Source organism: Candidatus Villigracilis sp. (assembly GCF_057083605.1).
Window position 1 is genome coordinate 1 of record NZ_JBXMTI010000003.1, and the last position, 57,671, is coordinate 57,671.

Below are 57,671 nucleotides of genomic sequence, written 5' to 3' on the forward strand. Positions count from 1 at the left end.
CGCCGTCCCCGGCGCCGGGGACGGCGCGGGATCGGTAAGATATAATTTCATTCATGACTCGCATTTGCATCACACCCTTCGTGCAAGGGACAGGCGGTATGGCATCCTTTCGTTTGAAATTTGAACAGGGATTAAAAACACGAGGGATCGAATCCACTTATGATCTTTCAGCGAACTCTGACGCGATCCTCGTCATCGCAGGCACTCGCTTCCTACCTGACCTGAAGCGGGCCCGGCGACGAGGCATTCGCGTCGTCCAAAGATTGGACGGGATCAACTGGGTGCAGCGCGTCCGTTGGACGGGCCCGCGTTATCACATCCGCGCGGAGTATGGGAACTTTATGCTTTCGTTGATTCGCAAACGTTTTGCTGACCGTGTCGTTTATCAAAGCCAGTTCATTCGCAAATGGTGGGAAGATTGGTACGGCATTGCAAAAGCACCAGCTTCCGTTATCATCAACGGTGTGGATTTGGATTTTTATTCGCCAAATGGAACAAATGAACGCCCTCAAAATATTTTCCGCATGTTGTTATTGGAAGGCAGCCTTGCAGGCGGATTGAATGCGGGTTTGTTCCATGGTGTAGCTGTAACTGAAAGACTCGCTGAAAAATTTCCAATGGAAATAGTTGTAGCGGGCAAAGTGGATGACGCCACTCAGCAAAAACTGAAAAGCAAAGTGCCTGTGGAATTTTTGGGCACAGTTCCGCGTGAGCAGATCCCACAACTTGCGTGGTCATCGCATCTCATGTATTGTGCGGAGGTCAACCCGCCCTGCCCCAATTCTGTGATTGAAGCGCTGGCTTGCGGACTGCCTGTCATCGGGTTTGACAGCGGCTCGCTAAAGGAGTTGGTCACACAGGATGCGGGTCGTGTCGCTCCATACGGCACAAATCCCTGGAAGTTGGAGACGCCAGATATTGCAGCACTGGCTTTGTCAGCGGAAGAGGTGCTCTCGAAACAGGATCAATTTCGGGCGGGGGCACGGAGGCGCGCCGAGGCTGAGTTTGGACTCGATAAGATGGTCGATTCGTATTTGAAGGTTCTGCTGGAGGATTAGGTCATGGATCAGGAAGTTCACGAATTTTTATTGAAGCACTTGCAGGGTATCATGAGCAATGACATTGCTTCGTATCATGAAACAACGGCGGAAGACCTGACATTGTATGAATGGTGGGTGACACCGCATCGCCTGGATGGTCTGCCCTTCCACGAATTCATGATGACATCCAACGCAGAGCGCGGTTCTGTTTTTGGCGCGGAAGAGAAGGGCAAGACTCGTTTTGATCTGTCGAATTTGTTGATTCAACGCTATGGCGATACTGCGATTGCGAGTTATACCTTGTTGATCAGCACATCGTTGCCCGAAGGGGTGAAGGTCGCCGCACATAACGAAAGCCGCGTGATGGTGAAAACGGATGGCGCGTGGAAAGTTGTGCATGTACATAAATCGCCTGCGTATTCCGCGCCGCATGTTGGGTAAAGGTCGATGAACTTCAAAGGAAAACTTGGTTTACAGCAGCGCGTGCTTCCCAGTTATCGCGTTCCGTTCTTTGACTTGCTGGCGGAGCGATGCGAAGGCGGCATGAGTTTATTTGCAGGTTTGCCTCGTCTCGTTGAGATGATCGCGAGCGGGAAGACCGAGATCGCACAATATACGGAAGCGAAAAATATTCATCTGTTTGGCGGCGCATTTTATCTTTGTTATCAACAGGGCTTTATTAAATGGCTTGAAGAAACAAACCCCGATGCCTTGATCGTGGAAGCGAATCCACGTTATCTTTCCACACCTTCGGCCGTGAAGTGGATGCACTCGCGCGGACGAAAAGTGATCGGCTGGGGGTTGGGCGCAAAAAGCCCCTCTCCCATTGGGAGAGGGGTTGGGGTTAGGGACCGTTTCATCAACCAATTTGACGCCATGCTTGCATACAGTCAACGCGGCGCGGAGGAATATGCCGTGCTTGATTTCCCGCGCAAAAAGATCTTTGTGGCGCATAATTCGGTGTCGGCGAAGCCGACGTCAAACGTTCAACGTTCAGCGTTCAACGTTCGACCAACGCTCTTATTTGTAGGACGATTGCAAGCTAGAAAACGTATTGATTCTTTGTTGCGTGCTTGTGCTGAATTGGGATCGAATCCGCGATTGATGATCGTTGGCGATGGGCCGGAGCGCGCGGCGCTTGAGTCGTTTGCAAAGGATGTTTATCCATCGGCGGAATTTATTGGCGCAAAACATGGTAAAGAGTTGAAGCCGTATTTTGAACAAGCAGACTTATTCGTTTTACCTGGCACGGGCGGACTGGCTGTGCAGGAAGCGATGAGTTACGGCTTGCCCGTCATCGTTGCAAAAGGCGATGGTACGCAAGATGATCTTGTGCGTGAAGGCAACGGGTGGCAGATTCCGCCTGAGGATTATGGCGCTTTGGTTTCCACAATGAAAAACGCGCTATCTGATATAGCGCGTTTAAGAAGGATGGGGCAAGAGTCGTATCGTATCGTTTCAGAAGAGATCAACATCCAAAAGATGGCGGATGTGTTTGTGACGGCGCTGAATTCGGTTAATTGAAGTATGTCGTTGCGAGCGAACTGCGCGAAGCAACCTTACGGCGAATAAAGCCATGAGATTGCTTCGTCGCGAAGAACAAGAGCGCTCCTCGCAACGACATGATATTTACGCTTTCTTCACCAACCCCCCATCTACATAACCTCGTTTATTATTCGTGCCTTTCACGCCCAGCCATTTGCCTGCTTTGCCGATTTTGTCGGCGGCGGTGCTGGCGGCTTCTACCACGGTCAGGCGCGCGCCGCTCTTTTCACTTGAAAGCACCTCGCTTCTCGTGGATGCTGTTTTATAAATTTTCGCTCCCGCCGATTTGACGATGACGCTTAATTTTTGCACTTCGGGTGCTGGCATGGGCTGAGGTGTAGGTGTGGATGATGGAACAGTCGCTTCTGTTGTTGAACTTGGAATTGGTTCCGCCACCGGAGCCGGTGCCACGGTTTGACCTTTTTCCAGATACCATGCGGCTGCGAATCCTTCACGCCCCATCGAGTCACGGACTCGCACCCATTGATTGATTGCTCCCACCTTCGAGGCTCCATCAGTTTCCATCAGTATCAACTCAGTGCCAGGAGGGACGGTGGCGATGATGTTGACCTGGCTGGATGTATCGATGCTGGAGCGGATGTTCAGGCCCAGGGTCACTTCGGCTTTTACGCGGGCGGTGGATTTGCCGCTCGTAGCAGGATCCGTTATCGGCGGAGTCGGAGGCGTTCCCGTTGATGTTGATGAGCCTGGTTGAGCGATCCCTCCACCGGCGGTAAAACATTCATAGATGATGACATGCATGATCGAGCGCTGTAATGGGTTGCCCTGGCTGTATCGCGCCATGAGATAGGTCTTCTTGTTGATGTCAGTTTGATAAGGCCAGGGGTCGAGCATTAGATAATCGTTGCCCTCTTTGGCGTAGAGCACGACCCAATGCGTGAGCAAGCCAGCGGCGGGAGTGCTATCCACCATCACGATCACGGGCTGACCTGCGGCAATGGAGGCGTCGATCAAGCCCAGTGGCGCGTCGGTGCTGACGCAGGAGATATTGCTTTTGACGCTGATCTGCGGGTAGACCTGGCTGACCGAGCCAAAGCGAATGGCCGCACTTGCAAAGCCGTTGACGTTCTTTAATTTCTGATTGAGAGTCTTTGGGGATTCGGGATAGCCATGCCCGCTGACCAGCATGGCCACGCTCGTCAGCGCACAGCCGACGTAACCGATGGTATCGCCGGGATCACCGAAGCCGAGAATATCCTGCTTCCATTGCGGGTCTTGCTGGGAATAGTACACAAGCTGGAATGTCATGGGTCACCTCTCTGGATTTGGAATATCAAGATGAATTGCAACGATTTCATTATGAACATGTCGCTGCGAGGCGTTCTTGTTTTTGCCGAAGCAGTCTCCTCATAATGTGGGATTGCTTCGCCCCGACAGGAGCATTCGGGATAGTATCGGGAAGAGCAAGTGCCCTCCTCGCAATGACATATCGAGAATTAGCTGATTATAAATTGTTTTTCCCTGGTCGCACGTCACTCTGTTATTAAAGCAATCCGGTGGTTGAGTAGGACTGGGTGCTCTTACCAGTCCGTATCGAAACCACCAAATTGTATAAAAACTTAACTTTGATTCTAACTAAAGTGTGGTCTCGATACACCCCTCAAAGAGCATTCGGGGTTACTCGACCACCACCTGATTCGAAAGCATCAGGCAATAAGATTTTCCCCTGCTATAATCATCGTGTCGGAGGAATGGCATGGTTACAAAGGTAAAGCAAATGGATGAAAAAATGCAGGTTAAAAGATATAAAGTCCAATACTCCATTGATGAATATACCTTTCCCAAAGAGGCAAACATCCACGATGTAAGATTTGACGAGAAATTTATTCACGTTGAGTTGACCGACCAGCGTGTGATCTCGATTCCCTTGTGGTGGATTCCCACTGTTCATAACGCAACCATGGAAGACAGAATGAAGTTTGAGATCAATCAAAGCCGCACCATGATTATTTGGGACCCCGCAAAATGTAGTATCAATGATGAGATCAGCATTGCCGATTACCTTGGCCCTGCGCGGGATGAGATTAGGGCAGTATATTCCCCCCGCCCGCCAAAGAGACAAGTTTCAGAAGCAAAAGCTAAACTGGCGAAGAAGAAGAAGTAAAAAATTAATCCCACCGCACGGTGGGATTAATTTTTATTATAAAAAGAATCTGTCTCCTGGTATGGTAAAGACTCTTGTTATATGCTTTGTTAGGGGCGTTTTGCGTAAATATCTGTAATATGTAATTCAGAGGTTATATCATCAACATCATCAGAGTACCGTAATTTATCCCAGAATTGTTCTTTCGCTAGCGAGTTTGTTCCAGTAAGTTCTGATATTTTTGCCCTCTCCTTTGAGCGCAACAGACTGATATTCACAAATCCATTATTAATATCGAAACCGCTGATCGATTCTTCTGCGACTTGGATGTTTTCTCCATTATGGAGATTTGTCGCAATTTTCGTGAAAGAATTTTTGCTTAGATTAAAACTGAACTTTGGCTCATCCGCCGTTTCTCTTACTGTAATCACTCGCTGAATGCGAACATGGTAATAATAAACTTCTGGCTGTTCAACAATATTTATTCTTGGGGTAATAACTGCTTCAACACTTAGGGAGCGTAATTGTAAAGCCTTTAATAATCCCGCATACCCATCGTCAGAAAATAAATCAACCCATTGATACCTTCTTATTCGATCTGGTACTTCGCAATCTTCTAACCTTGCAGGGATGATAAAAATGGTTCCATCAGGCTTTTCATCCGCTATGTCAAGCGCAGATTTAATTTCTTTTTGCACGAAGCCTTCTTTAGTAATTGAGTGTGACGATAAGCAGACAATGACTATATCTGAGTTTCTAACGGCTTTGGGGATTTCAATTTCCCAATTTTGCCCAGGAATCAATTTTTCTTTGTCTAGCCAAGCATCAATTCCATCGTTTACAAGACGTTCGTAAAGTTCTCTTACAGCAGGCTTGTCTCCTGATGCGTAGCATAAAAAAGCACGAAGAGGACGTTTTTTATCTGTCATTATGAATAACCTTTTGAACAATCTTTCTGTGTCTTAAAATAACTAGCGGTTTGCGGTATCGTCTTTATTTAAACAAAACAGCAAACAAAATTGCTCCACCCAAACATACGCCAAGTACAAGGATTAGTGTAATCCAGGGTTTAATGGATACTGCCTGATTTGCTTGTGGTTCGTCCTGAATTAAAGGTTGCTGTTGTCTTTCGGCAAGTGCCTTTTTTATCTTGCTGTCCTGCAATTTTCGTACATATGATGTGATTTGGGATGATGGGGCAAACATATTGGTTTCAAGAACAAATATAGAATCGTCACGAGCACAATAGTAAAGTTCTTTCCAAAGTTCTATTTCAATACTCCAAATCTGTACTGCTTTTTCATAGTTTTGAATATTCTGCTTCCAGTTTTGGAATTCGTTTTTTCTTTGCTCTTGTAGCCATACTTCGCGAAGCGCTGGAACTATGCCAAACGCAATAAAGATGAGCCCTGAGCAAAGTAAAAGTGTTTCTTTACTAAAAATATACCCCAATAAAATAATTAAACCAAGAACAAAAGATGCTATAACACTGGAAGTCACCTGCGATTTGTGCATCGGAGGCTTAGGTTGTATTGGAGCAACTGGTCTATCAGGAGGTGATAACTTTTGCGCTAAAGGTGTATGTGCTTGACTTGCCAAAACTGCTGTCACTTTTTGTACTTTATCATTTCGACTACACTGAGGACATCTTGCAAATGCCTCAAGCAATACAGAACCTGCTTCCCGCCGAATCATATGCTCAGTGCCGCAGTGCTGACAAACTAAGGTGGGCGCGTTGGGTGAAATGCTCAAACTACCACCGCAACTTGGACAAGACATTGTTATAAAGTCATTCATTTATGAACCTCCTTCAATTATCCAATGTTTTAGAGTTCTTTCATCTTGCAAGGGTTGTCTAACCATGATTTATCTAAAGTTATTCTTCAAATTGCCCCGTGCGAGGTGTTATCCCACAAGGGGACTTTACAGACGAACTCTGTATAACAAACTATGTATAGAGATTATACGCCCCTCCGTTTCTAAAACCAATCTTTTTTATTCATCGGCGGTAAGTGTTAAGAATGCCTTCGCTACTTGGGGGTCGAAGTGTTTTCCTGATTCGGATTTGATAAATTCGATGGCTTTTTCTCTTGTCCATGCCTTGCGGTAGGGGCGGTCGGTGGTCAACGCATCCCACACATCCACAACGGCAAAGATGCGCGCAGGCAGTGGAATCTCTTCGCCTTTCAGGCCATGCGGGTGGCCCGTGCCATCCCATTTTTCGTGATGATAACGGGGAATATCAAGCGCGGGTTTCAGGTAGGGAATGGGAATCAGCATTTCGTAGGCGTAGATGGTATGCATGTGCATGATCTCCCACTCCTGCTCGGTGAGTTGATCCGCTTTGTGCAGGATGCCATCCGGTACACCCATTTTGCCGATGTCGTGAAGCAGGGCGCCGCGGCGGATGTGAAGGATGTCCGCTTCGGGAATGCCCATTTGCCGTGCCAGTTTCAAGGTCAGGTCAGTGACGCGTTTGGTGTGGCCTTCAGTCTCATGATCGCGTAAATCCATGGCACGCGACCAGCCTTCAATCGTTGCATCGTAAGATAGCATCAGTTCAAAATTTGTGCGTTGCAGGTTTTCGAATAGCTGGACGTTATCAATGGCGATGGCGGCTTGCCCAGCCAACGTTTCCAAAAAGCTGAACCATTCAGGATCAGAGTCAATTGGAGCGCGTTGGAAGATTTCGAGCACGCCCAGGATTTGGCCTTTGACAATGAGCGGCGCACCGATATACGCTGTGAAGTTTTCTTTGGCGAGGGAGAGTGATTTTGCCAGCTTGCCTTCAGCTTTATTCAAGTCGGGGATATGTATGGTTTTCCTGTTCTCGATAACACGGCCTGCGTAGCCTTCGCCAAACTTTAGCTTTGTGTGGTGGATGGCGTTGGAATGAAAACCGCGGCTGGCAGTGTAGTCCAGTGTCATAGTCACATTGTTGAATAGAAGCACCGAAGCGGCGTCCACTTTGAGTTGAGCAATCACTTCATTCAGTAAAACCTGCAAAGTGGTGCGCAGGTCAAAACTGGAACTGATGGCTTTATCTATGCTGTGCAAGGCATTCAAACGCTCAAGTTGGTTTTTGATCTGTGCTTCGGCCCGCTTGCGTTCGGTGATTTCCTGGTTGATGCCGATGAAGTGGGTAACTTGACCGTTCTGATCCACCAGAGGGGTGATCGTTTCATCCACTGTATAGAAACTGCCGTCTTTTCTTTTATTGACCACCTCAGAATGCCAGACCTTGCCGCTCAGGATCATGTTCCACATGTTTTTGTAGAATGCCAGATCATGAAAACCAGACTTAAGGAAACGCGGATTTTTCCCAATCACTTCATCCATTGTATAGCCAGTTAAGAGTGTATAGGCCGGGTTGACCCATTCGATAATGCCCTCGCGGTTGACAATGATGATGGAGTTCGCCGCCGCATCGAGCGCTGCGCTTTGCAGGTGCAATTCTTCCACCTGGCGCCTCAGTTGTTCCTCAGTCCGCTTGCGTTCGGAAATATCCTCCACCATGGCTTGAATGCAGGGCTTTCCCCTGAAAGTTATCGGTGTTAAAGAAAGCAGGACTTCATAAGGCGTGCCGTCTTTGCGTTTAAACCTGACGGGATACTCTTTTAGGAATCCCTGTTTTTGAACGAGCGCCAGCGCATCCCTTCTTTGTTGTGGATCATAATATAACGCGGCCACATTACCGATCTGCGCTATATCTTCGCGGCTGTAACTGCCCGGTTTCAACATGGCATTGTTATAAACCAGTAAGTTGCCCGCCAGATCAGCCACGCCTATGCCAACCGGCAGGTTATCAAACAGGATGCGAAATTGCGATTCGCTCTCCAGTAAAGCTGTTTTGGTTTGCTCCGGCCTTAATTCCGCTTTGGGCGCAATGCTTTGTCCCCGTTGTGATTTGGTACGTTTAACTTGACCCTTGCCGTTATTCTGGGCCTTCAGTTTTCCCCGGTTAATTTTCGGTTTGACTTTGGGCTTTGTTTCCATAAACTGCTCCTAAGAAGAATAGAAAAAAACAGTATAGAGCATATCCTTCTTTTGGAACAGGATTGCAGTATTCCTTATCGCATCTTGCTGTCTAAACAAATGTATATTCGGTATCAGAATTTGGATCCGCTTTCAACCAAGATCCTTAACGCAAAGTCGCCAAGACGCTAAGGTTTAATATTTTTTCTTTGCGACTCTGCTCCCCTTTGGTACTGCTTCGCACTGCGAAGCATGTGTACGTTAAATTTGCGCGAATTCTGCAAGGTGACAACTTGGGTTATTTAAGGAATTTCGTCCCCCCTTTTGACAATTGTTACTCATTGGTAGCCTGCTGGGTGGCAACTAGATTCTCATTCAATAGAAATATATTCATTGAGAGCGCCGAGTGCCTGATTTCGATTCTTGTAATGAATTGCATGAATACCCAATGCTTTGGCACCGTTGACGTTATTTTCCCGGTCGTCTATAAACACGGTTGCTGAGGCGGTTACGCCCAGTTGTTCAAGGGCACTGCGGAAAATATGTGGGTCTGGTTTACAAACACCTACCTCTGATGAGAAGACGATAACATCAAATAGCGTTTCATTAACCCATGCCCTGACGATTTCTCTTGCATTCGATTCGGCGTCACTGACAATGCCCAATTTATATCTTGATTTCAGCGCCTGGCAATAATCCAGGAATTCAATATCCCATATTCCTGCCCAATACTCTTTTTCGCATTCATTTCTTTCAACAAGCGAGAGTCCGAGCTGTTTTCCGATATTCTCCCACATCTCTTCACCTGAAATAGTCCCAACCAGTGCTTGAGGACCCCATTCAGAGTTATACACAATCTGGTCAAATGCTTCTGCGCTCAACCCGCATCTTGCCGCCCAACTGTCACTGAGAGGTGTCTCTTTGGGATGCCATAATACCCCGCCAATATCAATAAGAATTGCTTTGATTTGAATCACTGTGAATAACTCCAATTTTTAGGAATGAGAACTGGTGTGAGTTGAGGAAAGTGGGCTGACACTGGTTTAGTAAATTGTGGCACACTGTGTAATATTCTACTTCTCTGCTTTATCCAAGTCCTTGCCGATGTCACGTTGGAAGTCCCAGGTGAGGTAATCCAGGTTGGATGGCAGGGATAATTCCAAAGTATATAAATATTGCAGTCCCACTTTCACTTTACGCGGACGGCATTCGAGCAAATGTCCGCCGCTGGTTTTGTCAGCGGTGAGAAAATGCAAATGGATACCGGGCACGCTAAGTGAAGCCATGAACGAGGGCGTGTAAAACCCGACCATTACGCCGCTCACATCCTTGAACTCAAAAACAGGCTGATCCTTCGCCACTTCCACCAGCGGACGGTAATTCTCCTGCTTCGGCACCGAGCGTGTTTTGACATACCCAAACTCACCTTCGATCCGAAACGCATAAAACAAATTCGGCGAAGGCATGATGTCTTTCATCCAATTCAGGAATTCCTCATAGGATAATTCTTGTGCAAGTTCTTCCTCACTCGAAGGTTGAAAAAACGTGACACAAGCGAAGGGTGTTTGTTCATCCTCATCTGTGACCTGGTTCACCTTCCCATCCGCTCCCACCCGATAGATTTCTCCATCCATCATTAACATCTCGCCGTCGAGATCATTGAATGTGCCGAGTCCGAAATCACCATGCTTCTTGATTTCAGAGAATGGGATATTCTGCTCGTAAATCCCTTCCACCAAGGCGTTGACTGGCGCGCACAAATAAATTTTGTTATCCGCTTTTCGTTTTCGTATTTTGCGTAAGGTTGTTCGTTCCATTGATCCTCTTCACTATGTCGTTGCGAGGGCTGATGGTTGAGTAGCCGCGCTCTTGCTATTTGCGGCGTATCGAAACCCAGCCCGAAGCAATCTCCTCATCTTGGGAGATTGCTTCGTCGGGAAGTGCACCCTCCTCGCAACGACATGTCTACCTGTTTACGTGTTTATGCTCTACCCATATTTGGGCGTATCCCCGATGATCTCCCAGCCGTAATGCAATGCGATCTGCTTCAACTTCACATCGGGATAAACTGCCACAGGATGCTCGGCATGTTCCAGCAAAGGGACATCCATGATCGTGTCACCGTAGGCCACGTCCACGCGCTCCACGCCGAGGCGGTTGAGCACCTGCTTGATCTTCTTTTCGCTCTTCACCAACTCACTGACCATCTTTAATTGTCCGTTCACAATTTCAACAGGTGTCCCAATGGTCTGCGCGCCAATACGCTGTGCGAATGGTTCGATGAATGGTTCAACCACACTGCTCGCAATATAAACCTGCGCGCCATCTTCACGATGTTTGACAAGCCTCGCCACCACATCCTCGCGGCGTTTCTTCCATAGGTTATGTTCAACCGTCCATTCGGAGGCATGTTTAACTTTTTCAGGAGTGGCCTCCTTGATGTAGCCAAGGCTGTTCACCATTAACTTCTGTCCCCATTCCTGCCAGTCAATGACTCCGTTCTTGGCAAGTACATACGCTGGCAGAACGGACGCAAAATAAAAATTGGCACGAATTTTGCTCTGGTTATGTCTAACCCAATCCACCAAACCTAAAAAGGGGGAGCCGGTAGTAAGCGTCCCCATCATATCTGAAACGACGATCATGTTTTTCTCCTATGTATATTAATCCAGCAGGGCTTCCACGGCGCGGGCGTTATCCGCCATACGTTCGGCCAGCAGACGGGCGATCCATTCATGCAGGGCAGATGAGATCTCTGGATCCTGGCTTTCCATTTGCTTCATTGCATCGCTTGTCAAACGGTATAAAACGCTTTTGTGTTCCGTAACCACATTGGCGGTGCGCTTTCCTTTTAGATACATGCCCACCTCGCCAACCACCGTCCCAGCGCGTACATTCCTCAAACGAGTCATTTCGCCTTGATTTGTTTCGAGCAGTACATTCAGCCGACCAGACTCGATGAAATACATCGCTTCCGGGGGGTCGCCGCGCCTCATCAGGTATATATTTGGCCCCACTTCCATGCGTTCGAGATAGGTGAGCAGGCGGTCGATCAATGCGGGTTTGGGGAAGGTCCGCCGCAATTGACTCTTTATCCCAACCTGTATGAACTGTGTCGACGCTTCATGCCTCTGCAGCAGCATGTTCTCGCACCACTCCACGCCATGGTCCAGAGTCGGGAATATCTGCACACGCTGGCCCGGTGCGAATCCACCCTGGATCATCTGGTGGCGGATGTCGGGCTTGACTTGTGTAAGTACCAGGTGGATATCGTGAAGTTCGGCCAATTGATGCATACGCGTGAAACTGGAAACAGCGGAGGAATCCAACCCATACACCTGGTGAAAGTCCAGCACGATGAAATCTTCCCTGTGTTTCCCATCCTGCAAAAGTTCACGGACGCGCCCCAGCAATTTATCTGATGTGCCAAAGAAGATATATCCCTGAAGGCGGAAGATATGAATGCCCATGCCAAATTTGTGCAATACCTCGCGCTGAATCGCGGGTCTTTCCACTTTGGCATGATAGATCGTACCGTTTAAAGTATCACGGACTGTGTTGATGCTGCTGTATTTTATGACGAACATAATGGTCGCTGCTGCAATGCCCGCACCCACACCTTCGAGAAACCCGACGGTGGCGATCACGATAAGGCTGATCATTACGATCATATAGTCTGCACGTGGCAATTTGAACCAGGCATCATAGACCCAGTCGATGAGAAAGGATAAACCCAGCACCAAAAGCAGGCTGCTCAAAAGGGCAACAGGCAGAAAACTCACAAATCCACCGCCCGCCACTAAAACCAATCCACATAGCGCTGCGGAAGTGATGGTGACCACGCGGGAGCTCGCCCCCATTCGTTGACCAAGTGCCGTGGCGCCCAGGTAATGATAGCCGGGAGGTCCGCCTCCAAACCCTGCAAGAATGTTAGCGAGCCCGGTCACACGTAATTCACGGTTGAGGTCTACGTCCCGTTTCGCGATCAATTCCAGCCCTGTGGCGTTGAGCAGGAATGCAATGAGTCCCACCAGGGGCACGGGGATCAATTTATCTGCCTGTCCGGCCAGTGCGTTCCAATCCACCGACTCCAGGTTTGAAAGGGTGAAAGGCTGCCATAATCCACCGGATGGGAAGGTCTGCAGCAATAAACCCATTGCGCGAGCCTCGTCAATGGATGTGCCTGTTAACCATAAGGTGACATGAAAGAGAATGACTGCGAAAAAGATAATTCCAGGCCAGACCAGAAAATGATTCACCTTCCGCAAAACGATCAGGACCATAATGGCGTAGAGCGTACCCGGCAGCCAGAGCAAAAGCCTTTCGGGCTGCATCAGGCCGAGGAGAGTCTGAACGCTTAAACTCTGCCCTGCCATCACCTCGATTGCGCCGCGAGTCAATAACCAGCCTGTGCCGGCTAGAAATCCACCCACCACCGGGTAGGGAATATAACGAACCAGATTTCCAAGTTTGAATTGACCGATAAGCAGGAAGATCGTGCCGGTGATCAATGAGGCAAGAATGATCCCTGCCACCGTCGTGGAAAAAATTGCATCTGTTTCATTCTTTCCCAGAAGAGCGGCTGTAATGCCGCCCGCCGCTACTGCAAGCAAGGCGGCGGGACCATCCTGTGGGCCGATGGCAGTGCCGGGAAATGACCCCAGGATGGATGTGACCAAAGCCATAGCTAACCCGCCGAACAAGAATATGCCGATTCCCCTCGGCACATATGAACTCATTTCTCCTGTGAATACGAGAGTGGCAAGCGAAATATTCTGCACTACTGCGATCAAACCGATCACAAGCCCTGCGGTGATGCTGGTAACAAGTTGTTTTGAATCGATGGAAGCGGACAGCTTATTTTTCATTACACTCTCCTCACTTCTAATTGGGTATCGCACCGATTGTATCTGAATTTGTATTCAAACAAGGAAAATTACTGCGCTGTGTTGCCGCCATCCACCAAAAGTAAATGCCCTGTTACAAAAGATGACTCATCTGAAGCTAAAAACAAAACTGCATTGGCGATCTCTTCTGGTTTCCCAAAACGGCCCATCGGAATGTATGCACTTGATTCTTTCATGGCTTCTTCAACGGATACAGGGCCTGAACCTTCAAAATATCCTTTCTCGATCCAGCGATCCACTAACGTATCACCGGGGCAAACAGCATTCACGCGGATTCCCTCGCGCGCATAATCCAGCGCCATAGCCTTGGTCATCATGCCTACTGCACCCTTGCTCATAATATATGGAAACGCATCCTTCCCCGCCACCACAGACCAATCCGAGCCGTTGTTGACGATTGCACCTTTGCCTTGTTTCTTCATTTCTGGAATCACCAGCTTGCACATGCGCCACACTGCCGTCACGTTGATGTTCAACGTATCCTGCCAGACCTCTTCGGGCGTGGTGTCTGCCATTCCATGGGTGACGATGCCCGCGTTGTTAAATAAAATGTCAATGCGGTTGAATTCTTTAAGCGCGACGTCCACGACTCTTTGGCAGTCTTCTGGCTTAGTGTGATCTGCCTCCACAAACACGCATCGGACTCCCGCTTCGACGCCGCTCAACGCAAGCTTTTGCCTGCATTCTGTTTCGACGGCCTTACCCAACTCTGAGCGTCTGCCCGTGATAACAAGTGAAGCACCTTCCTGTGCAAATAATAATGCAGTGGCTTTTCCAATTCCTGATGTTGCACCGGTGATGATGGCTACTTTGTTTTTGAGTCTCATATTGTTCTCCTCTGGAGTCGGACAGCTCGCTGTCCGCAAGCAGCAAGCTGCTTGACTCCAAAGTATAATCCCCACCTATGGACAGCAAGACACTCAACGTACTCGAATATCCAAAAATTCTCGAACGGCTGGCAGGCTACTGCGATTTTTCCGCTTCGATGGAATTGGCGCGCGCCCTTGAGCCATCCGACTCTTACGATCTGGCAACCGCTCATCTGGCAGAGACGACCGAAGCGCGCAACTTATTATCCGTGCAGGATACTGGTATCGGTGGCGCACATGATATTCGCCCGGCAGCAGACCTGGCCGCGCGTGGCGGCGTGCTTGACCCGCAGCAATTGTTGGATATCAAATCCACGCTTATCTCTTGCCGCGAAATAAAAAAATCGCTGGAGCGCAAAACGGACGAATATCCACGCCTGGCGAAACTTGCCGCCGCCTTGCCAGAGTCACATGGCATGGTGGATGCGATCACACGCGTGCTTTCGGACCGCGGTGAGGTATTGGATTCCGCTTCTGTAAAACTGGGAGCCTTACGCCGCGAGATCAAGATCGCCCACGGACGTTTGATGTCCCGCTTGCAGCGCTACCTGACCGAGTCTGCCAAGAAGTTGCAGGAACCGATCATCACCCAGCGTGATGGTCGTTATGTGATTCCATTGCGCGCTGAATTTAAAGGCAGCATCAAAGCAGTCATTCACGATCAATCTGCCAGCGGCGCCACTTTGTTCGTTGAGCCTTTGCCCGTTGTGGAACTCAATAACGAAATGCGTGAACTGGAATTAAAGGAACGCGACGAAGAGCGCCGCATCCTTGCTGAGCTATCAAGCCTCGTTGGTGAACATGCCAGTGAATTAAAGTACGGCGTTGAAAACCTGGCTGTTCTTGACCTCGCGTTTGCAAAAGCGAAATACGCGGAGGAACTAAAAGCAAGTGAACCAGTGCTTCATAATTTGTCGAAAGTCAAAGGTCAAAAGTCAGACGATCTTCGACCTTCGACCTTTGACCTGAATCTGCTTCACGCTCGCCACCCCCTCATCAGCGCCGATACTGTTGTCCCCATTGACGTTGATCCCCGTGAAGGGACGCGTGCGATTGTGATCACCGGGCCGAACACGGGCGGGAAAACAGTTTCGTTGAAAACAGTTGGCTTGTTGGTGTTGATGGCTCAATCAGGTTTGCACATCCCTGCCCAAAGCGGATCGGAATTGCCATGCTTTCATTCGGTCTATGCCGATATCGGTGATGAACAATCCATCGAGCAATCGCTTTCTACGTTTAGCGGACATATCACCAACATCATTCGCATTTTGAAAAAGATCGACCATCGTTCGCTGGTCATCTTCGATGAGCTCGGCTCAGGCACAGATCCGCAGGAAGGTGCGGCCATCGCGCGCTCGATTTTGAGTCACCTGCTAGAAACTGGCGCGATGACTCTCGTTGCAACGCATTACCCTGAGCTGAAAACCTTTGCCCATTCCACGGATGGAGTAGTCAATGCTTCGCTTGAATTTGACATCAAAACGCTTCGCCCTACCTACAAGCTGACCATTGGACTCCCAGGCCGCTCCAATGCCCTTTTGATCGCGCAGAAGCTGGGCCTTCCACAATCCATCATTGACTCGGCTAAGGCGGAAATTAATCCGCTGGATCTGCGGGCCGATAAATTGCTGGATGATATCCGCAAGGAACGCAACCGCACCTCGCGTGAACGTGAGAAGCTGGAAAAAGCCCGCGCCAGACTCGAAGCGCAGACCCGTGAACTCGAAAAGCGACTCGAAAAGATCGAAGATGAGCGCCGCGAGACAATTGCCAAGGCCCGTGCCGAAGGCGAGTTGGAAGTGGCGGTGCTCAAACGCAATATCGAATCGTTGAAGAGTCAACTTAAGAAAGCCAGCCAGCCTCTCACTGCTATTCGCGCCATTGAAGAGAAAATGGAACAGATGGAAGAGAAGGTTGAAGCACCTGTAGAGCGACGACGGACAACAGACGATGGACAATCATCGTCCATGGTCAATCGTCAATGGTCGCTTGGAGAGCGAGTCATTGTCAGTACGTTGAATGCTGAAGGTGTAGTGACAGCTCTGGGTGAGTCTGATGCGGAAGTCCAGATCGGGACGATTCGGATGCGGGCGAGGTTGTCGGACCTACATCGACGACAGACCACAGACGACATCGTGCCCGAAGGGCGAGGACCATCGCAAGTAACGACTCGCAAGGGTACATCCGTAGCCGAGCGTCAATCGTCCACGGTCAATCGCCCATCGTCCTCACCGGGCATGGAAGTGGATTTGCGTGGGTTGATGTCTGAAGACGCTTTGGATAAGATGGAACGCTATTTGGAACAGGCCTATCTTTCGGGCCTGCCGTTCGTGCGCATCATTCACGGCAAAGGGACGGGCAAGCTAAGGCAGGCTGTGCGTGAAGCCTTGCGCGGACATTCGTACGTGAGGTCGTTTGAAGAGGGCGGTGATAAGGAAGGCGGCGAAGGCGTGACCGTGGCAAAGTTGAACGTGAATTAAGATTGCTCGCCATTTTCTTTTATATAATACCCATGCTGGGTATAATTCGGGAATTCGCGAGATTCACTGTATAAGAAAAAATCTTCCGTATGTTGTGGACGCTCTTTTCCTGATCCTCATATCCTGATCCAAGGGAAGGATTACGAATGATGGTAACGACGACCGATAAACGAAAACGTGAGAAAAAAGTTGGCCCTGCAAAAAGCGCCTCCGTTGCTGTGAGGGGAGATGTAAACAACAGCAATATCATCACTGGTTCAAATAATATTATTCATATGCTCGAAAGAGCTGCGTCAGTCGTTGAGTTAACAGAACAAGCTGACCAACTGGAACAAGGCTATCTAAAAAAGGCCCTTGTTGAATATGTCAATAAAATAAAATTGCAGGCGGAGCTTGCGGAAAAGGGGCTGGATACCAAAAGCCCTTACAAAGCACTGCTTGAATACGATATAACGGATTCATCTTTATTCTTTGGCAGGGACACGTATATTGCAGAATTGCTCGATTGCATAAAACGGAATTCTCTGACAGTACTTCATTCTGAGAGCGGTGCGGGAAAAAGCAGTTTGCTCAGAGCAGGTATTGGTCCACATTTATTGACAGAGGGCAGCCTGCCCCTTTATGTTCGCCCCCGTGAAATGCCTGCATTGCAGACAGTTATTAAACATGCGCTGCTGCCGCAATTGGAGCAATCTCCAAACCTGGCAAGCGCCAGCCTGCGCGATTTCTTGAGGCGTGTGAGCAAATTGCTGGGGAAGAAGTGGCTGGTGGTTATCGTTGATCAGTTTGAAGAGATATTCACTCTGCAAAGCGAAGAAGCCAGAATGGCTTTTGTAAAAGAACTAGCCGAATGCCTGGATGATAAGACATTGCCCGTTCGTTGGATACTTTCACTGCGCGGAGAATGGTTTAGTCAACTGGCGAAATTCAAGTCATTGGGTCGGAGTCCATTTGAAAACAGCGTTTTTCTAAGCGCATTTACGAAGGCCGATGCGTATGAGGTGATTGTCAAGCCTGCATTGAAACGCGGCATCCGCTTTGAGAATGGGCTGGTTGACCGGATCGTTAGCGACCTGATATCAAAAAACGAGAATATACCGAATCCTCTTGCGCCCTTTTCAAATTCGCAAAAAGGAAACCAGCAGGAGGAGAAAATATCTCCACCTCAATTGCAGTTGGTATGTTCCGAAATATTCAAAAAAACGGATAAAAACACCCGCCAGATTACGGCAGATGAGTATCACAAGCTGGGCGGCGTCGAAACCATTCTTCAAAATTATCTGGACCGGGTGATTGACGAGAATATCCCAAAAGAGCATGTTGAACTGGCTGAAAAAATACTAGTTGCGCTCGTGAACGATCAAGGGCAGCGCATCCTGCGTTCGCGAACTCAAATTCAATCTGAACTTGGATTCATGGTCAACGCCGGGGATTTGAACGAAGTGCTCAAACAATTGGTAGACAGCCACTTGCTGCGGGTTGAAGAAGAGGACGAATACGAACTTACACACGATTACCTGGCCAATAAGATCAAGCTCGACCCTGAAACTCAGAAGCAAAAATTTGTAAAAGAACTTCTTGAACAAAAAGTAAAATACTTTAACAGAGAAGGCATAAAGCTAAGCAGCGATGAACTATCGCTGGTTGATGAGTATCTTCCTGCAGTGGAGCTCAGCAATGACGAAGAAATGCTTATCCAAAGCAGCAGGCAGGATACATTGCGCCGCAGATACCTTTCAGTGCTGGGATACATTACTGTTTTTGGCGCAGGCATCAGCCTGTTTGTAATCACAATTATATTTTTGGTGCGCGGACTATCAGTGGTTGCTCCACAGGGGTATGTGGCATTATTTTGGGGCGGCATTTTGCTAATGGGACTGATTGGCGCAACGAGAGGATGGGCAAAGGAGTTGTTAGTGAGCTTTAGTCTTATCCTGGCAATCGCCATCAATAAGTTGATCATGTTTATTCCTTTGGTTCGCAACCTGGGTGAGGATAATCCGTCCCTGTTTTGGATACGCCTGGTGATCACGCTCACCCTGGCCTTTTTTGGTTATCAGGTTGTTACTGCCGTGCCGCTTTTTTCAGGCCGAGTCAACCGGGAGAGGCTTCAAGATTCTTTATTTGGAGTAATAATGGGAGGAATTAACGGTTACCTGCTTGTGGGTTCAATTTGGTATTATCTCCACGTTATGGGCTATACCCCTCTTGAGTTTTCACCTCCTATTCCAGGAACACTTGCAGGAGACGCCGCATTATTGGCTATTAAATATCTCCCTCCATCCCTGATGGGAGGCATTGGCGCTTTCATTGCTGTGGTCCTGATCGTTATCTTTGTGGCTCTAGTAATTATTTGATCTTATTTCCATAAAGTTGGTATATAATTTTTACACTCAAACAGGGAGCCGCTTATGTCCATCGATGACGCCATCAAAACAATGACAGACCTGATCAAGGCCGCATGTGCCAGCGCGGAGATCAAAGCCGCCAAAATGTCGGACGAGGAAGCGCGGCTCTCGGTCTACGCGCCAGCGGGTGATATGCAGAAGATCAAGGATGCAACCTTTCAGCCTGCAATAGATATGTTGAATAAGGATGGGATGGATGTGCAGGTCTTTGTGTATGATAAGGATGCACCGCCGCTTAAGGGTTAGCAGGTTGAAGGTTGAAAGGTCGAAATGTTAGGGCGCGGTCTCCGCGCCCTTTTTGTTTTCATATAGCGCGGGTGGCGAAACGTCGCCCTTACGTTTTTAATTCCCCGCTGCAAAACGCCAGACGATGTTTAGCGCTTCAAGACCGGTGAAACGGTGGCGATTGGAGGCATCCTTATTTAGATAGATCGCGCCTTGTTCTTCGCGCCCATCCATCACGTAAAGTCCGCGGTTAGGGAGGTCGGATAACGCCGCCCAAAAGTTCCAGAGTGGCAAATTGAATTCGGAGGCGAGCAGGGCCATGTCACGATTGATGCGGTTGTCCAGTTCGCGATTATCCGCTTTGGTGGCGAGGATCGGCACAACGCCCGCCTCGATCAATTGCGTGATGATCTTGCGCAAATATTCCGTGTTGCGCGATTCGAAATGTGAGCCAATTTGAATGATGACAAATGAAGGGCGCTGGATGCGCAGTTCACAATCGACAGGCGTTTCGGCGAAGGTGCAGCCAAATTGACCACGATGCCATTGATCCCACAGCAATGCGCCGGGTGTGGTGCCATCCTGCGAGGTGGGGCTTTCGCGAGCGAAGGAACCTCTGAAGTGTTCCACGGTTTCAAGCAATTCGGGTGTAAGACTTTCTATAAAGAACGGGTCGGTTTCAAATACGCCGAAGAATTCATCGGGCCTGGTTTGGCAATCACCAAAGATCGAAAACGTTCGTGGGTCATTCCCCAATGTCTGACCATGTTCATAAATGGCGCGGATACTTTCATCGGGTTCAGGCAGAACGGGCAAACTCTTCCATTCTTCGGAAATGGGAGTCTGTGTGGGCGTGGTTGAAGCGGATGCTTGTGTAGGCGTTGCAGTCGCTTCAGGCGTGACTGTGAACCTGCCCGCCGTTGGGACGTCGTACCTCGGCGTTGGGATGATCCGCGCTGGTGTGCTGGTCGGTGTGGATGTTGGCGCAGGGGGAATTTCAGTCTGACAGGCTGTGATGGTTATACAAACCAGTAAAGTGAAGATGAGTCTGCAGTTCATAATATTTTTTTAGGTTTAATCGGTGGTTGAGTAGCCGCGAGCCGCTTTGCGGCGAGTGGCGTACACTTGCACCGAACGCAAGTGCGGTGTCGAAACCACCAGTTGGCAGAGCGATTTTTGTTATAGCTTTACTTCTGCAACCTGTTGGTTTCGATACGGGCGACAAGAGCACTCACCCTACTCAACCAACGAGGTAGGAATTGATACTACGAATTCCATTGGGTTGCAAACTTCAATATCCGCGGACGAATATAGAACGCAAACGGGTCCGCAATTGGCCTACGCTCCTTGATCAAAGTCATCGCCGCCTGCGGATCATGTCCCTGTGCGATCAGGATGCACGCACCCATCGTCACCCCGCGGTGGACTCCGCCCGCGCAATGGGTAAAGACCTTGCCGCCCTCATGAATCGTTTCCAATGCTATTTTCGCTCCATGTTGTAAGGACTTGATCGGAATCGGAACCAGCGGTGAGTCGAACGTGGGCAGCCATAATAACTTCAATGGTGACTCATGCCTGTCCTTGCGCGGACGAAATTCCACGCGCATATTGATGACCAACTTCACGCCGAGTCCGCGCAGGTGGTTGTAATCTTCTGTTGAAGGTGTTGTGCCGATGAATAGGTCATCAGTGATGGGGGAGATGTTCATATTGGAAATGGTATCACATACAAGTTGCATCCTGTTGGAAAAAACGGTATGATAATGGCACGAGAAATGCCATGCCTGGAAACATAAAAAGCATATTACGTAAGTTAAAAAAAGGATTGGCGGAAATTTACGGCGACCAGTTAAAGGCCGTGATCCTGTTCGGCTCGTACGCGCGCGGCGACGCGCATCCGCCTGACTCGGATATTGATGTGATGATCGTCTTGAAAGGCAAATTTAATTACTGGCAAATCTCGAAACGCTCTTCGGAATTCATAGCAACATTATGCCTGGAAAATGATGTGGTGATTTCCCGCAAGTTTGCATCGGATATTGCGTATGCCAGTAGCGGAATGCCACTGTATATCAATGTCCGCAAAGAAGGTGTGGTAGTATGATTACACCTGAAATTCAACACTTCTTGAATCTGGCGGAGGAAAGCCATGAAGTTGCAAGAGCGCTGATTGACATGGGACATGCCCGCTTTTCTGCCGCGCAATCGTATTACACGATCTTCTATTTGGCGGAGGCGATGCTATTATCAAAGGGTTTGACTTTTTCCAGCCATTCAGCAGTGGTTGCAACATATGGCAAAGTGTTTGCCAAAACAGGGTCTTTGGATCCAAAATTTCATCGCTATATCATCGATGCACAGGAACTCCGCGAGGTTGGACATTACGGCGATGAACATCAAGAAGTAACTAACGAGCAGGCTTTGGAATCACTTCAGTGGTCGGGGGAATTTATGGATGCGGTGAAGGAATATCTCAGTAAAGTTTAAAAAGACTCTGGAGAACCCAGAGTCTTTTTTACTTGTTACTTTATTTTCTTTCTGCTTTGAACCGTGACATCAATCCATTGGCTTGAAGAATTGGAAGTAAGCGAACCCAAGCCCTAGCACGGCATAGATAATGACAACCACCCAGCCTGTCCCGCTCATCACACCTGTGAATGTGCCGTTGAGCGAGATAATAAACCCAAGCGCATGCGAGACCATGTTGGAAAAGTTGATGGCAGTCAGCGCATTCGGATCGGTCACATCGCGGGCAAACAGGGTTAAGAGGCCGCTGAGCACAAGTTCGACCCCCAGCAATTGAGCCAGCAATCTGGTATCAGGTGAATTATCGATATTAAACATGCTAAGCATGGTGGTCGTGATGAGCAGCAGGCCGATTGCAAAGAGCAGAGCCAGCACAGCATTGAGCAGGTACAGGTTTCGTAATTTTAACATTTTATTCCTTTCAGTTGATTTCTTTCATTCTAGGTTGACTGAGGCCATGTCTCAATAGTACCCCTGTACTGAATATGGGAGGCAAGTTTGCAGTTTTATTATGATAGCGCGGGGAGACGCATTTTTTGGACGTATAATATCGAAGTCGGGTTTCTTTAATCGCAAGGGCAGGCAGATATGGCAGAGAAAAATAAACCAAACAAGTCAAAGAAAGCAAAACCTGAAATTACGCCTCAAAACATTGACCTGAGTATCGGGGGAAACGTGAATAGTGCGGTTGTATTCGCTGGCAACAACAATGTTGTCAATTATTACGCGGCTGTCTCAGCCAACATCGAAAAACACGAACCCGATTACTGGAATCTCAAACATCCTTATCCAATGCCTCCCAACTTTACGGGACGTGTGGCCGAGCGCGCCATGCTTGCCAAATGGCTGAATGAAGATTCCGAAAGCCACTTATTCATTCTTCGTGCATTAGGTGGATTCGGTAAATCTGCTCTCTCGTGGCACTGGCTGACCCACGATGTGAATCCCGAAATATGGACGAAAGTTGTCTTCTGGTCATTCTACGAAGGAGATGCGAGTTTCGAGCACTTTATTGAAGAAACTCTCAAGTACCTCAAACTTGACATTCCTCAAGGAAAGCGCGATCAGGTGGATGAATTGCTCAACGGTATGCAATCTCAAAAAGTATTGCTCATCATGGATGGCTTTGAACGCCTTCTCCGCGCCTATGGAAACATGAATGCTTCACACCAAAGTGACGAAGATAAAAAGCAGGAAGATACGGATCGTGATTGTGTTGATCTCAATACAGAGCATTTCCTGAAAGGCATTTGCTCGATGCCCAACATGAAGAGCAGAGCCTTGATGACCACGCGAATGACCCCGCGGGCTCTCGAAAAGTTTGGACAGTTTATTCAAGGTTGTCGCGAAGAAGAACTCAAGGCCATGCACAAGGATGATGCCATCGCATTTTTTAGAGCACAGGGCGTTCAAAAGGGAACCAATCATGAGGTTGAAGAGGTGTGCAAATCGTATGGATTGCACCCCCTTAGCCTGGGCTTGTTGACAGGGCATATCATGAGCGATTTCAAAAATGCTGGTGATATTGTAGTTGCCCAGAAACTAAACGTAAGTGGCGATATAGCAGATCATCAAAACCACATCCTTGAAGTTTCGTACAATGGACTTTCATCTCGCCAGCAAAAATTACTCAGCACGATAGCGTGTTTTCGTTCTTCCACAAGACTTGACACACTGGAATCGATCACTGAAAACAAAGAAACTTTGGAAAACGATTTACACGATTTGATAAAGCGCGGCCTGTTGCAATATGACAAGAATAATAAGATATTTGATTTGCACCCCATCGTGCGACGCTTCGCCTACGATCAGTTGACTGCCTCTGACCGAACCGCTGCACACACCAGTTTAGTGAACTACTTTGACGCCGTGCCCAAGCCCGAAAAGGTAGATAAACTGGAAGACCTCGCGCCCGCCATCGAACTGTATCATCACATGGTCAGGGCGGGGAATTTGGATGAGGCATTGAAGTTGTTTTATGACCGAATATCAACGTCAACTTATTATCAATTCGGCGCATATCAACTACGCATTGAACTTTTACGTGCTTTATTTCTTGACGGCGAAGATAAACCGCCGCGCTTGAAAAAAGAAGGCGACCAAGCATGGACTCTCAACGGACTCGCCAACTCCTACACCCTGAGCGGACAGTCACGCCACGCCGTTTCGCTGTTTAAAATGCAAATTGCCATTCGAGAAAAACAAGGCGTCAAGAAAAGTGTCGCCATCGGGTTGGGGAATGTGGCACTTGACCAAATCAGAACTGGCGCGTTGAGCGCCGGGGGGCGCAACCTGCGCCGCAGTATTGACCTGTGCCGTGAGATTAATGCAGAAGCCTATATAATGGCAAGCGAATATCGCGATTTAGGGCGGCTTTTGAATTATTGTGGAAATTGGCAAGATGTTGAACATAATCTTTCCGAAGCATATGATATTTTCAAGAAAAACAATCATGTTCAAGGACAGTCTACTATTTGGTCATACCGCGCCCTGCGTTTCCTGCTCATGGCAAGGGAGGCGGTTGGCAGTAATCAATCGTCTACCGTAAATCTGAAATCGTCAATCGAATGTGCCCAATACGCTCTTGAACTGGCAGACAAACATGGTGCTGGCTATCCTATTCCACGCGATTATGTTCGCGCTTACTGGCTGCTCGGCGCGGCATATCGTGCCAACAACGAATTGACTCTAGCAGAAGAAAACTTGTCCAATGCGCTCAATCTGTGTCGGCAAATCAATGCGGTTGACCATGAAGCCGACATCCTGCTCGACCTGGCGCGGTTGCGTTACGCTCAAGGTGACTTCAAGGACGCGCAGGAAAAAGCGTCCGAGGCGCTGACGATCACGGAGCGCAGCGGGTACGTCTTGCAGGGGGCGGATGTGAATCTCTTCCTCGCCCAATACGCGCTGGAGCAGGAGAAGGATAAAGCCAAGGCAAAGGAATATGCCGAGTCCGCGCTGAAGCTCGCGCATTGTGATGATGGTCCGCCGTATTATTACAAGGTGGCGTATGAGGAAGCGGGGAGGATGTTGGAGAAGTTGTAGGCCACCCCCTTCCCGTCCTTCCCCCAAATCAACGAGCGGATTTGGGGGAAGGGGAATGTGCTGTTTTTATAAAAATTTAGATTTCAGTTCTCCCCCATTTGTGATCTTCAAATGGGGGACATCGTACCCGAGCGAATGCGAGTGGTAGATGTCCGAAGGACAGAGGGGTCGAAATTAGCAATGGAAAGTAAACTTGAAATTCAGAGGTGTGGTTTCGATACAGCGACGAAAGAGCATCGTCGCCTACTCAACCACCGTCATAATGACAAATAACCAAAAAGGACTCAGCCAATTGAACTGAGTCCTTTTTACTTATCACTCGTTACTTTTTACTCATTTCTCGTAACTCATCACTCCCCTTCGGCACAAAATAAACATCCGTCGGCTTCAGCTTCGAATTGCGTAGGAATTTTGGCTTCACTTCCATGCCGATCCAATCCAGCGCGGGGGCGGCGGGGTCAACACCCATGAGACGTGTCAGCAATAACGTGTTCACATCCTCGAACTCGATCAACGCCAGCACGAACGGACATTCGGGCAGGAACTCTTCCGAGCCGAAGTAACAGACGGTGAAGGCATGCACATGCGCGGGCACGTTCGTGATGTCGATCCATTTAGTCTCTTCGCCCGAATACATATCGTGGCCGCGCGGGTTTGCGGTGGTGTATCCGCTTTCGGCGTCGCGCGAAGCGAGCAGCCGCTTATTCGTCAGCGCCGCGAACCACGGGCTGTCCTGTCCGTAGGAATGCAGGTACGTAATCTTATATTCCTGCTCGATCTGGATCGGCGCCATCTTCTTGAGAAATTGCAGCGCCTCTTCATCAGTGCTTACAGGAAACGGAATACCGTGGACGATGTAACCGCCCAATGTTTCTTCGCGTTGTGAAGGTAACTTAGCCATAGTAATTTTCCTTATTCGGTGGTCGAGTAGTCCCGCATGATCTTAGCGGGACGTATCGAGACCATCCTCTCTCTCCAACACAGATACCGAGACATAAGTCCCCGTGCCTGCATGACTATGAATCGCGCCCCGCTTCGCATTCTTGACCTGTAGCTGGTCGTCGTTAAAATGTTTTTTGATCGTCCCTTGGAGTTGCCACGTAGCGAACACTCCCTGCATGAGTCCCGTCGCGCCGACAGGATGTCCGCAAGCGATCAATCCGCCCGAGGGATTTACCGCGCAGGTGGGTTTGTCTTTCAACTTCAAGCCATAGTCAATGTTCGGCAAAAAGGCTTTGCCCGATTCAGCAAAAGGTCCGCCCTCGCCGTAGCGGCACAATCCCAAATCCTCATAAGTTTGGATTTCGCTTGAAGTATATGCATCATGCAATTCAACAAAGTCCAGCTCGTTCAACGGGTCGGAAATGCCCGCGTGTTTCCACGCCATGTTGCCCGCCGTGCGCCCCGCGCGGAACGAGTGGACTCCAGGATAGCGCGTGCCGTGATCCCAAAGTTTTTTGTAATATGCCTTCGTCTCATCTGACGATTTCTCCTGCTCAGTGGCATAGTTTTCCATGAAGTTGTCGTAATCCACATGCGGACGGTCTGCCATGCGCATCATATCTGTGCCGCGCCCAATGCCCGTCACTTTCACCAATGGCCGCGTGATATTGGCTCCTGCAGCTTCGAGTTTTTTCAACCCCTCTTCCGAACACAAGATAACCGCCGCCGCGCCGTCAGACATGACGCAGATGTCAAGCCGCGTCAACGGCCACGCCACCATCGGCGAGTTGCGCACATCCTTGATGCTAATGCGCTGACTCTTCTGCGCATACGGGTTGTGAAAAGCATTGATGTAATTCTTAACGCTAACGTGCGCGAGTTGCTCAACCGTTGTGCCAAACTCCTTCATGTGACGCGTGACCATCATGGCGTAATAGCCCGAATAAAAACCTCCGACGGGATAATCAAACGACACGTCAGAGGCCAATGCGATGAATTCATTTCCTTTCCACGTTTCCACATGTGACATGGTCTCGAAGCCATAAGCTACGCACACATCCATGTGACCCGAGGCGACAGATTTCCATGCTTCCTGGAAACAAATTCCGCCCGTTGCGCCGCCGCCCTCAACGCGATGACCGGGTTTGGGACACAGCCCGAGGTAGTCCTGTGCCATGATTCCAGCCATCAACTGTCGGCTGAAATGATCCGAGAAGTATGAAGCCACCGAACCATTCACACAGCGCGTGAAGGTTGGGAAGTCCAATCCAATAGAATCAATGGCATAGTCATACGCCTCTTTGATCACAGCCTGGAAGGTTTTATCGGGTCGAGCCTTTGCGAATTTCGATACACCCCCAGAGATTGCGTAAACAGGTCTCATCAGCGATTCTCCTTTGAATAAATTCGCCCAGAGCGGAGGTCGAATGCCCATGTTTTTTTGGCATATCGACCACAGTCGAAGGGCGATCAATAAATAACGTAAGTTGCCACCATACTCCCGTTGTGTCATGCTGAGGGGCGTTCCTTGCCCCGAAGCATCTCTAACACCATGAACGGAGACCCTTCAGTCGCGGAAAACACGCTCCATCAGGGTGACACGTTTCTTCTTATTTCAAAGTAGCAACTTAGGTTACATATATCTTTGCAGAAACTGACACAAATTACAACTGACATTCATCCATTATTTTCCATTGTGAGGCGGCTGATTATTTGCTTTACCACATCCATCGCTTATGCTAAACTCTTGAAATCCTTTTAATAGTGAGCCACATGGAAACTTATTTATCTCATCTCGATCCCAACTCCCCCGAATTTAAAGCTAACGCTGAACATCACCGCGCTCTCGCGCGAGAACTCAAAGAACGACTCGCTCTCGTAAGACAGGGCGGCGGTGAGAAATATCGTCAGCGCCATGAAGAGCAGGGCAAACTTTTTGTGCGAGAACGCATCGAACGTTTGCTCGACCCTGGTGCGCCATTTCTTGAACTCTCTGCGCTAGCCGCAACCAACATGTATAACAACGAAGCGCCATGCGCTGGCATCGTCACAGGCATCGGACGAATCTCTAACCGCGAAGTGATGATCGTCGCCAACGACGCCACGGTCAAAGGTGGCTCATACTTTTCGATGACAGTCAAAAAACATTTGCGCGCGCAACAGATTGCCGAAGAGAATCATCTGCCATGTTTGTATCTTGTTGATTCGGGCGGCGCGTTTTTGCCTTTGCAGGATGAGGTCTTCCCCGACGCGCATCACTTCGGTCGCATTTTTTACAATCAGGCGCGCATGTCTGCCAAGCACATCCCGCAGATCGCCGCCGTCATGGGCAGTTGCACCGCGGGTGGGGCGTACGTCCCTGCGATGAGTGATGAGGCCATCATTGTCAAAGGTGCGGGCACAATTTTTCTTGGCGGCCCGCCACTTGTTAAAGCTGCCACGGGTGAGGATGTTACTGCTGAAGAATTGGGCGGCGCGGATGTCCACACTAGGAAGAGTGGCGTTGCCGATCACTTCGCCGAGGATGATGATCATGCCATCGAGATATTACGCAGCATCGTAGAGACTCTGCCCCGAGGACATGTTCACTCGCATCTTTCCGCGCTGGAAGTTGCTCCCCCCGAAGAACCTTTATACAACCCTGACGAATTGTACGGCGTCCTGCCGCGTACCTTCAAAGAGTCCTACGATGTGCGCGAGATCATCGCCCGCATCGTGGACGGTTCCAAGTTCCGCGAGTTCAAAGCGCGTTATGGAACTACGTTAGTAACTGGCTTCGCCCGCATTCATGGATACCCTGTTGGAATCATCGCCAACAACGGTGTGTTGTTCAGCGAGTCCGCGCTCAAAGGGACTCACTTCATCGAACTCTGTGATCAGCGCGGAATTCCGTTGCTGTTTCTGCAAAACATCACTGGCTTCATGGTCGGCAAGGAATATGAAACAGGCGGCATCGCCAAAGACGGCGCGAAGATGGTCCATGCCGTTGCGACCACAAGAGTCCCCAAGTTGACTCTTGTCATCGGTGGCTCTTTCGGCGCAGGTAACTACGCCATGGCAGGCCGCGCCTACGGCTCCCGCTTTTTATGGATGTGGCCGAATGCAAGAATCTCCGTGATGGGTGGCGAACAAGCCGCGAATGTTTTGCTCACCATCAAACAAGATCAACTCGTCAGAGAAGGCAAACCAACTCTAAGCGCGGAAGAAGCGGAAGCGTTCAAACGTCCACTATTGGAGAAATACGAAACCGAAGGCAGTCCCTATCATTCCTCTGCACGTCTATGGGATGATGGCGTCATTGCCCCTGATGAAACACGTCAGGTATTGGGATTGGCATTATCTATCGTACTCAACTCGCCAAAAGAAGAAGGCGGTTTTGGCGTGTTTAGGATGTAATATCAATTCGTGTCACTCTGAGCGATAGCGAAGAGTCTCTATCGCGGTGAGCGAGATCCTTCAGTCGCGAAGAACGCTCCTTCAGGATGACACAATTAAACTTTTACATAAAACAGGATTTTTCACCATGACTTTCCCAACTTCAATCGACACCCCTCACCATTTTTTTGCAAGGCTCGCTGGTAATTGGCGCGGCACTTCCAAACTTTGGCTTGAACCTGACAAGCTTACAGATGAATCCCCTATTGTCGGAACCATTCAACTCCTGCTTGAAGGCCGCTTCGCACTTTATCTTTATCAAACTTCCATCGAAGGCGAAGCTCAGCATGGAATGTTCACCTTCGGCTACAACACCACACTCGAACAATTTGAAGCATCGTGGGTCGACTCCTTCCATAACAACACAGGCATCATGTTCTGCGTGGGCGCGGAAAAAGAAAATGGCTTCTCCGTCACGGGTAGTTATCCCGACCCCGCAGAAGGCCCCGATTGGGGCTGGCGCACCGAAGTTGAGTTGATCGGTGATGGTCTTATCATCACCGCCTATAACATCAGTCCCGAAGGTGAAGAAGCAAAGGCTGTTGAAACAAGGCTTGTAAGAATGAAGAAATAATATGGAAATATGTCGTTGCGAGGAGGGTGTTCGTCCCGACGAAGCAATCCTCCCGCTGTAGTGGAGATTGCTTCGTCGCAAATAGCAAGAGCGCTCCTTGCAACGACATGTGAAAGGTGAAAAATGAAAATCCTAATCATCGGCGGTACACGTTTTCTGGGGCGACACCTCGTCAACACTGCCCGCGCACGTGGACATGAAGTCACACTCTTCAATCGCGGCCAAACCAACCCCGATCTTTATAGAAAAGTAAAAACCATCAGAGGAGACCGCGAAAAAAATCTGGATCAACTGTCAGAGGGGCAGTGGGATGCGGTCATCGATACCTGCGGATATTTCCCGCGCATCGTCCGTATGTCGGCTGAAGCGTTGAAGGATAAAGTCGACCATTATGTCTTTATCTCCAGTATTTCTGTTTATTCCGACTTCAGCAAAATCGGTATCAATGAAAGCGATGCCGTCGGAAAAATAGAAGATGAAGCGAATGAAGAAAATACTCCCGAGGCCTATGGCCCGCGCAAAGCCTTATGTGAAAAAGCTGTGCAGGATGTTTTTGGAATCAATTCATTGATCATCCGCCCCGGGCTGATCGCTGGTCCACATGACCCAACCGATCGCTTCACCTATTGGCCGGTGCGCATCGCGCGCGGCGGCGATGTGTTAGTGCCTGACCACCCCGAAGCGTTCACGCAAATCATCGATGTCCGCGACCTTGCTGATTTCATCATCCTGTTGATCGAACAAAATTTATCTGGTGTATTCAATGCCACGGGTGAGCCATTGCCTCTGGGAACCTTGTTTGAAACCTGCAAACAAGTCAGCGGCGGTGACGCGAATTTTAAATGGGCATCGGTTGAATTCCTTAATGAAAACAATGTGGCACCCTGGAGCGACATGCCCGCCTGGCTCCCCGATACGGATGAAGACAAAGGTGCTGCACGTGTGGATGTATCCAAAGCCATGCACGCAGGCCTCGTCATTTCTCCGCTTGCCGAGACTGTCAAAGATACCCTTGCCTGGGCATCCGAGCGCCCTGCTGATTATGAATGGAAGGCGGGATTGAGAGCCGAAAGAGAATTGGAATTACTAAAACATGTTCAATAAGATTCTCATCGCCAATCGCGGTGAAATTGCAATACGAATTATTCGTGCATGTCGCGAACTTGGCATTGCAAGCGTGGCCGTGTATTCATCCGCCGATGAGCACGCGCAACATGTTCAACTTGCAGATGAATCCATTTTGCTTGGTGACGCCGCTCCAAAAGAATCTTATTTGAATGCGGATAAACTCATCCGTGCCGCTCTCGACTCAAAAGCGGATGCCATTCATCCGGGCTATGGATTCCTCTCTGAGAACGCATCCTTCGCCGCCGCAGTTGCTTCTGCTGGCCTGACCTTTATCGGCCCTTCGGCGGATTCCATCCGCGCCATGGGCGATAAAGCTGAATCGAAAATAATGATGAAAAAGGCGGGCGTGCCAACCGTCCCTGGTTTTGAAGGATTGGAATCAGATAATGATTTCAAGAAGGCCGCAAAGGAAATTGGCTATCCTGTCCTGGTCAAGGCTGCGGCGGGTGGTGGAGGCAAAGGTATGCGCGTGGTCAATGAAGAAAGTGAATTGAGCGAGGCCATTGAATCCGCGAGAAGTGAGGCATTGAATTCCTTTGGTGACGAAAGATTGCTGATCGAAAAATATCTCGCGGACGCGCATCATATTGAATTTCAAGTCTTTGGCGATAAGCACGGCAATCTTGTTCATCTTTTTGAACGTGAATGTTCTGTTCAAAGAAGACATCAGAAGATAATAGAAGAGACTCCATCGCCATTATTAACTCCAGAACTTCGTGAAGAAATGGGACAAGCTGCCGTCAAAGCTGCGCAAGCTGTTGGCTATTACAACGCAGGGACTATCGAATTCATCTTTGACCCGAAAACATCACAATATTATTTTCTCGAAATGAATACCCGCCTGCAAGTGGAACATCCCATCACAGAACTTGTCGCAGGTATTGACCTTGTCCAGTGGCAGATTCGAATCGCTGCGGGAGAGAAATTTCCGTTCACACAAGATGACTTCCACCAGCATGGGCACGCCATTGAATGCCGTATCTACGCTGAAGATCCGTCCAATGGGTTTTTACCAAGCACAGGCAAACTCCTGCAATTTATAGAACCCCAGGGCCCAGGTATCCGCGTGGATTCAGGTTTCAAAACAGGTAGTGATGTGACTCATTTCTACGACCCGTTGCTGGCGAAGTTAATCGTCCAGGCCGAAACGCGGGATGTAGCAATTCAAAGAATGCAAACTGCCTTGCGTGAATTCATTGTCCATGGCGTGGTGACAAATATTGACTTTATGCAGGCAGTTTTGAAGCATGAAGATTTTATGAATGGAAAAGTATCCACAAAGTGGGTGGAGCAATCTCTGGACTCCAGCAGCTTGCTGCTGGATAACCGACAGCAAGTTGTCGGACTCCAGAGTTTGATCGCCGCCGCTCTCTCGGACGTGGTCTTCGTTGGAGCAAGGTCACAACCTGCTGTTTCAAATGAGACTGATCCATTCAACCCGTGGAAGCAGACGGGTAATTATAGGAATTGATTTCGTCATTGCGATCGACAGTATCGCGACATTCAGGTCGCCTGCCCGCGGTACACTAAATGAGGTTTAATGAAAGTTGTATTTGATTCGCAAACCCTTGAAATAAATCCATCAGGTGATAATTATGTTGCCACTCTTGATGGAAAAAATATTTCCGTTGAAGTTGTCCGTGTGGACGCTTTGCATGGGCGTATGGATTTACTCATCGATGGCGAACGTGTGAGCGCTCACGTCTCCTCTGATGGCGCGAAGCGCTGGGTGACGATTGACGGTCACACCATCATGATAACGAAAACATCGGGTGCGAAACGAGGCGTCAGGCATGATCATGCCGGGGGATTGATCGCCCCAATGCCGGGCCAAGTGCGAAGCGTTGCTGTGAGCGTAGGGGATGTCGTTAAGAAAGGCCAGACCCTTTTAACCATGGAGGCAATGAAGATGGAGATTCGTATTCAGGCTCTAAAGGATGGCAAGGTGGCGGCTTTGCACGTGTCGCAGGGAGAAACGGTGGAGCGCGAACAAATTTTAGTTGAGGTGGAGGAATGAAGAAAACGATTTTTGTTTTTACATTGCTGCTTTCAGCTTGCGCGGGCATTTTCCCAACTCCGAACGATTTTCCGCCTCCACCAATGACTGTGATCGTGGAGGATTTTCCAACGCAGTTTGTGACGGCTACCATCGAACCACGCCCCGTGTTGATTACGCAGGAGAAAATGCAAGAGGCGCACACCTTCCAGTTAATTCTCCTTACGCGGGTTGCGGCTGGAGATTCGGCTGGCATCGCTGAAATGGTCAAATATCCAATTACAGTGGATCTTGATGGGCCAACTGTTGTTTCCACTGCGGATGAATTTGAAAGTTATTATGATCGGATATTTACTGATGGCGTCATTGATGCGTTAAACAAAACGAATGAAGATGATTTGCTTCTGTTGCCTGAGGGTATCCGCATTGGGCAGGGCGAAATATGGATCAACATCTTTTGTATGGATTTGGCTTGCAGTGATACGCAGTTCTTGATCACGCAGGTCAATAATTAGGAGAAGCGATGGCAGGTAAATATTTTGATGAACTTGAAGTTGGAATGAAGTTCAAACATGGCGGGCGCACCATCACCGAAATGGACAATGTCTTATTCTCCGCGCTGACGATGAACACACAACCGCTTCATCTGAACGAGGATTTTGCTTCAAAGACCGAGTTTGGTCAACGGCTGGTAAATGGAATCTTTACTTTTGGCTTGGTGGTCGGCCTGACAGTTGCTGATCTAACTGAGGGTACGATTGTCGCAAATCTTGGATACGATAAAGTGAATCATCCCAACCCCGTTTTTCACGGCGATACGATCTATGCCGAGAGCGAGATTATCGAAAAGCGTGAATCGAAATCCCGAAAAGACGTGGGGATTGTGCGCATCAAATGCTGGGGTAAAAAACCAGATGGAACAGTTGTGGTTGAGTTTGAGAGAACAGCGATGTTTTTGAAGATGTCAGCAGGTTAGCAAGTTGATAGATTGGCAGGCTCAACGTTTGAACTTGTCAACTTTCAAACTTTTCAACGGAGATCTTATGCACTCAAGACGCGCTCTACTTTACATGCCAGGCGATAACTGGAAGATGATCACGAAATCCATCACGCTGAGTGTGGATTCGATTTGCATGGATATGGAAGACGGCACAGCGGTCAATAAGAAAGCTGAGGCACGTGTCACCATTGCAAAAGCTCTGCAGGAACTCGATTTTGGAACAAGTGAAAAACTGGCGAGGATAAACTCCGTGGGTTCTGGTTGGGAGAAGGATGATATTGAAGCTGTACTACCGTATCGCCCCGATGGGATTGTGATTCCCAAAGCGGAATCTTTTGAGCACGTGGAATGGGCATCCAAGATTATCGAAGCCGCTGAGTTGAAATATGGCTGGCCGATCAATTCCATCCGCATTTTGATCGGGGTGGAAACGGCCAAGGGAATTTTGAATCTGAAGGAGATTGTGTCACATCCGCGCTTGGATGCGATCATTTTTGGCGGAGAAGATTTCGCCGCATCAATTGGCGCTGTCCGCACGAAGGATGCGGTTGAATTGTTGTATGCACGGCAAGCTGTTGTGGTGGCCTGCGCGGCGAATGATTTACAGGCCATTGACATCGTCACCATCGATTATAAGGACTTGGAAGCTTTGCGAATCGAGGCGCAGTTTGGGGCAGGACTCGGCTTCAGTGGGAAACAGGTCATTCACCCGAATCAAGTGTCAGTGGTGCAGGATGCGTTCACTCCATCCGATGAGGCGATTGCATATGCTAAAAGAATCGTCGAGACCTTTGAAGCCAGTCAAAAAGAGGGGAAGGGTGCATATTCACTGGATGGCAAGATGATCGATATGCCGTTGTTGAAGAACGCGCAGAAGGTATTGGAAAGAGCGAAAGCCGCTGGGAAATAACCCACAGTAAGGATGTTATAACATTATGGAAAACCATATTAAAGGGCTGGATGGTTTGCGCGGTATCGCGGTCGTTCTTGTGATGGCTCTGCACATTTTTAAGCGCGCCGCGTACTTCACAGAGCATCCCATTTTGGAGACCATTACCAATTTTACAGCTGTAGGGTGGGTGGGCGTAGATATCTTCTTTACGCTTTCGGGTTTTTTGATCACGTCTATCCTTTTGCGGGCGAAAAATGAAGAGCATTATTTCAAGAATTTTTACATGCGTAGAGTGTTGAGGATTTTCCCTCTTTATTATGCCGCCATTGCACTTGTTCTGTTGTTTGCACCCAAGGTGGAACCTGAGTTTACCGATCAGTTAAACATCGCACTGCCGATTATGGTGGTCTACCAGCAGAACTGGGCCATGCTCTTCGATGGTTTTCACATGACCCAATACCTGGGCATCACCTGGTCTTTGGCAATTGAGGAGCAGTTTTATTTTATCTGGCCCTTTATTGTGTACCGTTTGAACCCGCAGAGATTGATCAAAGTTAGCCTCGGGTATATTGCCATTTCATGGCTGGCGCGTATTCTAGTGACTCTTTTCTGGCATGACCCGGGGCAGGCCACCAGTTTTTTCTTTTACGCCTCCTTTGCCCGCTTTGAGGAGGTGCTTATTGGCGGATTACTGGCAGTCTTCATGACCTTTAACGGGGCGAGGGAACAAGTGCGCCGCTTCTCTGTTCCGGTGTCTGCCGTTTCCATTGCCGTATTTGTTGCCCTTTGCCTGATGTCATTGCCGGGCAGCCCTCACCCGGATTTTGGCAGTTTGCCGCTCACGCTTGGCGGATATACGGCCGCCGCGTTGTTCTCTGCGGGATTGATCGGTGTGTTTGTCACACATCCGCCCGAAAACATTTTGAGCAGATTATTTCAAAATCCCATTCTTGTTTTTTTAGGGAAATATAGTTATTCCATGTACCTCTTTCACATGACCGCCGCCCTGATCTTGTTGGATGTGTTCTGGCATAGTGGAATGCGTGGGTGGAAGCCTTATGTACTATACATCGGTACAACTTATATTGTTACCATATTGATCTCTCTATTAACCTGGAACCTGCTTGAGAAGCACATACTTGGCTTGAAGAAATATTTCTCTATCAAAAAATCTTTGGATGTATCGAGGTAAATTTGCTATCCATTCTTTTTGGTCTCTGCGCCGCGCTTGGCTGGGGCGCAGGTGACTTCACAGGCGGGCTTGCCGCTCGCAAAACTGGCGCGTATCGCGCTGTATTTTATGCCGAAATCGTTGGTGTTCTTGTTCTGCTTTTGGCAACTGCCATTTTCGGTGAACCGATCCCAAATCTTCGAGTATGGCTTCTTTCCATGCTTGCAGGCGCATTTGGCACGATCGGTTTAATACTCTTGTATCATGCCATGACGCTCGGCTTGATGAGCATTGCCGCGCCCGTCTCAGCATTATTAGCGGCTGCCCTCCCCGTTTTTGTAGGCGCATTTACAGAAGGCCTGCCCGATTTCCTGACATTGACTGGATTTGGCTTTGCCCTCTTCGCAGTATGGATGGTCTCCCAGGGCGAGGATGGCATAAAGGATATCCTCTCGCATCTCTCCGACTTGAAACTGCCTCTGTTTGCAGGCATTGGTTTTGGCTTGTACTTTGTTATCATGCATGAAGCCACTGCCGGTGGAGAAACAATTTGGCCCATGGTTGCCTCGCGCGGTGGTGGCATGACTCTGGTCGCGCTCTACATGCTCATCACCCGCCAATCATGGAAATTGGACAGGTCAGCAATCCCCATGATTTCCTTGAACGGGGTTCTTGATATTACCGGTAACTTGTTTTTTATCCTCGCAGGGCAGGCGGGCAGGTTGGATGTAGCCTCCGTATTAAGTTCCCTGTTTCCCGGTGCAACCGTTCTGCTTGCGTGGATCTTTCTCAGGGAACGTCTTACCCGCAACCAGTGGATCGGAATCGCCTCAGCGTTAACCTCTATCATCCTGATGACACTTTAATCGAAAAACTGTGGTAAACTATCGTCCGCTCTCAACGGAGAGCGATTTTTTGGGAAATTGTTTTGATCACTCTAAATGAATACCCCAGCTTTACCGGGGTGGCCTGATGAAGTTTGGTCAGGCTTTTTTGTTGGGCGAGTTTGCTTGAAAAAGTGAGCTTTGTTGGCAAGAAGTAAGTAAAACGGAGTCATCGAAACATTTCATAATCATGTATGTCGTTGCGAGGAGGGTGCTCTTCCCGACGAAGCGATCTCCCATAAAGTTGGAGATTGCTTCAGGCGAAGAACAAGAACGCCTTCGCAATGACATATCGAAAAGGAAAAGATGACAACCGAATTTACTTCTTTAAACCTGCGTCCAGAGTTGATGCAGGCCATAACCGACCTTGGCTATGTAACACCCACCGCTATTCAATCTGGCATGATCCCCCTCATGCTCACAGGTGTGGATGTTGTGGGCCAGGCCCAAACAGGAACGGGCAAAACCGCAGCCTTCGCTCTCCCCATTCTCAACAACTATATTCATCAACGACTGCCACAAGCCCTGGTGCTTGCTCCCACGCGCGAGCTTGCGCTTCAAGTTGCCGCTGCCATGAACGATTATGGCAAGCATCTTAAGGTGCGCGTGTTGGCTGTTTATGGCGGCCAGCCTTATGGGCCGCAGGTCAACCAGCTCAAACGCGGCGTGGATATTGTGGTTGGCACTCCCGGCCGCATCATTGATCTGATGGAGCGCAAAGTGCTCGACCTGAGCGCTATCAAAACCGTAGTGCTGGACGAAGCCGACGAAATGCTCAACATGGGTTTCATTGAACCTGTTGAGGAAATCCTCTCTGCGACTCCCTCCACAAGACAGACCTCACTATTTAGCGCCACTCTGCCCGTGCGCATTCGCCACCTTGCAGACCGTTTCATGCGTGACCCCCAATCTGTTACCATTAAAAAGGCGACTCTTACTCTTTCAGGGACCGAGCAACGCTATTACCTGGTCCACGAGGGGGATAAATTAGCAGCGTTGACAAATCTTTTTGAAGTGGAACCGATCACCAGCGCTTTGATCTTCGTCCGTACCCGTGTTGAAACGGGTCAACTGGCCAGCCAGCTTTCCTCACGCGGATTCCCCGCCGAAGCCTTGAACGGCGATCTCGAGCAAAATGCACGCGAACAGATCCTCGGCAGATTCCGCTCGGGGCAGATCAAAGTATTGGTCGCCACCGATGTTGCCGCGCGCGGTCTGGATATTGACAATATTTCACACGTCTTCAACTATCACCTGCCTGATGATGCCGAAGTATATGTCCATCGTATCGGGCGAACGGGGCGCGCAGGCAAGACAGGCATTGCCATTTCATTATTTGCGCCGCGCGAAAAGCGTCGTCTGCGCGAGATCGAATCGATGACCAAACAGGTACTCACACTGGCGAAACTTCCCACTGCCCAGGAAATTAATCAGCGCCGCGAGAATCTATTGCTGGAGCAAATGAAGATCTGGCTTGGCCGTGGACGTTTCCAACAGGAGCGTGAGATCGTTGCCCGTTTAGTGGAGGATGGCCACGACCCGATGGAGATCGCCGCTGCCGCGCTGAAGTTATCCCGCGCTGGCGAGAAGCAGCGCCCTGTGGCGAATGTTGTGGATGCAGTGGTCGAGAGTCGCCCTCAGCGTGGCGAACGTGAATATGGACGAAGCAGCAGGTTTCAGGTCAAGGGGAGAAGCGATGCCGGTAATAAGCGCATATCGCACGAGGCTGGGATGATCCGCTTGAAGATGAATAAAGGCAAGGAACATGGGGTCCGCCCGAATGATATTGTGGGAACCATTGCGCATCATGCCGATATCCCCGGCAGTTCTATTGGCAAGATCCGCATCGAAGACCGTTTTACGTATGTGGATGTGCCCCTGGAGTTGGTTGAAAAAGTGTTAAAGCATAACGGCAACTACCGCATTGGCAAGGACAAATTCAGCCTAGCGAAATCGTAAAATTTCATTGACACTTACACGTACGCGTGATAAAGTTGGCGCTTACGGATACCAGTAAGTTCGCTTTGGAAGTACTACCATCGGCTCATGGGTTCAAATCCATGAGCCGTTTTGTTTTATCTGTTCTGGCGAAAGGACCGGGTCCTCCAAATTTCTTTTTTGCCAAAGGAGGCAAACAATGTCAGAACGTATTTCAGGTACAGTCAAGTGGTTCAACGGCAGCAAGGGCTATGGCTTTCTTGCTCGTGATGGTGGCGCAGATGTTTTCGTGCATTTCTCCGCCATTCAGGGCGATGGTTTCAAAAACCTCGAAGAAGGCCAGAAGGTTGAATTCACGGTTGAAGCAGGCCCCAAGGGCCCGCAGGCTAGCAACGTAACCGTTGTCAGCTAATTCAAACTGAATACCAAAAGCTCCCCGAGACGAAAGTTTCGGGGAGCTTTTTTGATTCTTATTTTTGAATTGCAATATCTTTTCATCGCGTGGCATACTTTATGTCGTTTTTGCCATTATTCTTTACCATGTACATCATCCGGTCTGCAATCCCAAGGATTTCATCGACGGAGGGTTTTTGATCGTTCAACGTTACCACACCGGTACTAAAGGTTACCGGCCATTTGTTCTTTAGCATCTCTTCCATTAGCTTTTTTTGCATGTTTGGGATGGCAATTTTTGCCGCCTCTTCCCCGGTCTCAGGCAGCAGGATGGCGAATTCATCGCCGCCCACGCGGGCGACAATATCAGTCTTCCGTAAATTCTCTTTGATGCTGGTTGCAATGCTTCGAAGGATTGTGTCACCAAAGGTGTGGCCGAATGTATCGTTGATGGTTTTGAAATTATCAAGGTCAATAAATGCAATAGTGAAAGGATGCTGGTATCTGATGGAGCGCTCACGTTCTATCTCAGCCAGTTCACTGAAGACGCGATTATTGAATGCCTGGGTCAGAAAATCAGTGCGGGCATGTGCTTTTTCCCTCTCCAGGTTTCTTAGGAGCAGGGCAGGGAATAAAAAGAAGCCAAGGCGGATGATGGCATTCCACATTGAAATGAAAATATTTGAATAGTCACTCCCGGATAGGAGCTCGATCAATAACCATATGCCAGTGCTGATAAAGGCTGCTGCAATCCCGGCATTGCCTTTGAGCCCCCATGCCAGCACAAGGATCGGCAATAAATAGAAAAGGGAGATGGAAAGCTGTGCCCCCGTAGCATAGTCAAGGATGGCGACGCCGTATAAAAGGATACTCCCCGTCAATATCCAAAATGGTTTCCCCGCTTTTTCCAAATTCGTGACGATCTTCATTCTTCCGCCGTTATCCTTGTCAAGTTGCCCGTAAAAACCAAAAAGGGCGCGCACCTTTTTTTGAGACTGGGGTGTGCGCCCTGCCTTCGAGCATTATCCGTGCCTGCTCATAAATCTTTCCATTCGCAAAAGGGCTTCTTCTATCTTTTCATAAGCAGTTGCATAACAGGCTCGCACGAAACCTTCTCCGCCAGGGCCGAAGGAGTTGCCTGGCACTATTGCCACGTGTTCCTCTTCCAATAATTTTTGGCAGAAAGTTTCATCGTCCATGCCAGAGGCCTGGATGTTGGGAAAGGTATAAAAAGCGCCGAGCGGCTCAAAGGTCGAAAGACCGAGGCGGTTTAATCCAGCTACTAAAAGTTTGCGGCGGCGGTCATATTCAGTCACCATTTCCATCACGTAGGGTTCGCCCGTCTTCAAAGCTTCGATGGCGGCATCCTGCGCGGTGGTGGGTGCAGACATGATGGTGTATTGATGGATGCGCACCATGCCCTGAATAATATCTGTTGGCCCGCAGGCATAACCGATACGCCAGCCCGTCATCGCATAATCCTTTGAGAAACCGCCGAGCAAAACGGTGCGGCGTCTCAGGTTTTCATCCAAAGCAGGGAAGCAGACATGTTCAAAATCATATACGAGGCGGTCATAGATTTCATCTGAAACAACAATCAGATCATATTGTTCAGCAATCCTGCCGATCTCCAGCATCACTTCACGTGGAGCCACTGCGCCCGTTGGGTTGGATGGGTAACCGATAAAGATAACCTTCGTGCGCGGTGTGATGGCCTTACGGATGTCATCCGGGTCGATGGTGAAATTATTTTCCAGGCGCGCAGGAATTTCAATCGGCACGCCGCCTGCAAGAATGACCTCTGCTTGATACGAAACAAAACAGGGTGTGGGGATGATGACTTCATCCCCGGGATTCAGGATTGCAGTAAAGGTGAGATACAACGCCTCCGAAACACCAACCGTTGCAACGATCTCGGTTGCGGCGTCATATTTCACTTTGTATAATTTTTGCAAATTATCTGCAATACCCTGGCGCAATTCGATCTTGCCATGATTGGATGTGTAATGCGTCTCACCGTTTTGCAATGAGCGAATACCCGCATCGAGGATCGGTTTGGGAGTCGTGAAATCTGGCTCACCGATTCCCAACGAGATCACATCCTTCATGGTCGCGGCAATATCGAAAAACTTGCGGATGCCGCTGGGCTTTAATCCTGCCACACGTTTTGAAAGTCTTTGTACTTCACCAATTTCCTGCATTGAGCCTCCTAAATATTTTGTACGTGCCAATCATCTGACAATTCCTGATACGTCAATTCAAAAGCAAGACCATTCACTGTTTTTACACGAAAACCTTTTTCACCCGGGCCGCGCCAGCGCGAAATGATCTCCGCAATTTCATAACGGTGTCCCATCCATATTAATGAAAGGGGCCGCTCCGCATATTCCGTATCCGAACGACATTCAACTGATTCCATAGCTCACAAAGTGATGGAACTCGTATCACCAAGATTCAACTGCATGATCTGACCATCGCCTCTTGCCTTAACCTTTGCCTGCCTGCCGATCAACGAGCGACTCAACGCCGCATCCTTGATCTCGCAATCCGCTTCGAGAATGCTTTCTGCGATCTGGCAGTTTTCTATCTTACAGTTTGCACCAATGGAAGCATAAGGCCCAATTTTTGAATTGCTGATCTCAGCGCTTTCATGGACGGATACAGGTTCTATAATCTCAACGTTTGAACGTTTGAACATTGAAACGTTTGAACCGATCTTCTCCAACAAAATTTTATTCGTATCCAATGTCGCTTCGATGGTTCCTGTATCCAGCCAGGTACTGATCTTGTTCGTGCGGATTTTCGCTCCGCTTTCGATCATAATGGAAATGGCATCCGTCAGGAAATATTCATTCTTCAGCATTACGCCGCGTTTCATTTGGTTGTCTATCGCGGCCAGTAATCTCTCTGCGCTGTTTAAATAGTAACACCCAACTACTACAAGGTTATTATCCATACTCTGCGGTTTCTCGATAAATCGCTTCACCCAGCCATCTTTGCCCTCCTCCGCTACGCCAAACCGACGTGGGTCATCGACTGGCATGACCCAGGCCACACCGTCCGATGGCTCGGTTGAGAGGAAGGAGAAGTCTGTTTCCATAAGTGTGTCTGAAAAACAAATGATCATCGGGCCGTGTAGATACTCGCGGGAAAGCGCAAGCGCGTGAGATTGTCCCTTCATCTCGTGCTGTACAACATACTGCGCCTTCAGATTCGGGTAATACTCTTTAATGAAGGGAGGTATCTGCATCTCACCCAGATAAGGCCCCACAATAAAAATATACTCTGTGTTTTCAGGGTCAGGCAGGGTCTTGAACATATCAAGCAAATGTTCAAGGGATGTTTTGCCCGCCACGCTGACCAGCGGCTTGGGCTTGCTCCAAGTGTGGGGTCTCATACGCGTGCCCCAGCCTGCCATTGGGATAACGATCTTCAAGGTTTCACTTGTCATGGTTTAATTATCCATCAATGCTAATGATATTTCTGTGAGAATTGTATTATACCGTCTGCAAATTCCTGAAAGATAGTGCCTTTCAAAATTGTCACCATTCCCCTAAAATCGGCTGTTCCTTCCCGGCTCGGAATTTCTCAAGCAGGCGGCGATGGAGGGAATAAACATTATCAGGCAGATCATTTAATGGGAGCGCGCGCACTTCTGCGATTTCGCCGTCTGACTTTCCCGTTCTTTTAAAGTTCCTGCATAAAAATACAACTGTATGATCGGTCTTCCATTGGGCGAAACTTGTAAATACACCTATCAAATTCATTTCCTTCATCTCGGCGCCGATCTCTTCACGCACTTCACGGCGCGCAGCTTGCTCAAGAGTCTCGTTACGTTTCAATCCGCCGCCGGGCAGATACCATCCGGGCAGGTAGGTGTGTCGCACAAGCCATACTTCATCGTTTTGTAACATCATCACCCGCACCCCCATGCGGACAGGGCGGAAGATAAAACAATAAATTTTAAAGCCAAGATATAGCAGGCGATAGAACACTTAAGAATGCCCCAATATCGGATGTGGTTGATATGACTCTTCAAGCTGTTTTATTTCTTCTTCAGATAGTTTGACATCCAACGCGGCAATAGCCTGATCCAAATGCTCGATCTTGCTTGACCCGATAATGGGTGCAGCGATAGATGGTTTGCTCAACACCCAGGCCAGTGCCACCTGCGAAGCCGTTACGCTGTGACTCTTTGCCGCCTCCGCCACGCGATCTGCAATCACAAAATCTTCATCGCGGAAATATAACTGATCCGCGAATGGATCATTCTTTGCGCGAGTTGTCTCGCCGCCTCCGCCACGTTTACGGTTGCCCGCGAAGAATCCGCGAGCCATGGGGCTCCACGGAATTAAGCCGATGCCTTGATCTAAACAAAGTGGAATCATCTCGCGCTCTTCCTCGCGGTAGACAAGGTTATAGTGATTCTGCATCGATATAAATTTCGACCAGCCGTTCATCTCTGAAACATGTAATGCCTTCATGAATTGCCATGCAAACATGGATGATGCGCCAATATAACGAGCTTTCCCCGCACGGACAACATCGTTCAATGCTTCCATCGTCTCTTCGATGGGTGTGTTGTAATCCCAGCGATGGATTTGGTACAAGTCCACGTAATCCATTTGTAGCCGTTTGAGGGAGTTGTCTATCGAATCCATGATGTGCTTGCGGGAAAGTCCGCGGTCATTTACATCGTCGCTCATTGGCTGGTAGACCTTTGTAGCGACAACGATATTTTCGCGTTTGATCCCTTTGAGCAGATTGCCCGTCACGCGTTCGCTTTCTCCGATTGAATAGACATCTGCTGTATCGAAGAAGTTAATGCCAGCATCCAAGGCGCGTTTCACGAATGGTTTGGCCTGTTCTTCATCTAATACCCACTCACGCCATTTCTTTGAGCCATAGGTCATCATGCCTAAACATAAGCGCGAGACCTTTAATCCAGTTTTGCCGAGGTTGGTGTATTGCATGGGGAACTCCATTATTTATCTATGCTCCTTCCGCCGTCCTCGGCGGAAGGGTTTGATGTAAGCCATTTATTTATATCAGTAATTGGAATTACAGGTTTTCTTCCAAGATCGTAATATCCTGCGCTGGAATAAACATAGTCTGCCCTGTCCTCCACTAATTCCCAATTTTTTGCTATTGGGTTTTGATGAATATATTCCATCTTTTGCCATAAAAAGTCCATTGAATAAATATTCTTGGCTTGAATATCCTGCCAGATACTATGCTCGTGCCTTGAGTCACGCTTCTTTTGTTGAAACACTTCTAATAAAGCCTTCTGTTTATTCTCCCGCAGTTTTTTCAAAATTTCATGTGCTGTAAATGAGCCGAATTGTTGAACAATATCCCCGATTGGCGTGCTTTCAGGTTTTATGACCATATGAAGATGAGTTGGCATGATGACAAATGCAAATAATAGAATTCGTTTTTGTTCCTGCATCCATGCGAAAGAATTTAGGGGGACATTGATATATTCAGGAGTGATAAACAGATTTTTCCATTCCACAATGGATGCGGTGATGAAATATAAATGGGTTGGGTCGTGGAAAGAGGAAAATGTCATGGTTGATTTTTATGCTCTTATTATTGTTGCTCCCTTTGCCGTCCTCGGCAAATGGCTTTTGCAGAATAAATTAACTTGCAAAAGTCGCGCCGAGGACGGCGCTTGAGCAGATTATATAATCGTTAAATTCGCCAAACTTGCAGCTAATCTTTTAATGCCAACGGACTCAAAGACCACATCCACGATCTCGTCGCCGTCTTGCATGCGGCTGTCGAGGACGATGCCTTCGTTCCAGAGCGGATGCTTGACGCGAGTCCCAGCTTTGTATTTGCTGATCGTAACAGAAGCAGTTCGCGGCGCGGAGGGAAGCGACCATTTTGTATCCAATGGCGCACCTCGCATGGGACGTCCTGTGCGGGTCTTGCCGACCAGCATATCTGCAGGGATGTCATCCATAAAACGCGAGGGATAAGTTTCTTCGCTCATGCCGCGCCCGCCGCGTTGAATGGCACGCAGGAGATACAGGCGATCTTTGGCGCGGGTGATGCCGACATAAAAGAGGCGTCGTTCTTCCTCCATCTGTTCGGGCTCATCAAAGGAACGGCTGTGAGGAATGATACCGTCATCCAGCCCGACGATGAAGACTGCGCCAAATTCAAGGCCCTTTGCAGCATGAAGTGTGAGCAGGGTGGGAGCGTTGGCATCGGTGATGGTATCTTGATCTGCAACGAGTGCGATGTTCTCAAGAAATTCATCCAACGTACGGGTGGAGTATTCGATTGCGAGGCGTTTTAACTCTTGCACGTTTTCCCAGCGGTCTGCGTTTTCTTCAGTGTCATCTTCCAAAATGAATTCTTTGTAATTGATATCTTTTACGATGCGTTCAAATAATTCAACCGTTGTGGCGGTGGGAGCCATGGCGTGCCAATTGGCGAGCATACCGCCGAAGTCTGCAAGAGGCAAGGCGGCGCGGCCCGTGAAGGATTTGTAAAAAGGTGACTCTGCGCCGCGTGCGAGGTCAAGCAGAACTGCACCGGGGCTGGTTTCATTTTGACGCGCCACCATATGAAGTGTGGTGAGAGTCTTTTCTCCGATGCCGCGCGGTGGGACGTTGATGATTCGTCCGAGCGCGGCTTCATCGGCGGGGTTATGGACGAGGCGCATAAAAGCTACGACGTCCTTAACTTCGCGGCGTCCATAAAACCTTTGCGCGCCGACGAGTTTATATGGGAGACGTGCCTGCAAAAAGGCTTCTTCAATTAAACGGGACATGGCGTTGGTACGATACATGACCGCGCAGTCACCGGGCTCAAATTGTTTGCTCAAGACAAGCTGTGCGATGGTATCCACTACGAAAGCAGCTTCACTATAATCATCTCGTGCTTCGTAGAAGAATATTTTTTCGCCCGCGCCGCGGTCACTAAACAGGCGTTTCTTCTTGCGATTGTGTGCGCGGTCAATTACGCCTGTGGCAACATCCAGGATGTTTTGGTGTGAACGATAATTCTGTTCCAGCAGAATCATTTGGGCGTCTGGGAAATCCTGTTCAAAGCGCTGGAGGTTGCGATAGTCTGCGCCCCGCCATGCATACACTGATTGATCAGGATCACCCACACAGAAAATATTTTTATGATGTGAAGCGAGGTGTCTCACCAAAGCGTACTGCGCCAGGTTCGTATCCTGGAATTCATCCACCAGCACATGGCGGAATCTCTGCGCGTATTTGTCACGCACGGTGGGCAGGTCTTCAAGCAGGCGGGCGGTATAAACCAACAGGTCGTCAAAATCTACGGCGTTATTTGCGATCAGTCGTTTTTGATATTCAACGTAAATCCGTTTTACGACTTCATCGCGATAGGTGTTGATCGGGTACTCGTCCGCGCCGATGAGTTCGTTCTTTGCGCGTGAAATGGAGGCGTGAATGCTGGCGGCGCGATATAACTTTTCGTTCAAATTAAGCTCGCGAATAATTGTTTTGACGATCCTTTCCTGGTCGTCGGAATCGAAGATCACGAAATTAGATTCGAGCGGAAGATGCTCGGCCTCACGCCGCAGAATCCGTGCGCAGATCGAGTGAAAAGTTCCCAGCATCATGCCTTCGATGGCTTGTTCATTTAACATCGCCTTCACGCGCTGATCCATTTCCCTGGCAGCTTTATTGGTGAAGGTGACCGCAAGGATCTGCCACGGGCGGACGCCTTCATTCGCGATCAGATAGGCGATACGCTGTGTGAGCACCCGCGTCTTGCCTGACCCCGGGCCTGCCACGACCAAAATGGGTCCATCCGCCGCTGTGACAGCTTTTCGTTGTTGTGGGTTGAGTTTGTTTAGAAAATCCATGGTGGAGGTATTATAAATGGTAAGGCGAGGGCAATGCCCTCGCCAGAGAAAGTGGAAAGTATGGCAGGTTAAAAACCTGCCATGTTTCGTTGTTAGGTGTGTGTCACGTTAAAAGTGTGACCTACGTTATGCTTTCAATTCAGATGTGCAGTTTGGGCAGCGCGTGGCTTTGATGGAAATAACACTGAAGCAATACGGGCATTCCTTGGTGACGGGGTCAGCGGGTGTGGGAGTTTTCTTCAATTTATTAGCTGACTTAACGAAAATGAAGATGACAAATGCGATTATGAGAAAGTCAACAATGGTTTGGAGAAAGACTCCCCAATTGATAACGGCCGCACCAACGATGAAAGTCTGTTCACTGAAATTGATCCCGCCCACGGCTAAGCCGATCAGCGGCATGAGGATGTCATTGACGAGGGAGCCGACGATCTTCCCGAACGCGCCGCCAATGATCACACCCACGGCCAAATCCAGAACATTTCCGCGCATGACGAATTCTCTAAACTCTTTTAGCATGCTATACACCTCATACCTTTGTGGTTGAATTCTATTAGCCTCTTGCGAAAGTCGCATGTAGGTCAGGCTTGCAGCCTGACGTTGCTTTGAAATATGAGTTTGGCGGGTTACAAACCCGCCCTACAAATATTTGTGTGAGAGGTTTATTTTATCGCTTGATTAATAAACCAGTAAACCTTTCGGTGGGGATTACCAATAAGGCGATGAAATCTCAGTGTGAAACTCTGTCCTTCGATGTGGATCAATTGTCGGCTGGGGGTGAGGCGGGGGTAGATCCAGTCCGCAACATTATTTTGCCGCGCAATAGGAGCAAAATTTGTGACCAATATTGGAGTTAAAAACAGTTCTCTAGAGGGGTTTTTTGTCGATTTGAGTGCTGTTTCCTATGGAAAAGAAGATTATACATCTTATACTCGGGGTGTGAACGTTGACGTACCTAAAGAATTAGGTATAATTTGTTTTGCTTGTTTTTTGGTTTGCAAGTCCCCTTTTAGATCGTTATAGAGGAGGTGGTACAGCAAGAGATATAGATAAAACGTACGTTTTAATCGTGTCCGAAAAATCAACCCCCTATATTTTCTTCTTTGGAGGAGAAAAAACCATGTTACGAAACCGTATGTTCTTTGTTTTGGGCTTGCTGGTAATTGCCAGTGTTGTCCTCGCCGCCTGTGGTGGTGCAGCTCCCGCTGCAACAGAAGCCCCTGAAGCAACCGAAGCTGTTGCGACAGAAGCTCCTGCGACAGAAGCTCCTGCTGAACAGACTTCCTTCACCACACCTCACCCGATCTTGGGTGATTTGCGTGTGCGCCAGGCTCTGTCCTACTGCACCAACAAACTTGACTTGATCAAGTCTGTGTATCCTCTTCTCACCGAAGAAGAACAGGCTTCATTGGTCATGAACACTTTCATCCCGCGCGCTCACTGGGCCTACGCTGGCGATGAGAACGTAACGATCTATGAATTCGATCAGGAAAAAGGCAAGGCCCTTCTTGACGAAGCTGGCTGGACCTTGGCTGAAGGCGCTGACTTCCGCGCGAACGAAGCCGGTGAAGAACTCTCCTTGAAATTCACCACCACCTCCGCTGCTTTCCGCCAGACCTGGGCTGCCATTTGGGAAGCTCAGATGGCTGAGTGCGGTGTTCGCGTCGTCCGCCTCCACGCTCCCGCCTCCTGGTGGTTCGGTGATACCACTGGTATCGCCCGCCGCGACTATGAATTGGGCGCATTCGCATGGGTTGGTCAGGCTGATCCTGGTGGTCAGACCCTGTATGCCTGCGATCAGATCCCGCTTCCTGAAAATGGTTGGGAAGGTCAGAATGCCATGGGTTGGTGTAATGAACTCGCCAGCACCAACATCAAACTGGCGAACAACACCCTCATCAAAGACGACCGCATTGCTGCCTACACCATCGTCCAACAGGAATTCACCAAGGACGTCCCCAGCATTCCGCTCTTCAACCGCACCGAAACTTTCGCAACCCAGGCTGACATCACCGGTTTCGCTCCCGCTCCTGGACAGGAATATTACAACTACAATGTACAGGAATGGGCGAAGACTGGTTCAGACACCGTCATCATCGGCTTTACACAGGAACCTGCTTCCTTGTTCACCCTGGTTGAAGATGCCTTCGTAGCCAACATTGCCTATCAGATCATCCGCCCTGCACAGGAAACCCACTTGAATTATGACTTCAAGGCGACCCTGGTCAAGGAACTCCCGACACTCGAAAATGGTGGAACCACCAATAACGATGTTGAGGTTTCCGAAGGCACGATGGTTGTTGATGCTGATGGCAACGTAGTTGAACTTGCCGCTGGCGTATTCGTCAACAACGCCGCTGGTGAGAGAGTTGAATTCACCGGTGGAACCGTCACCATGAAGCAATTGGTTTCCCGCTTCGAAATCATCGACGGCCTGAAATGGGAAGATGGTGAACCCGTTGTCAGCGCCGATCTCGAACTGGGCAAGAGCATCTCCTGCGATCCTGCCTCCGGTGCAACCTCCTTCATCACCTGTGACAAGACTGCCAGCGCCGAATTCCTGACCGATGCTGTTGGTTACGTCCAGACCTGGATCCCCGGTGTTCAGGACCCGCTATACTTCGTTCCTGTTTGGCCGATCTATCCTTCACATCAGTTGGGCGATCTTCCCGCCGCGGATTGGGCGACCGATCCCCGCGTAGCTGAGACACCTCTTGCCTATGGTCCTTACAAGCTCGTTGAATGGGTCAAGGGCGAGAAGCTGGTCTTCGCTGCCAACGAAAATTGGGTCGGTGGCGCTCCTGCCTCCCCGAACCTGGTAATCCAGATCATCACCCCTGAAAGCGCTGAAGGCTTGCTGCTTGGCGGTGAAGTTGATATCCTGGATTCAACCACCCTCGCTGGTCTTTCTGAGACCTTGAAGGCTGCTGCAGATGCTGGCGATATCGTCACCTACGTCGAAGCCGGCGGCACTTGGGAACACATCGACGTCCAGTTGTTCATCCGCTAGTCTATTGAAAGTAAGTTGAGTTAAATGGGGTAGGCATGGAAACATGCCTACCCCAGTATTACCTGCTTGTTACATAAATTACCAAACTTTCTGAACGAAATTATGAGTAAAAATAAGTTTGGTAATTTTTGCGGAACTTTGTAAGTAAGAAATTATTTTGTCTTCAGTTTGGAGAAGCCATGACCGCGTATCTGATCCGTCGAATTTTGCAATCGATTTTGGTGGTTTTTATTTCAGCAGTAGCCACTTATGTGCTGTTGAGTTTCGCACCTGGGGGGCCCATGGCAGGCTTGCGTCAAATCCAACAATCTGGACGGTTTCAGATCACAGAAGAAGATATAGCCCGCATCCGTGCCTCCTTTGAGTTGGATCTCAATCTTTCGGTTCGTTTTACCCGTTGGTTGATCGGTGTACCGCGCGGACCTGTGGTGATTGGCGGAAATGAATATTTCGCTGATGTAGTAGTGGGCTGTCGCAAGCCGCTTGAGGCAGAAGTTTTAAATTCACGGGGTCAATACGAGATTCAAGTAGTTGGATGTAAAGAAAACGTTTATATGAAAGACCTGGTTGGTCGACGGACCAGCCGAGGCATTCTCTTGGGAGATTTCGGATTGTCATGGCGTATCTTACGTGATCGTCCTGTTAGTGATCTGATCCAGAGCCGCCTATCCAAGACTTTACAATTGATCGGCCTTGAGACACTTTTATCTCTTGTGATCGGTATTCCGCTGGGTATTTATTCGGCTGTCCGCCAATATTCAAAGTTTGATTATATTTTTACAACACTCGCATTTATGGGGTCGGCCATGCCCAGCTTCTTCTTTGGCTTAATTTTGATCCTATTGTTTTCAATTCTTCCAAAAGGCGCAGGGCTGCCCTACATCCCTGCCGGTCTGTCAGAATCTGTGCGTAACTACACCATTCCCTTAATTGGTGATGTTGTGGCAGGCTCAGTGAAAGACCGAACTCTGCATTTGATATTACCTGTCACTGTTTTGACGTTGATCAACATTGCCGGGTGGAGTCGTTTTATTCGTGCCAGCATGTTAGACGTGTTGCGTCAGGACTACGTCCGCACAGCACGTGCGAAGGGATTGAGTCAGATCAGCGTCATCATGAAACACGCGCTGCGCAATGCGCTGATCCCATTTATTACGATCGTCGTATTTACAATACCGGGCCTGTTCAGCGGCGCGATCATTACAGAAAGCATCTTTGCCTGGCCGGGAATGGGCCGTCTGTATATCCTCGCGTTGGGAGATTATGATTATCCGGTAGCGATGGCGATTTTCTTCATCCTGGCTGTTCTAACCGTAATCGCAACTCTACTACGTGATATTCTATATACGATTGTGGATCCCCGCATTCGATTAAACTAGCGTTGAGGATATTTTTTCAATGACTGTAGCTCAATTAAATAAGCTTGATGCTGAAGCTGTCACCATCGAGGAACGCAGCCCGTTTCAGATTGTGATGAGGCGGTTTGTGCGTCATCGCCTCGCAATGGTATCGCTGGCCGTCATGGTGATTATTTTCATCGTAACGATCCTGGCGCCTTACATCACCTCTTTCAAGGTTGATGAACTGGATGTCAACAATTATTTCATTCCTTTCGGAAGTGTGGACGAAGCAACGGGGCGTGTACATTACCTGGGAACCGATAATATCGGGCGCGATTATTTTTCCCGATTGATTTACGCAGGACGTATCTCACTGACAGTGGCGCTGCTTTCCGTGCTTATTTCTGAGACCATCGGCGTTTTGGTGGGAGCGGTCTCGGGGTTTTATGGCCGCTGGGTGGATGCGGTCCTGATGCGCTTTGTGGAATTCATGCTCACCATTCCAACATTGCCCCTGCTCCTGATCATCTCTTCCATGCTATTGCGAAATGAAGACCTGATCCCCATTCCAGAATCGGTGTTGAGCTTTGTGGGAAATATCATGCTTCTTAGCCCAAGAGATGCTCGTAATGCAGTATTAATTGTTATCGTTTTGGCTGGATTTGGCTGGCTCTCATCGGCACAATTGATGCGTGGTACGGTTTTATCCCTGCGCGAGCAGACATTCGTTGAGGCATCTCGTTCGCTTGGCGCCACGAATATCTGGATCATTATGAAGCATATGATCCCCAACGCCATGGCTCCGATCATCGTTGATGCATCCTTAAACCTCGCTGGGTATGTGGTGGCAGAAGCCGCGCTCGCCTTTCTTGGTTTTGGGATTCAAGACCCGGTTCCTACCTGGGGGAACATGCTCTCAGCCACGCAGACTTATATGTTTGATAAACCCTGGCTGCCGCTGCTGCCGGGCATTCCCATTTTTGTCTGTTCCCTCGCCTTCAACTATATCGGGGATGGCCTGCGCGATGCGCTTGACCCGCGTTTGAAGTTATAATCGGTCAAAAATCTCAATTCTGGAGATACCTGTGGCAACGAATAATCAAAAACCTTTGCTCGAAGTACGCAATCTAAAAACCTATTTTTATACTGAAGACGGTGTTGTGCACGCGGTAGATGGCGTCAGTTTTGAAGTTAATAATGGCGAAGTTCTTGGAATCGTCGGTGAATCAGGCTGCGGTAAAAGCGTCACGTCCCTCTCGATCATGCGTTTGATCAGTGTACCCGGCAAAATTGAAGAAGGCGAAATACTTTTCGATGGCAAGGATCTTGTAAAAGCCACTGAAGAAGAGATGATGCAGGTTCGTGGTAACCGCATTTCGATGATTTTCCAACAGCCCCAATCTGCGCTTAACCCTGTTTTCCGTGCAGGTGATCAAATTTCCGAGGTGCTCAACATTCACCAGGATTTTGGTAAGGAAGCCGGTAAAAACCGAGCCGTCGAGTTACTTAAATTAGTGGGTATCCCCGAACCGGAAAGCCGCGCTGAATCTTTTCCACATGAACTTTCCGGTGGTATGGCACAGCGTGTCATGATCGCCATGGCGCTTGCCTGTGTACCAGACTTGTTGATTGCCGATGAACCCACAACCGCTTTGGATGTGACAATCCAGGCTCAGATACTCGATCTGATGCGCGATATGCGTACTCAGTTGGGTTCCGCCATGATCCTGATCACTCATGACCTTGGTGTGATCGCTGAAATGGCAGACCGTGTGGCAGTAATGTATGCGGGTGAGATCGTTGAGCAGTCTCCCGTCGCAACACTGTTTGATCGTCCGCTTCACCCTTACACCAAAGGTTTGATCGGCTCGATCCCGGTGCTTGGCGAAGTCCGGGAAAGATTGGATGTCATCCCCGGCTCTGTTCCGAATTTGGTAAATCTGCCTACTGGCTGTCGCTTTGCTCCTCGCTGCATGTCGCGTGTTGAGTACGGTTTAACGATCTGCACCGACAGGCGCCCTGAACTGGATGATATCGCTGAGGGACATAAAGTACGCTGCTGGCTTTATACAGACTCCGAAGCCGATAAGCACGTCGCTCCGATCAAACATGGAAGCAAATCTTAAGAAGAGATGATGTGGCTATGAATATAAAAATGCAAACTCAAGAGAAACCAGATCTGTTGGTTGTAAAAAATCTTACCAAGTATTTCCCTGTTCGTTCGGGTATTTTGCAGCGCACCACAGCCTGGGTAAAGGCTGTAGAGAATGTTAGTTTCGCGGTTAAGAGCGGCGAAACCCTGGGCATGGTGGGTGAGTCCGGTTGTGGAAAAACAACAGTAGGGCGTTCCATTCTGCGTTTGATCGAGCCGACATCTGGTGAAGTCTCCTTTAATGGAGAAGACATCATCAAGATGCGCCCAAAATCGCTTAAGTCCCTGCGCCGTGATATGCAGATCATCTTCCAGGACCCATATGCGTCTCTCAACCCTCGTATGCCGATCGGGGAAGCGGTGATGGAGGGCTTGCAAATTCATAAAATTGGGCAGCCTAAGGAACGTTGGGAAATTGCCATCAACATGCTTAAAAAAGTGGGTCTGGAAGAATACCATGCCCGCCGTTACCCGCATGAGTTCTCGGGGGGTCAGCGCCAGCGCATTGGCATCGCCCGCGCTTTGGCTTTACAACCTAAGTTCATTGTCTGCGATGAACCTGTTTCGGCGCTGGACGTTTCCATCCAGTCACAAGTTTTAAATATTCTCAAGGACCTGCAAAAGGAATTTGGCCTCACTTATCTCTTCATTGCACATAACCTGAGTGTAGTGGAACATATCTCCGACCGTGTGGCTGTGATGTATTTGGGCAAGATGGTTGAACTAACCGATCGTGATGCGCTTTATCGTGATCCGCTTCATCCTTATACCCAGGCCCTGCTTTCCTCCATTCCGATCCCTCACCCCAATATTAAGCGTGAGCGTGTAATTCTCAAGGGTGATGTGCCCAGTCCGCTAAACCCGCCCACTGGCTGCCGCTTCCACACTCGTTGCCCTGTAGCCATTGAAAAATGTTCACATGAAGAACCAGAGTTCAGGGAAGCCAAGCCAGGTCATTGGGTGGCTTGCTGGCTTGTGGAATAAGACGATAAATGAGACCGCCGCTCGGCGGTCTTTTTTTATTTCAGAATTTACAAACCGTTTCAAGTGTTCAACGTTGTTATAATTGGCCTCTAAGCTCATTCATCGCGCTATTCTAAATCGGCAGGCAACTATGAAAAAATATCTTTTCCCCTTTGCTCTGATCGTTATTGCCATACTTACTGGATGTCTAAGATTATCATCACAGGATGGAACTCCAACCGAATCATTCACGCCTTTTTCTACTTTAACACCAGAGCCTCCTGCCCCGACTTCTCTTACCGTATGCCTTGGGCAGGAACCAAACTCCCTTTATCCATTTGGTGAATTGAATGCGGCTGCACGAAGTGTGCTGGCTGCGATCAACGATGGCCCGTTCGATACGATTAGTTATGAATACCAGCCTGTGATCCTGACGCAGATGCCGTCCCTTGAAAACGGCGAAGCACAAATCGTCAGCACGCAGGTGCAGGATGGAGATCAGGTTGTGGATGCGAATGGGAATCTTGTCGCGCTGGAACAAGGCGTGCATGTGCATCCCGCTGATTGCCGCGCTGACGATTGTGTCATCACTTATGACGGCACGACTTCGCTTAAGATGGATCAAATGGTGGTCAACTTCCGCCTGCGCCCGGACTTAACCTGGGCGGATGGCACACCTCTTACTACTGATGATTCAGTATATGCATATGAAATTAATGCAAGCGACAAGACCTCCCCCAAATCATATTTGATCGAACGCACGCAAATCTATGAAGCCGCCGATGTACAAACGATACAGTGGTGGGGAGTGCCGGGGTTTATTGACCCATCGTATTTCCTGAATTTTTGGGCGCCCGCTCCGAAACATCTGTGGGGTGAATTTCCCGCAGATGAATTGCCTTCCATTGACGTTGCATCACGCACGCCGATGGGCTGGGGGCCTTACATGATGGTCGAATGGATTCCGGGCGATCACATCACTTTGGAGAAGAATCCATATTATTTTCGCATTACGGATGGATATCCAAAAATTGATACGCTCTCCTTCCGCTTCATTCCCAACCCGGATACGGCTCTGAGCGAGATGATTGCAGGCCGCTGTGACATTCTCGACCCATCCATTCCACTTGATGAGCAGGCAGGCTTGTTGAAGGAAATGCAGGTCGCTGAACAGGCGCAAGTATTCATCAATTCTGGGATGACCATAGAATGGCTTGGGTTGGGACTTGTGCCCGCCTCTTATGATAATGGTTATGATATTCAAAGAGACAGGCAGAATTTTTTTGCCGATGCTCATACCCGCCAGGGCATTGCTTATTGTCTTGATCGTCAATCAGTGGTCAATCATGTCCTCTTTGGAATGACGATTGTGCCGCCCTCATACATTCCAGTTGAGCATCCTGTGAATGACCCAAATATTGCGCCTATCCCTTATGATCCCGAGGTGGGCATTTCGCTGCTCGAACTGGCTGGCTGGCAGGATACAGATAAAAACCCTGCCACGCCCCTGCGCGCAGTGGAAGTTGACAATGTTGCGTACAATACGCCGTTGCAATTGAATTATTACACTACAACCGCCACGCAACGCAGGCAGGTTGTGGACATTCTCGAAAAGTCGCTTGCGGAATGCAGCATAGGTCTTAATGTTGAATATTTTTCACAAAGCGATCTTTATGCCGGGGGACTCAATGGCTTACTCTTTGGGCGCAATTTTGACCTCGCTGAATATGCAATGGGTGTCAATAGCATTGAACCTCCCTGTGGTTGGTTTACCAGCGCCGAAATCCCTTCCGAAGACAATTCATGGGTTGGGGCAAATATCACTGGCTATAGCAATGAAGAATATGATGCCGCCTGTCGTGAAGCACAACTCTCATTACCGGAGGAACAGGCTTACATCAATTCGTATCGAGAGACTCAGATCATTCTCTCAACCGACCTGCCCGCCATCCCCTTGTATTATCGTCTTCAGATCGCAGCAACCGGCCCTGATATTTGCCATTTCGATTTTGACCCAACCGCCAATCCGCTTTGGAATATTGAATCGGTTGATAAGGGCGACTCCTGTCAAAACTGATTGGAATTTATCAGACAAACTTTGCTATAATGCAATTTATAAGATTTTACAAGTCTTACATGGCAAAGGCAAATGGTAATCCTCTTTCATAATTTTTTCGCTTCCGAAATTATTCATACATCCACTCCATGCACACAATCTGCTGGAAGGTAGAGTAGGCATTTATGGATCGCAATATTCTTCTTGTTGATGATCATCGCGATATTATCCGTCTGTTGCACTCCACACTTGATACCCTCAAAAACGAAGAGATGAAGGTTTTTGAAGCTCCATCGGGCGAAGAGGCGCTCCTTGAATCCACGCGCCATAAAATTGACTTGCTTATCACTGATTTCATGCTCCCTGGCATGAGCGGCGTGGAATTAATGCACAAGGTGCGCGGGCGTCATCCCGAAGTAAAAGTGATCTTCATCACCGGCATGACCGATAAAAAAATGCGCGACGAAATGTTCAACGCCGGTGCCCTTGCCATCTTCGACAAACCCATTCCAATGGCAGATTTTTTGGATGTGGTTGAGCGCGGGCTTGGCCTTGTGCAAACGATTTTCCCCCCTGAAAGATCGGGAGAGCAGGTCGAAGAACGTACATCCAGACTTTCAGACCTGCTTGCTAATTTCAGGCAGGATATCAAAGCCGAAGCAGTTTTTCTGCTTAATGATCGCGGCCTTGTGCAGGCGCGTACTGGCAAACTGCATGATTCAAGCATGGAAGTTTCGCTTGTTTCCACGCTGATGGCAATCCATGCCGCCAGCTTAAAAGTTGCCCGCCATAACCATCAGGAAACACTGGACTCCTTTCAC

General features: G+C 48.9%; 53 protein-coding genes (1 of these 53 running past the window's edge). 30 read left to right on the forward strand and 23 right to left on the reverse strand.

What is annotated here, in order from left to right:
* The first annotated feature begins 53 nt into the window (after positions 1–53).
* The 3 genes from AC14M5_RS00535 to AC14M5_RS00545 are packed head-to-tail and all read left to right on the forward strand — an operon-like array spanning position 54 to position 2,564.
* Positions 54–1,058, forward strand: coding sequence for a glycosyltransferase family 4 protein (locus AC14M5_RS00535; RefSeq protein WP_484027661.1), 1,005 nt, complete (start codon positions 54–56; stop codon positions 1,056–1,058).
* 3 nt (positions 1,059–1,061) lie between these two features.
* Positions 1,062–1,481, forward strand: a complete 420-nt coding sequence (locus AC14M5_RS00540; protein WP_484027662.1) for a nuclear transport factor 2 family protein — start codon at positions 1,062–1,064, stop codon at positions 1,479–1,481.
* A gap of 6 nt (positions 1,482–1,487) precedes the next feature.
* Entirely contained in the window at positions 1,488–2,564 is a 1,077-nt protein-coding gene (locus AC14M5_RS00545) for a glycosyltransferase family 4 protein (protein WP_484027663.1), read from the forward strand.
* A gap of 105 nt (positions 2,565–2,669) precedes the next feature.
* On the opposite strand, the gene AC14M5_RS00550 is transcribed toward AC14M5_RS00545, so the two are convergent.
* Complete coding sequence (locus AC14M5_RS00550) at positions 2,670–3,854, reverse strand: C39 family peptidase (protein WP_484027664.1); 1,185 nt, start codon at positions 3,852–3,854, stop codon at positions 2,670–2,672.
* A gap of 448 nt (positions 3,855–4,302) precedes the next feature.
* Here AC14M5_RS00550 and AC14M5_RS00555 point away from each other — a divergent pair, with 448 nt between their 5' ends.
* Entirely contained in the window at positions 4,303–4,710 is a 408-nt protein-coding gene (locus AC14M5_RS00555) for a DUF2442 domain-containing protein (protein WP_484027665.1), read from the forward strand.
* Positions 4,711–4,799: 89 nt separating this feature from the next.
* Here AC14M5_RS00555 and AC14M5_RS00560 read toward each other — a convergent pair whose 3' ends face one another.
* The 8 genes from AC14M5_RS00560 to AC14M5_RS00595 form a co-directional block, all read right to left on the reverse strand.
* Entirely contained in the window at positions 4,800–5,618 is an 819-nt protein-coding gene (locus AC14M5_RS00560; protein ID WP_484027666.1) for a toll/interleukin-1 receptor domain-containing protein, read from the reverse strand.
* Positions 5,619–5,682: 64 nt separating this feature from the next.
* Positions 5,683–6,486: a hypothetical protein gene (locus AC14M5_RS00565; RefSeq protein ID WP_484027667.1), complete on the reverse strand. Its 804-nt coding sequence runs from the start codon at positions 6,484–6,486 to the stop codon at positions 5,683–5,685.
* Between the two features lie 198 nt (positions 6,487–6,684).
* Positions 6,685–8,685: an HD domain-containing phosphohydrolase gene (locus AC14M5_RS00570; RefSeq protein ID WP_484027668.1), complete on the reverse strand. Its 2,001-nt coding sequence runs from the start codon at positions 8,683–8,685 to the stop codon at positions 6,685–6,687.
* 350 nt (positions 8,686–9,035) lie between these two features.
* Positions 9,036–9,641, reverse strand: a complete 606-nt coding sequence (locus AC14M5_RS00575; protein ID WP_484027669.1) for an HAD family hydrolase — start codon at positions 9,639–9,641, stop codon at positions 9,036–9,038.
* Positions 9,642–9,737: 96 nt separating this feature from the next.
* Complete coding sequence (budA, locus tag AC14M5_RS00580; protein WP_484027670.1) at positions 9,738–10,481, reverse strand: acetolactate decarboxylase; 744 nt, start codon at positions 10,479–10,481, stop codon at positions 9,738–9,740.
* Positions 10,482–10,652: 171 nt separating this feature from the next.
* Positions 10,653–11,309 (reverse strand): HAD family hydrolase, encoded by a 657-nt coding sequence (locus AC14M5_RS00585; RefSeq protein ID WP_484027671.1) that lies wholly within the window; start codon positions 11,307–11,309, stop codon positions 10,653–10,655.
* 18 nt (positions 11,310–11,327) lie between these two features.
* Complete coding sequence (locus AC14M5_RS00590) at positions 11,328–13,532, reverse strand: SulP family inorganic anion transporter (protein ID WP_484027672.1); 2,205 nt, start codon at positions 13,530–13,532, stop codon at positions 11,328–11,330.
* A 68-nt stretch (positions 13,533–13,600) separates the two neighbouring features.
* Positions 13,601–14,398: an SDR family NAD(P)-dependent oxidoreductase gene (locus AC14M5_RS00595; RefSeq protein WP_484027673.1), complete on the reverse strand. Its 798-nt coding sequence runs from the start codon at positions 14,396–14,398 to the stop codon at positions 13,601–13,603.
* A 77-nt stretch (positions 14,399–14,475) separates the two neighbouring features.
* Here AC14M5_RS00595 and AC14M5_RS00600 point away from each other — a divergent pair, with 77 nt between their 5' ends.
* From AC14M5_RS00600 to AC14M5_RS00610, 3 genes are all read left to right on the forward strand, one after another.
* The gene (locus AC14M5_RS00600) at positions 14,476–16,920 is read left to right on the forward strand and encodes an endonuclease MutS2 (RefSeq protein WP_484027674.1); all 2,445 of its coding nucleotides are present in this window, start codon (positions 14,476–14,478) and stop codon (positions 16,918–16,920) included.
* 146 nt (positions 16,921–17,066) lie between these two features.
* Positions 17,067–19,277 (forward strand): nSTAND1 domain-containing NTPase, encoded by a 2,211-nt coding sequence (locus AC14M5_RS00605; RefSeq protein WP_484027675.1) that lies wholly within the window; start codon positions 17,067–17,069, stop codon positions 19,275–19,277.
* Positions 19,278–19,331: 54 nt separating this feature from the next.
* Positions 19,332–19,574, forward strand: a complete 243-nt coding sequence (locus AC14M5_RS00610) for a hypothetical protein (RefSeq protein ID WP_484027676.1) — start codon at positions 19,332–19,334, stop codon at positions 19,572–19,574.
* A gap of 96 nt (positions 19,575–19,670) precedes the next feature.
* On the opposite strand, the gene AC14M5_RS00615 is transcribed toward AC14M5_RS00610, so the two are convergent.
* Both AC14M5_RS00615 and AC14M5_RS00620 read right to left on the reverse strand, forming a co-directional pair.
* On the reverse strand, positions 19,671–20,612 hold the full coding sequence (locus AC14M5_RS00615; RefSeq protein ID WP_484027677.1) for a hypothetical protein: 942 nt from the start codon (positions 20,610–20,612) through the stop codon (positions 19,671–19,673).
* A gap of 206 nt (positions 20,613–20,818) precedes the next feature.
* Positions 20,819–21,262: a protein-tyrosine phosphatase family protein gene (locus AC14M5_RS00620; protein ID WP_484027678.1), complete on the reverse strand. Its 444-nt coding sequence runs from the start codon at positions 21,260–21,262 to the stop codon at positions 20,819–20,821.
* Positions 21,263–21,333: 71 nt separating this feature from the next.
* Here AC14M5_RS00620 and AC14M5_RS00625 point away from each other — a divergent pair, with 71 nt between their 5' ends.
* Positions 21,334–21,657: a nucleotidyltransferase domain-containing protein gene (locus AC14M5_RS00625; protein ID WP_484027679.1), complete on the forward strand. Its 324-nt coding sequence runs from the start codon at positions 21,334–21,336 to the stop codon at positions 21,655–21,657.
* Complete coding sequence (locus AC14M5_RS00630; protein ID WP_484027680.1) at positions 21,654–22,040, forward strand: HEPN domain-containing protein; 387 nt, start codon at positions 21,654–21,656, stop codon at positions 22,038–22,040. The genes AC14M5_RS00625 and AC14M5_RS00630 overlap by 4 nt, the downstream gene beginning before the upstream one ends.
* Before the next feature lie 69 nt (positions 22,041–22,109).
* On the opposite strand, the gene AC14M5_RS00635 is transcribed toward AC14M5_RS00630, so the two are convergent.
* A complete protein-coding gene (locus tag AC14M5_RS00635) occupies positions 22,110–22,490 on the reverse strand; it encodes a hypothetical protein (protein WP_484027681.1) in 381 nt (126 codons plus the stop codon).
* A gap of 177 nt (positions 22,491–22,667) precedes the next feature.
* Here AC14M5_RS00635 and AC14M5_RS00640 point away from each other — a divergent pair, with 177 nt between their 5' ends.
* A complete protein-coding gene (locus AC14M5_RS00640) occupies positions 22,668–25,124 on the forward strand; it encodes a tetratricopeptide repeat protein (RefSeq protein WP_484027682.1) in 2,457 nt (818 codons plus the stop codon).
* A 322-nt stretch (positions 25,125–25,446) separates the two neighbouring features.
* On the opposite strand, the gene AC14M5_RS00645 is transcribed toward AC14M5_RS00640, so the two are convergent.
* Both AC14M5_RS00645 and AC14M5_RS00650 read right to left on the reverse strand, forming a co-directional pair.
* Positions 25,447–26,025, reverse strand: a complete 579-nt coding sequence (locus AC14M5_RS00645; protein WP_484027683.1) for a Zn-ribbon domain-containing OB-fold protein — start codon at positions 26,023–26,025, stop codon at positions 25,447–25,449.
* A 42-nt stretch (positions 26,026–26,067) separates the two neighbouring features.
* Complete coding sequence (locus AC14M5_RS00650) at positions 26,068–27,450, reverse strand: thiolase C-terminal domain-containing protein (protein WP_484027684.1); 1,383 nt, start codon at positions 27,448–27,450, stop codon at positions 26,068–26,070.
* A 389-nt stretch (positions 27,451–27,839) separates the two neighbouring features.
* Here AC14M5_RS00650 and AC14M5_RS00655 point away from each other — a divergent pair, with 389 nt between their 5' ends.
* From AC14M5_RS00655 to AC14M5_RS00710, 12 genes are all read left to right on the forward strand, one after another.
* The gene (locus tag AC14M5_RS00655; RefSeq protein ID WP_484027685.1) at positions 27,840–29,462 is read left to right on the forward strand and encodes a carboxyl transferase domain-containing protein; all 1,623 of its coding nucleotides are present in this window, start codon (positions 27,840–27,842) and stop codon (positions 29,460–29,462) included.
* Positions 29,463–29,589: 127 nt separating this feature from the next.
* On the forward strand, positions 29,590–30,075 hold the full coding sequence (locus AC14M5_RS00660) for a DUF1579 domain-containing protein (protein WP_484027686.1): 486 nt from the start codon (positions 29,590–29,592) through the stop codon (positions 30,073–30,075).
* A gap of 123 nt (positions 30,076–30,198) precedes the next feature.
* Positions 30,199–31,179: an SDR family oxidoreductase gene (locus tag AC14M5_RS00665; protein ID WP_484027687.1), complete on the forward strand. Its 981-nt coding sequence runs from the start codon at positions 30,199–30,201 to the stop codon at positions 31,177–31,179.
* A complete protein-coding gene (accC, locus tag AC14M5_RS00670) occupies positions 31,169–32,674 on the forward strand; it encodes an acetyl-CoA carboxylase biotin carboxylase subunit (RefSeq protein ID WP_484027688.1) in 1,506 nt (501 codons plus the stop codon). The genes AC14M5_RS00665 and accC overlap by 11 nt, the downstream gene beginning before the upstream one ends.
* A gap of 69 nt (positions 32,675–32,743) precedes the next feature.
* The gene (locus tag AC14M5_RS00675; protein WP_484027689.1) at positions 32,744–33,220 is read left to right on the forward strand and encodes a biotin/lipoyl-containing protein; all 477 of its coding nucleotides are present in this window, start codon (positions 32,744–32,746) and stop codon (positions 33,218–33,220) included.
* Positions 33,217–33,714, forward strand: coding sequence for a hypothetical protein (locus AC14M5_RS00680; protein WP_484027690.1), 498 nt, complete (start codon positions 33,217–33,219; stop codon positions 33,712–33,714). The genes AC14M5_RS00675 and AC14M5_RS00680 overlap by 4 nt, the downstream gene beginning before the upstream one ends.
* Positions 33,715–33,722: 8 nt before the next feature.
* Entirely contained in the window at positions 33,723–34,175 is a 453-nt protein-coding gene (locus AC14M5_RS00685; protein ID WP_484027691.1) for a MaoC family dehydratase, read from the forward strand.
* A 67-nt stretch (positions 34,176–34,242) separates the two neighbouring features.
* Complete coding sequence (locus AC14M5_RS00690) at positions 34,243–35,109, forward strand: HpcH/HpaI aldolase/citrate lyase family protein (protein ID WP_484027692.1); 867 nt, start codon at positions 34,243–34,245, stop codon at positions 35,107–35,109.
* Between the two features lie 25 nt (positions 35,110–35,134).
* Positions 35,135–36,283, forward strand: coding sequence for an acyltransferase family protein (locus AC14M5_RS00695; protein WP_484027693.1), 1,149 nt, complete (start codon positions 35,135–35,137; stop codon positions 36,281–36,283).
* Positions 36,284–36,285: 2 nt separating this feature from the next.
* Entirely contained in the window at positions 36,286–37,128 is an 843-nt protein-coding gene (locus AC14M5_RS00700; RefSeq protein ID WP_484027694.1) for a GRP family sugar transporter, read from the forward strand.
* Between the two features lie 324 nt (positions 37,129–37,452).
* Positions 37,453–39,105 (forward strand): DEAD/DEAH box helicase, encoded by a 1,653-nt coding sequence (locus tag AC14M5_RS00705; protein WP_484027695.1) that lies wholly within the window; start codon positions 37,453–37,455, stop codon positions 39,103–39,105.
* Between the two features lie 178 nt (positions 39,106–39,283).
* A complete protein-coding gene (locus AC14M5_RS00710) occupies positions 39,284–39,496 on the forward strand; it encodes a cold-shock protein (RefSeq protein WP_484027697.1) in 213 nt (70 codons plus the stop codon).
* 82 nt (positions 39,497–39,578) lie between these two features.
* On the opposite strand, the gene AC14M5_RS00715 is transcribed toward AC14M5_RS00710, so the two are convergent.
* From AC14M5_RS00715 to AC14M5_RS00745, 7 genes are all read right to left on the reverse strand, one after another.
* Positions 39,579–40,406 (reverse strand): GGDEF domain-containing protein, encoded by an 828-nt coding sequence (locus AC14M5_RS00715; protein ID WP_484027698.1) that lies wholly within the window; start codon positions 40,404–40,406, stop codon positions 39,579–39,581.
* A 93-nt stretch (positions 40,407–40,499) separates the two neighbouring features.
* The gene (locus AC14M5_RS00720) at positions 40,500–41,678 is read right to left on the reverse strand and encodes a pyridoxal phosphate-dependent aminotransferase (protein WP_484027699.1); all 1,179 of its coding nucleotides are present in this window, start codon (positions 41,676–41,678) and stop codon (positions 40,500–40,502) included.
* 8 nt (positions 41,679–41,686) lie between these two features.
* Entirely contained in the window at positions 41,687–41,896 is a 210-nt protein-coding gene (locus tag AC14M5_RS00725; protein ID WP_484027700.1) for a hypothetical protein, read from the reverse strand.
* 3 nt (positions 41,897–41,899) lie between these two features.
* Positions 41,900–42,928 (reverse strand): sugar phosphate nucleotidyltransferase, encoded by a 1,029-nt coding sequence (locus tag AC14M5_RS00730; protein ID WP_484027701.1) that lies wholly within the window; start codon positions 42,926–42,928, stop codon positions 41,900–41,902.
* 91 nt (positions 42,929–43,019) lie between these two features.
* Positions 43,020–43,409: an NUDIX domain-containing protein gene (locus AC14M5_RS00735; RefSeq protein ID WP_484027734.1), complete on the reverse strand. Its 390-nt coding sequence runs from the start codon at positions 43,407–43,409 to the stop codon at positions 43,020–43,022.
* 63 nt (positions 43,410–43,472) lie between these two features.
* Positions 43,473–44,450: an aldo/keto reductase gene (locus AC14M5_RS00740; RefSeq protein ID WP_484027702.1), complete on the reverse strand. Its 978-nt coding sequence runs from the start codon at positions 44,448–44,450 to the stop codon at positions 43,473–43,475.
* Between the two features lie 11 nt (positions 44,451–44,461).
* Positions 44,462–44,992: a transposase gene (locus tag AC14M5_RS00745; RefSeq protein ID WP_484027703.1), complete on the reverse strand. Its 531-nt coding sequence runs from the start codon at positions 44,990–44,992 to the stop codon at positions 44,462–44,464.
* A gap of 13 nt (positions 44,993–45,005) precedes the next feature.
* Here AC14M5_RS00745 and AC14M5_RS00750 point away from each other — a divergent pair, with 13 nt between their 5' ends.
* Positions 45,006–45,155, forward strand: coding sequence for a hypothetical protein (locus tag AC14M5_RS00750; protein ID WP_484027704.1), 150 nt, complete (start codon positions 45,006–45,008; stop codon positions 45,153–45,155).
* Between the two features lie 5 nt (positions 45,156–45,160).
* Here the strand turns inward: AC14M5_RS00750 and AC14M5_RS00755 are convergent, their stop codons facing one another.
* Positions 45,161–47,329 carry an ATP-dependent helicase gene (locus tag AC14M5_RS00755; RefSeq protein WP_484027705.1) on the reverse strand — a complete coding sequence of 723 codons (2,169 nt, stop codon included), beginning with the start codon at positions 47,327–47,329 and terminating at the stop codon, positions 45,161–45,163.
* Between the two features lie 126 nt (positions 47,330–47,455).
* Positions 47,456–47,848 (reverse strand): large conductance mechanosensitive channel protein MscL, encoded by a 393-nt coding sequence (mscL, locus tag AC14M5_RS00760; protein ID WP_484027706.1) that lies wholly within the window; start codon positions 47,846–47,848, stop codon positions 47,456–47,458.
* A gap of 601 nt (positions 47,849–48,449) precedes the next feature.
* Here mscL and AC14M5_RS00765 point away from each other — a divergent pair.
* The 7 genes from AC14M5_RS00765 to AC14M5_RS00795 all read left to right on the forward strand — a co-directional run.
* Positions 48,450–50,339, forward strand: a complete 1,890-nt coding sequence (locus tag AC14M5_RS00765; protein WP_484027707.1) for an ABC transporter substrate-binding protein — start codon at positions 48,450–48,452, stop codon at positions 50,337–50,339.
* Positions 50,340–50,518: 179 nt separating this feature from the next.
* Positions 50,519–51,718, forward strand: a complete 1,200-nt coding sequence (locus tag AC14M5_RS00770) for an ABC transporter permease (protein WP_484027708.1) — start codon at positions 50,519–50,521, stop codon at positions 51,716–51,718.
* Between the two features lie 19 nt (positions 51,719–51,737).
* Complete coding sequence (locus AC14M5_RS00775; RefSeq protein ID WP_484027709.1) at positions 51,738–52,733, forward strand: ABC transporter permease; 996 nt, start codon at positions 51,738–51,740, stop codon at positions 52,731–52,733.
* 31 nt (positions 52,734–52,764) lie between these two features.
* The gene (locus AC14M5_RS00780) at positions 52,765–53,805 is read left to right on the forward strand and encodes an ABC transporter ATP-binding protein (protein WP_484027710.1); all 1,041 of its coding nucleotides are present in this window, start codon (positions 52,765–52,767) and stop codon (positions 53,803–53,805) included.
* Between the two features lie 17 nt (positions 53,806–53,822).
* The gene (locus tag AC14M5_RS00785; protein WP_484027711.1) at positions 53,823–54,815 is read left to right on the forward strand and encodes an ABC transporter ATP-binding protein; all 993 of its coding nucleotides are present in this window, start codon (positions 53,823–53,825) and stop codon (positions 54,813–54,815) included.
* Positions 54,816–54,945: 130 nt separating this feature from the next.
* Positions 54,946–56,871, forward strand: coding sequence for an ABC transporter substrate-binding protein (locus tag AC14M5_RS00790; protein ID WP_484027712.1), 1,926 nt, complete (start codon positions 54,946–54,948; stop codon positions 56,869–56,871).
* A 164-nt stretch (positions 56,872–57,035) separates the two neighbouring features.
* Positions 57,036–57,671: the 5' portion of a response regulator gene (locus AC14M5_RS00795; protein ID WP_484027713.1), read on the forward strand. The gene runs 450 nt beyond the window's last position; 636 of the gene's 1,086 nt are visible here — the first part of the coding sequence; its start codon is at positions 57,036–57,038; its stop codon lies beyond the right edge, outside the window.

What these genes read in the sequence shown, in the direction of transcription:
- AC14M5_RS00610 (WP_484027676.1), top strand. Translation starts at nt 19,332, where the DNA reads ATGTCCATCGATGACGCCATCAAAACAATGACAGACCTGATCAAGGCC.
- AC14M5_RS00545 (WP_484027663.1), top strand. Translation starts at nt 1,488, where the DNA reads ATGAACTTCAAAGGAAAACTTGGTTTACAGCAGCGCGTGCTTCCCAGT.
- AC14M5_RS00775 (WP_484027709.1), top strand. Translation starts at nt 51,738, where the DNA reads ATGACTGTAGCTCAATTAAATAAGCTTGATGCTGAAGCTGTCACCATC.
- mscL (WP_484027706.1), bottom strand. Translation starts at nt 47,848, where the DNA reads ATGCTAAAAGAGTTTAGAGAATTCGTCATGCGCGGAAATGTTCTGGAT.
- AC14M5_RS00740 (WP_484027702.1), bottom strand. Translation starts at nt 44,450, where the DNA reads ATGCAATACACCAACCTCGGCAAAACTGGATTAAAGGTCTCGCGCTTA.
- AC14M5_RS00725 (WP_484027700.1), bottom strand. Translation starts at nt 41,896, where the DNA reads ATGGAATCAGTTGAATGTCGTTCGGATACGGAATATGCGGAGCGGCCC.
- accC (WP_484027688.1), top strand. Translation starts at nt 31,169, where the DNA reads ATGTTCAATAAGATTCTCATCGCCAATCGCGGTGAAATTGCAATACGA.
- AC14M5_RS00695 (WP_484027693.1), top strand. Translation starts at nt 35,135, where the DNA reads ATGGAAAACCATATTAAAGGGCTGGATGGTTTGCGCGGTATCGCGGTC.
- AC14M5_RS00785 (WP_484027711.1), top strand. Translation starts at nt 53,823, where the DNA reads ATGAATATAAAAATGCAAACTCAAGAGAAACCAGATCTGTTGGTTGTA.
- AC14M5_RS00730 (WP_484027701.1), bottom strand. Translation starts at nt 42,928, where the DNA reads ATGACAAGTGAAACCTTGAAGATCGTTATCCCAATGGCAGGCTGGGGC.
- AC14M5_RS00605 (WP_484027675.1), top strand. Translation starts at nt 17,067, where the DNA reads ATGATGGTAACGACGACCGATAAACGAAAACGTGAGAAAAAAGTTGGC.
- AC14M5_RS00770 (WP_484027708.1), top strand. Translation starts at nt 50,519, where the DNA reads ATGACCGCGTATCTGATCCGTCGAATTTTGCAATCGATTTTGGTGGTT.
- budA (WP_484027670.1), bottom strand. Translation starts at nt 10,481, where the DNA reads ATGGAACGAACAACCTTACGCAAAATACGAAAACGAAAAGCGGATAAC.
- AC14M5_RS00640 (WP_484027682.1), top strand. Translation starts at nt 22,668, where the DNA reads ATGGCAGAGAAAAATAAACCAAACAAGTCAAAGAAAGCAAAACCTGAA.
- AC14M5_RS00685 (WP_484027691.1), top strand. Translation starts at nt 33,723, where the DNA reads ATGGCAGGTAAATATTTTGATGAACTTGAAGTTGGAATGAAGTTCAAA.
- AC14M5_RS00665 (WP_484027687.1), top strand. Translation starts at nt 30,199, where the DNA reads ATGAAAATCCTAATCATCGGCGGTACACGTTTTCTGGGGCGACACCTC.
- AC14M5_RS00715 (WP_484027698.1), bottom strand. Translation starts at nt 40,406, where the DNA reads ATGAAGATCGTCACGAATTTGGAAAAAGCGGGGAAACCATTTTGGATA.
- AC14M5_RS00690 (WP_484027692.1), top strand. Translation starts at nt 34,243, where the DNA reads ATGCACTCAAGACGCGCTCTACTTTACATGCCAGGCGATAACTGGAAG.
- AC14M5_RS00650 (WP_484027684.1), bottom strand. Translation starts at nt 27,450, where the DNA reads ATGAGACCTGTTTACGCAATCTCTGGGGGTGTATCGAAATTCGCAAAG.
- AC14M5_RS00750 (WP_484027704.1), top strand. Translation starts at nt 45,006, where the DNA reads ATGAAATATAAATGGGTTGGGTCGTGGAAAGAGGAAAATGTCATGGTT.
- AC14M5_RS00590 (WP_484027672.1), bottom strand. Translation starts at nt 13,532, where the DNA reads ATGAAAAATAAGCTGTCCGCTTCCATCGATTCAAAACAACTTGTTACC.
- AC14M5_RS00565 (WP_484027667.1), bottom strand. Translation starts at nt 6,486, where the DNA reads ATGAATGACTTTATAACAATGTCTTGTCCAAGTTGCGGTGGTAGTTTG.
- AC14M5_RS00710 (WP_484027697.1), top strand. Translation starts at nt 39,284, where the DNA reads ATGTCAGAACGTATTTCAGGTACAGTCAAGTGGTTCAACGGCAGCAAG.
- AC14M5_RS00675 (WP_484027689.1), top strand. Translation starts at nt 32,744, where the DNA reads ATGAAAGTTGTATTTGATTCGCAAACCCTTGAAATAAATCCATCAGGT.
- AC14M5_RS00615 (WP_484027677.1), bottom strand. Translation starts at nt 20,612, where the DNA reads ATGAACTGCAGACTCATCTTCACTTTACTGGTTTGTATAACCATCACA.
- AC14M5_RS00625 (WP_484027679.1), top strand. Translation starts at nt 21,334, where the DNA reads ATGCCTGGAAACATAAAAAGCATATTACGTAAGTTAAAAAAAGGATTG.
- AC14M5_RS00540 (WP_484027662.1), top strand. Translation starts at nt 1,062, where the DNA reads ATGGATCAGGAAGTTCACGAATTTTTATTGAAGCACTTGCAGGGTATC.
- AC14M5_RS00720 (WP_484027699.1), bottom strand. Translation starts at nt 41,678, where the DNA reads ATGCAGGAAATTGGTGAAGTACAAAGACTTTCAAAACGTGTGGCAGGA.
- AC14M5_RS00630 (WP_484027680.1), top strand. Translation starts at nt 21,654, where the DNA reads ATGATTACACCTGAAATTCAACACTTCTTGAATCTGGCGGAGGAAAGC.
- AC14M5_RS00560 (WP_484027666.1), bottom strand. Translation starts at nt 5,618, where the DNA reads ATGACAGATAAAAAACGTCCTCTTCGTGCTTTTTTATGCTACGCATCA.
- AC14M5_RS00620 (WP_484027678.1), bottom strand. Translation starts at nt 21,262, where the DNA reads ATGAACATCTCCCCCATCACTGATGACCTATTCATCGGCACAACACCT.
- AC14M5_RS00595 (WP_484027673.1), bottom strand. Translation starts at nt 14,398, where the DNA reads ATGAGACTCAAAAACAAAGTAGCCATCATCACCGGTGCAACATCAGGA.
- AC14M5_RS00570 (WP_484027668.1), bottom strand. Translation starts at nt 8,685, where the DNA reads ATGGAAACAAAGCCCAAAGTCAAACCGAAAATTAACCGGGGAAAACTG.
- AC14M5_RS00755 (WP_484027705.1), bottom strand. Translation starts at nt 47,329, where the DNA reads ATGGATTTTCTAAACAAACTCAACCCACAACAACGAAAAGCTGTCACA.
- AC14M5_RS00555 (WP_484027665.1), top strand. Translation starts at nt 4,303, where the DNA reads ATGGTTACAAAGGTAAAGCAAATGGATGAAAAAATGCAGGTTAAAAGA.
- AC14M5_RS00550 (WP_484027664.1), bottom strand. Translation starts at nt 3,854, where the DNA reads ATGACATTCCAGCTTGTGTACTATTCCCAGCAAGACCCGCAATGGAAG.
- AC14M5_RS00660 (WP_484027686.1), top strand. Translation starts at nt 29,590, where the DNA reads ATGACTTTCCCAACTTCAATCGACACCCCTCACCATTTTTTTGCAAGG.
- AC14M5_RS00765 (WP_484027707.1), top strand. Translation starts at nt 48,450, where the DNA reads ATGTTACGAAACCGTATGTTCTTTGTTTTGGGCTTGCTGGTAATTGCC.
- AC14M5_RS00635 (WP_484027681.1), bottom strand. Translation starts at nt 22,490, where the DNA reads ATGTTAAAATTACGAAACCTGTACCTGCTCAATGCTGTGCTGGCTCTG.
- AC14M5_RS00735 (WP_484027734.1), bottom strand. Translation starts at nt 43,409, where the DNA reads ATGGGGGTGCGGGTGATGATGTTACAAAACGATGAAGTATGGCTTGTG.
- AC14M5_RS00790 (WP_484027712.1), top strand. Translation starts at nt 54,946, where the DNA reads ATGAAAAAATATCTTTTCCCCTTTGCTCTGATCGTTATTGCCATACTT.
- AC14M5_RS00705 (WP_484027695.1), top strand. Translation starts at nt 37,453, where the DNA reads ATGACAACCGAATTTACTTCTTTAAACCTGCGTCCAGAGTTGATGCAG.
- AC14M5_RS00535 (WP_484027661.1), top strand. Translation starts at nt 54, where the DNA reads ATGACTCGCATTTGCATCACACCCTTCGTGCAAGGGACAGGCGGTATG.
- AC14M5_RS00600 (WP_484027674.1), top strand. Translation starts at nt 14,476, where the DNA reads ATGGACAGCAAGACACTCAACGTACTCGAATATCCAAAAATTCTCGAA.
- AC14M5_RS00585 (WP_484027671.1), bottom strand. Translation starts at nt 11,309, where the DNA reads ATGATCGTCGTTTCAGATATGATGGGGACGCTTACTACCGGCTCCCCC.
- AC14M5_RS00655 (WP_484027685.1), top strand. Translation starts at nt 27,840, where the DNA reads ATGGAAACTTATTTATCTCATCTCGATCCCAACTCCCCCGAATTTAAA.
- AC14M5_RS00680 (WP_484027690.1), top strand. Translation starts at nt 33,217, where the DNA reads ATGAAGAAAACGATTTTTGTTTTTACATTGCTGCTTTCAGCTTGCGCG.
- AC14M5_RS00645 (WP_484027683.1), bottom strand. Translation starts at nt 26,025, where the DNA reads ATGGCTAAGTTACCTTCACAACGCGAAGAAACATTGGGCGGTTACATC.